The organism is Nitrosomonas communis (genome assembly GCF_024102715.1).
Taxonomy (GTDB): domain Bacteria; phylum Pseudomonadota; class Gammaproteobacteria; order Burkholderiales; family Nitrosomonadaceae; genus Nitrosomonas; species Nitrosomonas communis_B.
This window is the reverse complement of sequence record NZ_JAGFJM010000005.1, coordinates 1-57671: the sequence shown is the minus strand read 5'-3', so window position 1 is coordinate 57671 and position 57671 is coordinate 1. Positions and strand designations below refer to the sequence as shown.

The following is a 57671-nucleotide window of genomic DNA, read 5'->3' as shown; positions in this document are numbered from 1 at the left end:
CGCGTCACTATTTACAAACAACATCTCAACTAAAGTAGTGAGTCATATAAAGTGCCATTCCCCTAGCACAAAGGTAATCTTTGAGATATTGTGACCTCCATTAATGACGGCGACCTATCGCCAGTGTTTTTAGTCTTGCAACCTCTGTATAACCGTCTTTCGGGCAAAGCCACGAATTACCTTATGTGATTACCAAATCTTGATTGAGGTGTCATATATTAGGATCATCATCATTAGCTCTTTGCTCCAATACTAGATCGGTACCATTAATTCATGATCATAATCTCTGTATATTTCTGCCGGTGTATAGTCACCATTATCAACCCAGCCTGAATGTTCATGGCTAATTCCAATATCCATTCAGCCCAACTTTTTTGCTGCATCAATCTTATCAACGGGAATTGCAATTAACCCCGTCCCGAAGAAATCCTCTTTGTAACCTTCATAGTCCACTTTCCTTTCTTCTCGTTATGAAAGACAGCTCTCAACGGTATCCAAACAGACTTGCTGAATGTTTTCCGGCAGATATCATGCATTTCAAACCATTCTTGGTTCACTTATTTTATTTCTCCATTCTGGAGACTGATTGCTTCTAACAAGTAAATAGAAAGTTTTGGTATATCAACATACTTAGAGAATAAGAGACAAATTAGTTGTGATATTAGCCCAGTTTGCTAACTGTATATCATCTCAAAATTAGAATGTAGAACCATAATTGGTTAGCGCCAGAAATCATGGCATGTCGGTTGTAGCACTTGACTTAATCCGGAAATTTCCAACCAGTTTGCTACTCTGCCTCTTCGCCTCCCAATGCATCAATCAAATCAGGCAACAATTGCTTCAATTGTTCGGTCATGAGAAAGAAATTGCTATCAAACTGTTCTTCCGCCGATTCTGCCGGTTCTTTTTCGATATCCAGCAGGGTAAGCCGCTTGATTTGCAGATTTTCGTCCAGCATAAAGGCAAGGTTGTTTTCCCACACCATCGCCAGCCTGGTGACTTCCTTCCCTGCTCTGACATGCCGGTTGATTTCATCCGCGTCGAGCGGTTGTCGCTGATAGCTTATCGAGACTTTTTTATCTTCTCTGCTGCGGAAAACGCTGTCACTGTCGATAGTAAATGCATGAGGCAACTCATCTCCTGCTAGCCACCGGGTCATGGCAGATGCGGGAGTCAAATTTGTTTTGATACGCTTGAGTACCAGGGTGGGAATCGTTTTCAGGAAAGTTTCAACAAAGGTGTCTGCCTTGGCGATATTGGAGCTGTCAATGATAAACCAGCCATCTGCCAGATCGATCCAGGCATGGCTTTTCTGCCGCACGACAAAGGCGCGTGGCAGCAGCTCGTATAACGCGGCCTCCTTGACTTCTTTCATTTGTTTGCGGCCAACTGGATAGCCCTGCTGCGCTTCCATTTCTATAGCGCGTTCTTTGGCGCGCTGATTGACGACGGAAGCAGGCAGCAATTTTTTTTCTGACCCCAGCGCAATGAGCAGCTGCTGCCCGCGCGCATAAACCAGATGGGCTTCTTCCATGCCGGGCGGGACCCAGCCAAGGCTTTGCATTTCCATACTCAAACAAGCTTGCAGGGTGCGTCTGGCTAACAGCTCCTCCAGCTCTTCGGACGTGAGTTTCCAGTCGGTGATACGGTATATTTGTAAGTTCTTAAACCACATAATGTGTTTACTCGCGAATCGTTTTATATAGGGGCACGCTAAAAAAGCATGAAAATTGTACATGCGATTGCTGGTTTTTGATCAATTAATAACCGGTCAGCTTTCTCTTGAACAATAGTTTTTTTTTGTTGTCTCAACCAGCATTTAGCATAGGTAAGGAAAAAAAACTGATTTATGCTACAACCTTATGATTTCAAGTAACCATTTTAAGAATAAATTATTTTTTCTTTTATTAAAAAAATGCTTGATTCCGCAAAAATGCGGCCTATAATTCGTACCCTTTAATAATTTTATAGCTTCATTAGTGCCAAGAAATAAGGAGGTCATCATGATAAGCAAAGCGAATTCTTCTGCACAATCTGATTTGGTTCACATTCATATCCCAGAAACGTAGCGACCTGTAAGAGGAATTAATAATGAAAATACGTACCGCCACTGTACAAAAGAGAACTGAAAGTGAAGTTATCTTTGACACCCATCCCGAAATTAGTCTGGATCTCGCCCTTGTTGAAGAAGCTCTGAAAAAAGGTTATAGCAAGCCTTTCCTGCTGGTCGACAGCAATATCATCCGTAACAAAATCCGTCGTTTCAAAGCTGCCATGCCGCGTGTACACCCGCACTACGCAGCAAAAGCAAATCCGGATGCGCGCGTATTAAGAACATTGATAGAAGAAGGCTCAGGATTTGAAATCGCGTCTATCGCCGAGCTGGATCTGTTGCTGAGTTTAGGTGTTCCCGCAGCAGAAATCTACTATAGCAACCCCATGAAATCGCGCGCCTACCTGGAGTACGCCGCAGCCAAAGGCGTAGAATGGTATGTACTGGATAGTATTGAAGAGCTGCGTAAAATCGTCAGTATCAAACCAGATGCAAAACTATATTTGCGCATTGATACACCCAACATCGGCAGCGACTGGCCTTTAGCAGGTAAATTTGGCACGCACCTTGCTGACATCAAAGCAATTATTAACGAAGCAGCTTCACTGGATGCTGATCTGGCAGGAGTGACCTTTCATGTTGGTTCGCAATGCCGTAATCCGCAAAACTGGCGAGTGGGTATTGAACGTGCCAAAAATGTTTTCGATGACATGAGGCAGGCTGGTTTAAAGCCTCGCTTGCTCAATATCGGTGGTGGTTATCCAGTGCGGCATGTCAAGCCTATTCCTTCGATTGAAGTGATTGCAGACGTCATCAACGATGCCATTGCCGACCTCCCTGATGACATTCACATCATGGCAGAACCAGGTCGATACTTTGTTTCGGATTCAGCGTGTTTTGTTTGCAGGGTAGTAGGCACCGCCACCCGCAATGGCAAGCGCTGGATGTACTGGGATGCCGGCATATTCGGTGGCATTATTGAAGTAAGTGAAGGGCTGCGTTATGAAATTCTGACTGATCGCAAAGGCAGCAATATTCCATGGTCCATTGCTGGCCCGACCTGTGATTCCGTTGATGTGCTGATGCATGATGAGCTGCTACCTGAAGATATTCAGGAAGGCGATTTTATTTTTATTCCCAATGCAGGCGCTTATACTACTGCCTATGCCAGTAATTTTAATGGCTTCCCCTTGCCTGACGTCATCGTGCTCTAATTTGGATTAATTCATTGGCTAATGATTGAACCAACACAATAGATATGCATTTCTACTAGCTAAACTTGCTGAAGGGCGTTTTTTCGGCAAGTTTAGCATAACGTCCTTCCATCAACTGCCTGAATCAACAGAGCAAATGATCTACTGTAACAGATTACCTATTTCAGCAGCCTAGCCTGCTAAAATAGGGAGCTTGATTTCTAACCCTCGCATTTTATGACGTCAGTAAATCATACCCCCATGATGCAGCAGTACTTGCGCATCAAGGCGCAGCATACTGATAAGCTGCTGTTTTATCGCATGGGGGATTTCTATGAGCTATTCTTTGAGGATGCCGAGAAAGCAGCCAAATTACTCGATATCACATTGACCCAGCGCGGAACCTCGGCAGGCGAGCCGATCAAAATGGCTGGCGTGCCCTATCATGCTGCAGATCAATATTTGGCGAAACTAGTCAAACTGGGTGAATCGGTGGCTATTTGCGAGCAGGTGGGCGACCCAGCTACCGCCAAGGGACCGGTGGAACGCAAGGTAACACGCATTATCACACCAGGCACACTGACTGATGCCGCTTTGCTGGAGGACAAACGCGACTGCATCGTGCTGGCGCTGTCATCACACAAATCAACATTGGGGCTGGCATGGCTCAATCTGGCTGCTGGCCAGTTGCGCGTGCTGGAAACCTCGCCGGATAATCTGATAAGCGAGCTGGAGCGCCTGCAGCCAGCTGAAATCCTTTTGCCTGAGCCGCCGGATATATCATTAGTACTGGCTGAATCAAATACCCATAAACGGCTGCCTGCATGGCAATTCGATTACAGCAGTGCGGTCCGTAGCCTTACCAGGCTATTTGGCACCCATGATCTTTCCTGCTTTGGCTGCGATGATTTGCACGCAGCGCTGCAGGCTGCCGGTGCGCTACTCGAATATGTTCGCCTTACCCAAGGTGCTGATATCACGCATGTCAAGGCATTGCAGGTGGAACGTGATGGCGCCTATATCCGAATGGATGCGGCTACGCGCCGCAATCTGGAAATTTCTGAAACCTTGCGCGGAGAAACTTCACCCACCTTGTTATCGCTGCTGGATACTTGTTCCACCAGTATGGGCAGCCGTTTGTTACGGCACTGGTTGCACCATCCATTAAAGGATTACACGATTCTGCAGCATCGTCTTGACAGCGTCGCCAAACTAATTGAAACAGCTGAAATGGCTGCACCTTACGTTGGCATCAGAGAACATCTCAAGCGCATTGCCGATATTGAGCGCATTACTGCACGCATTGCACTCAAATCGGCCCGACCGCGTGACCTTTCCAGCCTGCGTGATAGCCTGACTTATCTGCCTGAAATTGCAATGATGGCAACCAGTGTTGCCAGCGAACATCTCACGCTGCTGGCGCAAGCCATAATGCCAGATAGCAGCCTGGTAGCGCTGTTGCATCAGGCATTACTGCCTGAGCCGGGCGTGATGCTGCGTGAGGGAGGAGTCATCGCTGATGGTTATGATGCTGAGCTAGATGGGTTACGCGCCTTACAAAATAACTGTGGCGAGTTTCTGCTGCAACTGGAAGCGCGCGAAAAAGAGCGCACGGGTATTCCTAATCTCAAGGTGGAATATAACCGGGTACACGGTTTTTATATTGAAATCACCCACGTGCATGGCGACAAGATTCCATCTGACTATCGCAGAAGGCAAACCTTGAAAAATGCCGAACGCTATGTCACACCCGAATTACAGGCCTTTGAAAACAAAGCATTGGCAGCCAGGGATGATGCATTGGCGAGAGAGAAATTTTTATATGAGGCTCTACTGGAAAAGCTTATTGGGTATATCAGCCGTTTACAGCATATGGCGCAAAGCGTGGCAGAAATCGATGTACTGAACACTTTTGCTGAACGTGCTCAGGCACTTAACTATACCGCGCCGGTCTTTACCGATGAAGCAATCATAGACATTCACACTGGCCGCCACCCTGTGGTGGAAAGTCAGGTAGATCATTATATTGCCAATGATGTGCAGCTTGGTTTAGGTGAAACTGGCAGACGGCAAATGCTCATCATTACAGGTCCCAATATGGGTGGAAAATCCACTTATATGCGGCAAACTGCCTTGATTGCTTTGCTTGCGCACTGCGGTAGCTTTGTCCCCGCAAACAGTGTCCGTATTGGCCCACTCGATCAGATCTTTACCCGCATCGGTGCATCAGATGATCTGGCCGGAGGGCGCTCCACCTTCATGGTCGAAATGACCGAAATGGCCAATATCCTGCGTAACGCCACCGACCAAAGCCTGGTACTGGTCGATGAAATCGGGCGAGGAACGTCTACTTTTGATGGACTGGCACTGGCTTTCGCCATTGCTCGCTATTTACTGACCAAGAACCTGAGCTACACGCTATTTGCGACTCATTATTTCGAGCTGACCAGCTTGGCGGAAGAATTCGGGCAAGTGACTAATGTTCATCTGGGAGCTGTCGAATACAAACAACACATTGTTTTTTTGCACACGGTTAACGAAGGGCCTGCCAGTCAAAGCTATGGCCTCCATGTGGCTGCGCTGGCAGGGGTGCCCAACGTCGTGATCAAAGCAGCCAGAAAAATCTTGACCAAGCTGGAACAGGAAAAGGTCAACAGGAATCCACAACTCGATTTATTCTCAGCATCACCTGATCCAGCCGATCAGCTTTCTGAAACATTACACCCCATTTTTACCCATTTAAGCAAACTTACACCGGATGAACTCAGTCCTAAGGAAGCACTGGAACATCTCTACACGTTAAAATCAATGCTGGATAAGGACTGACATATTTTATCCTGCAAAGTTGACGGGACTGATCAGTGCTCATGACCATGTGGTCCATGCACATGACCATGTGCAAGCTCCTCATGAGAAGCAACGCGTACTTCCATCACAATGCATTCAAATTGTAAAGCCATTCCCGCCAGCGGATGATTACCATCGACCACCACGATATCTTCGGTTACATCGGTAACCGTATAGATCATGACATCCTCGGAATTCTCTTCCGCACCTTCGAATTGCATACCCACCTCAACAGTGTCTGGAAAAGCACTGCGTGGTTCGATCCGAATCAACTCGCTATCATATTCTCCGAAAGTTTCTTCCGGCTCCATTGCTAAGGACAGATGGTATCCTGCTTCCTTTCCTTGCAATGCCGCCTCTACCACCGGAAACATCCCGCCATAACCACCATGCAGATAACTGACTGGAGAGGTGGATTCTTCGACAATTTCACCTTGTGAATTAGACAATTTATAATATTGCAGCGATACCACAGTATCCTTTTCTATACGCATCTTTTTCCCATCTATCTTGATTCTCATTAATTAATGGAGTATCCACGCCTGCCAAAGTTTCTGGATACCCCCACGATTGGCCAGACTAAACTGACCCACCTAGAACTGCAATCGTAATGATTACAACTCCCAGTATAAGATTAAACCCAATTAATAGACGAATTCGTCCTAATACAGCGCCTGCAGTTGGCCACTCTTCTCTCACAACATGATATTTGAGCTTTTTGTATGCCGCGAAAAACACATACAAAAAAATCAGCATCATCAGTAAGCCCAGCACAAACATAAGATGAATATGCAGACCTGCGGCCGCAAATCCGCCCATTTGCATTACCATATAGAGACCGCTCACCAGGATAAATCCTACTGATAACAATACCCATGGAAAAAAGTGGCTAAACACACTACTCCAGAGCTTCAATCGTATAGCGGGTTCAAGCAGCAGAACAACAGCCGGACGTAACACCATATAAGCAAAAAACATCCCACCCACCCAAATGATCACTCCCAGCAAGTGCAAAAATAATGGTATTTTCATGGGTATCCCTCTCTAGCAAAAAGTAATCAGGAATGGGTATGCTCTTTTATTAAAGCGCGCACAGGAGCAAAGCTGCGCCGATGAATTGCAGATATGCCATGCTGCTGCAATGCCGCCAGATGTGCCTTGGTAGGATAACCCTTATGCTGTTTTAATCCATAAACAGGAAAATGCTTATGTAATTGCAGCATCTCAGCATCGCGAGCTGTCTTGGCCAGTATCGAAGCTGCCGATATTTCAGGAATCAGGCTGTCACCCCTCACAATCGTCCGTACGAGGCAGTTCAGCCGCGGCGCTTGCTTGCCATCGATCAGAACGATAGCAGGAACCAGCGGTAATTTTTCCACAGCCCTTTTCATGGCGAGCAAGCTGGCTTGCAGAATATTCAAATGATCTATTTCGGCAACAGAAGCAGAAGCGATCCCCCATGCTTTCGCCTGCCGCTTGATGAGACTGGCAAGATAAGTGCGTTTTTGCTCACTCAGTTTTTTGGAATCTGCCAATCCTTCGATATTGTGGTCCGGGCCGAGGATGACGCATGCCGCATAGACTGGACCAGCAAGCGGCCCTCTGCCAGCTTCGTCTACACCGCCAATCCACTCAGTATTATGCATGCCGCTTATTTACAGGTTGTCTACAGAAAAACATGAATATGAAAAAACTACAGTATAGCCCGCGGTGCTATATATCTCTTGCTGTACACATTAATTGCGCTTCAGTCACCAGCTGGTCATCCACTTCCGCACGCGCTGTATATTTCCAGACCCCTTTTATTTGTCTGGTAATTTCAACCTTCAACACCAGTTGATCACCTGCCATCACAGGTTTCTTAAAACGCACACCATCAATTCCCACAAAATAATAAACTTGCGCATCATTTTTCGCAGCATTCTCTGTTTTCAGTGTGAGTAAGGCTGCTGCCTGTGCCAAGGCTTCGACGATCAAAACACCCGGCATGACGGGGTAATGTGGAAAATGGCCAACAAAATAGGGCTCGTTGATAGACACATTTTTAACTGCGATGATCCGTTCGCCCGGCTCATACGATACAACTCGATCAACCAAAATGAAAGGATAGCGATGAGGCAGGTACTTTAAAATTTCATAAATGTCCATGGCATTCATTCTTATCTCCCTGTTAGCCTGGATAGTGGATTAGTTATTTTTATAATAACCAGCTTAATACTGGCTTGCATGAGTATTGGATAACAGGAATATATGCTATAGGCTATTTATAGCCGCCTACTCCTGTTCTGCAAGCGCCCTGATAACCTGATTCGTGATATCTATACGCTGGCTGCGATAGACTGAATCCTGTAATTGCAGGATCAGATCATAGTTCTCGTTTTCCGCTATATTCTTGATAGTTTTATTGACGCGCTCCAGAATTAGACTATATTCTTCATTTTGACGCACGCTCAAATCTTCCCGCATCTGTTGCTGCGCACGTTGATATTGGCGGCTGATGTTCGCCAGCTCACGCTCCTTCGTTCGCCTCTCTTCTATTGTGATGCCCTTATCATTCTTCTCTAATTGTTCCTGTAATTCTTTAATTTGGGCGGCCATTTTTTTAATACGCTCATCATAAGCCTGAAATTCTTTTTCTATTTTTTTTTGTGCCATGATAGCCGGCGCAGATACTCGCAGGATTTTCTCAGTATTCACCACTCCGATCTTGATCTCTCTCGCCCAGATATTTGAGCTCCCGCCGATCAGTAAAAACAGCGCGAACAAACTGACCAACCACTGCCTCCATAACAGTTTGCGGTCCAATTGCTTCTCCTGCTGAACTAGTCTGGCTTTAGAATGTTTGTCCGAGCTGGAATTGGAATCTTTGAATATCATCACCTTTTTGGTCATTTAATGGCTGCGCCACACTAAATCTCAATGGCCCCATTGGCGAAATCCAGGTAACAGCCAGTCCCGTAGAAAAACGCAGGAAGTTCAGATCCAGATCCGACCAATCATTAAAAACGTTCCCGCCATCAATAAAAGCTGCTAGTCGTACGGTCTTTTCATCTTTCATAAAAGGAGCTGGAAACAAAATTTCTGCACTGCCGACAACGCGCTTACTAGCCCCTACCACCGTTCCACGCCTACCAGGTATCGGATTGCCATTCGCATCCAGCACCGGATCACGCGGACCTAGTGAGTTAATATTGTAACCACGCACCGAATTAAAGCCACCTGCAAAGAAGTTTTTAAAGAACGGCAACGATTCACCTGAATAACCATCGCCAACACCTACTTGTCCATTCAGCATCAAAGTGAATATGCTTGAAATCGGCACAAACCATTTATGCTCATAACTCGCCTTGTAGTATTCCAACTCAGCAAAGGGCATACTAAATTCTCCGAATATGCGATTTGTCGTCCCCGAGGTTGTCCAGATCGCACTATCACGGTTGTCACGCGCCCAGCTAAGGGTAATCGGAAGGTTATTGGTCGAGCTTCCAAATTCCTCCACGAAATCTTTAAACCGCTGAGGGCTATCGTTTCTCAGATCAATCTTTGTATGCTCCGCACCCAAACCCAGCGACACGATATCATTCTCTGCTATCGGGATTCCGAAACGTAACGTCGCACCAGCCGTATCCGTATTAAAAACACCTACACTGGGCAATGATCTAGTATTGATGTCCCGTCTAAAAACATCGAGTCCCAAGCTGATGCCATTGATCGTATAGTAAGGATTGGTAAAAGATGCTGAAAATATCTTGTTGACACTGCCTGTGTTGACCTGCAAGCTAAGAAAATTTCCTGTACCAAAAATATTATTCTGGGAAACAGAACCATTTAAAATAATCCCTTCCAAATCGGAGTACCCTGCTCCAAACATGATCGCGCCTGTTGGCTTCTCGGTCACATGAATATTAATATCCACTTGATCAGGTGCATCTGCTACCGGTGGTGTTTCCACATTAACGTTGGTGAAAAAATCTAACCGATCAACGCGTTGCTTGGAACGGTTGATTTGACTGGTTGAATGCCAGGCCCCCTCCATCTGACGAAACTCCCGACGAATGACTTCATCGCGGGTACGGTCATTGCCGCTAATGTTGATCCGCCTGACATAGACCCGGCGGCCTGGATCAATATAAAAAGTAAACGCGGTTTTCCTGCTCTCCTTATCCAGTTCGGGTGAAGCGTTGACATTAGCAAATGCGTAGCCCTCATCACCTAACCGGTCAGTAATGAGTTTGACAGATTCAGTCAATTTTTCCCGATTGAAGATACCACCTGGCTCGAGTTTGATCAGTTTGCGTAATTCTTCTTCCGGCACCAGGAAATTGCCGGCAAGTTTGATATCAGAAACCGTATATTGCGGCCCTTCCGTAACATTGATGGTAATGTAGATATCCTTCATATCCGGCGTGATGGATACCTGGGTAGAATCGATATTAAACTCCAGATAACCACGGTCGAGATAGTAGGAACGCAATGTTTCCAGATCGGCAGATAATTTTTGTTTCGAATATTGATCATCCTTGGTGAACCAAGTTAGAAGCCCTGGTGTTCTCAGCACAAACAAGCCAATCAGATCACCATCACTGAAAGCTTCATTACCAACGATATTTATCTGACGGATTCTAGTCGTTTTACCTTCTTCTATATCGAAGCTAATCCCTACCCGATTACGCTCCAATGGCGTTGTTGTTGTAGTAATTTTGACGGCGTATTTACCGCGGCTGATATATTGCCTTTTTAGCTCTTGTTCGGCCTTGTCCAGCAAGGAACGGCTAAAGATACGGGATTCAGCCAAACCTGCCTGTTTTAAACCTTCTTTTAACTTGTCTTTTTCAAATTCTTTGGCGCCGTTGATGGTAATCTGGGCAATAGCAGGACGTTCCTGTATTTGTACAATCAATAATCCATCCTGGGTTTTTAGTTTTACATCCTGGAAAAAGCCAGTTGCATAAAGTGTTTTGATCGCTGCAGCTGCCTTGGCCTCATCCAAAACATCGCCGACTTTTATCGGTAGATAACTAAAGACTGTTCCTGCTTCAGTACGTTGTATTCCCTCAACACGAATATCCCTTACAACGAATGGTTCAACTGCTTCACAAGTAAACGCATAAAGCAAACAATAGAGTACGACCAGACACTTGAGTTTCATGCTTAACCAAAAATAAGCCGATAAATATCATTGTAGATAGCAAAAACCATGAGGGTGAACAACATCGCCATACCAATCTGCTGACCAATAACTATGGCTTTTTCCGACAATGGGGCACCTCTGATAATTTCGATCACATAATACATTAAGTGCCCCCCATCCAATACAGGAATAGGTAATAGATTCAATACGCCGAGACTCACACTAATCAGCGCAAGAAAACCCAGATAAGCCATTATTCCTATTTGTGCTGATTGTCCGGCATAGTCCGCGATAGTGATCGGACCGCTCACATTTTTCCACGAAACTTCGCCTATCACCATCTTTCCCAGCATTCGTAGTGTAAAAAAGGTCATTTCCCAGGTTTTATCGAATGCTTTCAGCAGCGCCGTGCCAGCGGGATAACTCACTTTAACCAGCAGCTTATCCATCGTTTCGTGATCGATCTTAGGTGCAATTCCAATTTTTCCGATCTCGGTCTTACCCTCAATCGCCTTATCCGGCGTGATCGCAATAGTCATTGTCTTATTATCACGCAAGATTTCCAGTTCCAATAATTGTTCTGGCTGGGCACGAATCTCTTTAACAAGCACCTCCCAGCTCGGAATGTCTTTGTTGTTTACTGCCAGAATATCATCTCCGGCAAGTAACCCTGCACGATCACCCGCTCCTCCTGTGATTACCTTGCCTATGATAGGCGCCATGACAGGTTGATAGCTTACCAAGCCAATTTTTTCTAGAAAATTTACATCCAAATCATCAGCAGCTATATCACTTAAGTTCAATTTCCGCCAGGAAATTTCTCCATGAGCATTCACTGTTTCGACCATTACCTCAGGATTACGGTCGACTGCATGGCTTAACAACCTCCAGCGCGCATCCTGCCATGTCGGAATAGATTCATTTTCAATCTTTACAATGGTTTCTCCTTGCTCAAAAGCAGCAAGGGCAGCAGGTGTCAATGGTTTTACTGGACCCAGCACTGGTTTGATGCCGCTGATGCCCGACATAAAAAGTAGCCAATAAAGTAGAATTGCTAACAGGAAATTAGCAATCGGTCCTGCGGCAACAATTGCAAAACGCTTTGCAACAGACTGACGATTAAACGCACGCCCTAATTCCTGCGGCAAAACCTCTCCCTCGCGCTCATCCAGCATCTTGACATAGCCGCCGAGAGGAAGAGCTGCAATCACCCATTCGGTTTGATCTTTACCCAAGCACTTTTTAAACAGTGGTTGACCAAAGCCGATCGAGAAACGTAAAACCTTTACACCGCTCCAGCGCGCAACCAGATAATGGCCAAACTCATGAAAGGTAATTAATACACCTAACGCAACCACAAAAGCGAGAATTGAAAAAAGTAGTGACATCTCAATCAAATATATGGCAATAATAAATTTTTAAGCACTCAAACAAGAATGCGTGTACCTTGCCTATCATCCATAGTTTTCATTTTCTGCCAAGAAAACTCCGTTATTTTAGACTTGGCACGTCAACCATTCGCGGGCGACTTCACGCGCCATGGAATCAGCTGCAAGCACATCATCCAAGGTAGCGATCTCTTGTCGGCTGATCGTTTGCATAGTCTGTTCGATCATGAATGGAATCGTGGTAAATGCCATCTGGCCCGCAAGGAAAGATTCGACCGCGATTTCATTGGCAGCGTTAAGTACCGCAGGCATATTACCTCCAGCAGATAATGCATCATAAGCAAGCTTCAAACACGGAAAGCGCGCAAAATCCGGTGCTTCAAAATTCAACTGCGCAATTTCGAATATATTCAATGATTTCACTCCGCTTTCTATCCGCTCAGGATAACTCAGTGCATGTGCAATAGGGGTACGCATATCAGGATTGCCCAGTTGGGCCAGAACTGAACCGTCAATGTACTCAACCATGGAATGAATGACACTTTGCGGATGAATAACAACCTGTATTTTGTCTGGTGCAGCATCGAATAGCCAGTGTGCCTCAATGACCTCCAGACCTTTATTCATCATCGTGGCGGAGTCTACTGAAATCTTTCTCCCCATGACCCAGTTAGGATGCGCACATGCTTGCTCCGGTGTGACATATTCTAACTCGGATAACGTTGTCCGTCGAAACGGGCCTCCTGAGGCTGTTAACAAGATACGGCGAACACCTACCGAAGCGAGGTCGCCATTAAAATACCTTGGCAATGATTGATAGATAGCATTATGCTCACTATCAATGGGCAACAGAGTGGCGCAAGACTGTTTTACTATATCCATAAAAATACGGCCTGCCATCACCAGCGTTTCTTTATTTGCCAATAAAACCTTCTTGCCAGCACGCGCTGCAGCGATCGTCGGACGGATACCAGCTGCACCAACAATGGCCGCCATGACAGTATCTACTTCAGGTAAGGATGCCACCCTTTCCAATGATTCGACTCCTGCCAACACCTGCGTATCAATTCCCGCTGTTCTTATTTTTTTATCCAAACGTTCAGCGCTGGCTGCATGCAGCATGACTGCATACTGGGGGCAAAACCGTTGACATTGCGCAAAAATCTTATCTACATTTTCATTTGCAGTAAGCGCAACAACGTGGAATCGGTTGGAATGGCGCGCCACCACATCCAATGTATTTTCACCAATGCTGCCCGTTGATCCAAGTATGGTCAGGTGACGAGTTGCTGTCATAGTTCTAATGTATAAAAAATGAGAAATACCAGTGCCGCCACTGGCAATGTTGAGGTGAGCGCATCGATACGATCGAGTATACCGCCATGGCCTGGCAAAATATTGCCACTGTCTTTAACACCAGCCTGCCGTTTCATCAGCGATTCAAATAGGTCGCCTAAGATTCCTAATCCGGTTAAGACTAGCGATAATAGAATGAGTCCGATTGCTAATATGTTGCTCTCTATCATTTGCCCCCATATCAATGCATAGCAAAAAACAGCTCCTAACGCCCCAGCCACACCCTCCCAAGTTTTACCCGGACTGATCTCAGGTGCGAGTTTATGCTTACCAAACGAGCGTCCAACAAAATAAGCTGCGCTGTCTGATACCCAGATCACACCCATAAATCCAAGTAGCAACCAAGGATCAATCGCACGTAATTGATACAGCGCCAGGCAAGTTGGCAGTAAAACCAGCCAACCCATCAGCATTAATAAGCTTACGCTTTGAACCTGGTGCGATAACCTTAATAAAACCGGCACAGCTATCACCCAGAATAAACAAGAAGCCACATAGATCCAGATCATGCTGGTACTATTTGGATTGCTCGCAACTGCCTCACTTAGTATTAGCAGCAGCTCCCCCCCCAGCAATGTCGTTGAAATTAAATAGAGTATAGTCTGTTTAGTGGTAAACCTTGCAAGTCTGCACCACTCTCGAGACGCAACAACCGTCAGCGCTAGAAGCAATGCTGTCCAAAATATCGCTGGTAAATAAAACAAAGCTGATATAAAAAAAGCTATCAGAACAATAGCTGTAAGAATTCGCGTTTTAAGCATAAGCGGGTCACTTCCCGCTGAATAGAAAAATAAAGCAACTAGAGTTTTTTCTTGGCAGCAATTTTGGTTATTCCTTTTTTAATAGGCATATTTTGCAGCTGCTCACTGATTCGCCCAAACCGGCGTTCTCGTTGCTGATATGATTTTATCGCTAAATCAAGCGCATGTGCATCAAAGTCTGGCCAAAGTGTATCGGTAAAATATAATTCCGAGTAGGCTAATTGCCACAGTAGAAAATTACTGATACGGCATTCCCCACCAGTCCGAATAAATAAATCCGGGTCAGGCGCGTAATTCATGGCAAAATGCCTGACAAGATCCGTTTCTTTAAAATCCTCCAGCGAATTTGGTGAATCGCTGATCATTTTCTGAACAGCCTGCATGATATCCCAACGTCCACCATAATTTGCTGCAACAGTAAATATCAACCGGCTATTATTGGCGGTCAGCTCTTCCCCCTGATGAATGAAGGCTACAGTCCTGGAATCAAATTTGGACAAATCCCCTATCACCTTGAAGCGAATCCCATTTTCATTCAGTTTGGCTACCTCATGCTCAAGCGTTCTGATAAAAAGCTGCATTAGAAACGTCACTTCTTCTTCTGGCCTGTGCCAGTTTTCGCTACTGAAAGCAAAGAGCGTGAGATACTCTACGCCCCGCCCCATGCAAGCCTTAATGGTACTCCTTACCGCCTCGACGCCCTGCCGGTGCCCAGCTATTCGCGGCAAAAAGCGTTTCTTTGCCCAACGTCCATTGCCATCCATAATAATGGCGATATGTCTTGGAATGATGCTTTTTGCTGGATCTTCTCGAGTTGAGCCCGGAACCTGTGGCATATTCTTACACAGCCATCAATTCGGCTTCTTTGACCTGCAGCAATTTATCAACTTCAGCGATATATCGGTCAGTAAGCTTCTGAATCTCTTCCTGACCTCGCCGATCATCATCCTCAGAGATCTGTTTGTCTTTGAGCAATTCTTTCATTTGAGCATTTGCATCTCTGCGAACATTACGCATTGCTACTCGCGCGGACTCTGCTTCATTCTTGACGATCTTGGCGAGTTCCCGGCGCCGCTCTTCAGTCAGTGGCGGCATAGGCACTCGCACCATCTCACCCAGTGTCATCGGATTTAATCCTAAATCAGAATCACGAATGGCTTTTTCAATCGCATTCAACATTTTTTTATCCCAAGGCACTACACCGATAGTACGCGCATCGGGTAAGCTAATGTTAGCAACTTGATTAAGCGGTGTCATCGTCCCATAGTAATCGACCATAACATGGTCCAATAAGCCCGTGTGAGGGCGTCCGCTTCGAACCTTACCGAAATCAGCTTTAAGTGCTTCCAAGCACTTCTGCATTTTTTGCTCAGCAGATTTTTTTACATCAGCGATCATAAATTAATCGTCCTATCTGAATCACAACTACTCACCGAAGTTCCTTCATCCTCTCCCAATAGTATCCTCATAAGCGCACCAGATTTAAAGATACTAAAAACATTGATTGGCAATTCCTGATCGCGACAAAGTGTCAAGGCTGTAGCATCCATAACTTGCAGATTCTTACCAATCGCTTCATTAAAAGATAAATGCTGGTAGCGCGTCGCATCGGAGTTTATTTTAGGATCACTGGAATAAATACCATCCACCTTAGTCGCTTTGAGTACTATATCTGCATTGATCTCCATACCCCGCAAAGCAGCAGCAGTATCAGTAGTAAAAAAAGGATTACCCGTACCCGCAGCAAATATCACCACCTTCCCCTCTTCTAAATACCGAATTGCCTTATTGCGTATATAGGGTTCCACCACCTGATCAATTCGTAGTGCAGATTGCACTCGTGATATCAAACCCTTCCTTCGCATCGCATCCTGCAAGGCCAGAGCATTCATTATGGTAGCCAACATACCCATATAATCAGCAGTCACCCGATCCATCCCATCACCGGCTGATTTCATGCCGCGAAAAATATTCCCGCCTCCCACAACGATTGCAACCTCAACACCATGCTGGATTGCTGCGGAAATTTCAACCACGATATGCTCCACCACATCACGATTGATCCCGTATTTATCTTCGCCCATCAGGGCTTCACCTGAAAGTTTCAGCAGGATACGTTTATAAGCAGATGGCATAAGCAAAAAGAATCGGATTGCTACTGGGCTTTACTCTCTTTTACCTGACTGACTTGGGCCATGACTTCAGCGGCGAAATCGTCAGACCTCTTTTCTATTCCTTCTCCTACCACAAAAAGAGTGAAACCATTTACCGTAGCAGATTTGGTAGCAAGTAATTTCTCAACTGTTTGCTCCGGATCCTTAACAAAAGGTTGACCTAATAGTGTCACTTCAGCCAGATATTTGGCTATTCGCCCCTCTACCATTTTCTCGATGATATTGGCCGGCTTTCCGCTCTCAGCAGCTTGCGCGGTAAAAATCTGACGCTCATGTGCTAGCAGCTCAGGTGATATTTGATCACCGGAAACACACAGCGGTTTACTTGCTGCAATATGCATTGCCAAATCTTTACCAAGCGTTTCATCTCCACCGGTATAATCAATCATCACACCAATTTTTGATCCATGCAGATACATCGCAAGATAGCCTTTTGCCGTGTAGCAGACGCTTCGTCTGATACTAATATTTTCACCCAACTTCATCACCAAAGCTTGGCGAGACGCCTCAACAGTTTCTCCATGAGGCAACGTCAATGCGGCTAACTCATCTGGCTCGATAATATTTTTTGTCGCAACCAATTGTGCCAGACCTTTGGCAAAATTAACAAAATCGTCATTCTTAGCGACAAAATCAGTCTCGCAGTTGATTTCCACTAATGCACCATTTTTTCTGTCTGCCGAAATAAAAGCTCCGATCACCCCTTCTGCAGCGATACGACCAGCAGCCTTGCTCGCTTTTGCACCACTTCTGATCCGTAACAGATCTTCTGCTGCCTTCATGTCACCATTTGTTTCCACCAAGGCCTTTTTGCACTCCATCATTCCCAGGCCTGTCGATTCACGTAACTCTTTTACCATGCTCGCGGTAATTTCCGCCATATTTGCTCCAAGTACTGAAAACTATATTATTGATTTATTAAAGATACAATGAGAAAGCGGAATAATGATTACTATTTACTTTACATTTTTCTTGTTATAACAAAATTCGAAAATAAACCCTTTTTACGTGGCAAATTCCGCCTCTCATGCTCAAACTACCTGTCTTTATGCGTTTCTGCCTGCATTCGATCAATTCTCAGTACCAGAATTACTCATTTCGATGATTTCCTGGATGGATTGATTGCGCCCCTCTAAAATAGCGTCAGCTGCTGCACGCGCATAAAGACGTATGGCTTGACCTGAATCATCATTACCGGGAATAACATATTCCACGCCAGCAGGACTATGATTGGTATCAACTATGCCCACAACCGGAATACCCAGTTTATTTGCCTCGGTAATAGTGCCTTTCTGATAGCCCACGTCAATGACAAACATGGCATCAGGCAGCCCCTTCATCTCTTTGATCCCGCCTAAACTGTTATTGAGCTTATCAAGTTCGCGCTGAAAATCGAGCGCCTCTTTTTTGACTAGCTTATCCAGAAGGCCGTCCTGCACCATTGCTTCCATCTCTTGCAGACGCTTGATCGATTGCTTGATTGTTTTGAAATTGGTCAGCATTCCTCCTAGCCAGCGCTGATTGACATAGGGAGAACCACAACGAGTTGCCTCTTCGCGTATGATGTCACGTGATTGGCGTTTTGTTCCAACAAACAGGATAGTGCCACCATTGGCAGAAAGCCTGCGTAAGTATTTCATTGCTTCCTCAAACATTACCAATGTTTTTTCAAGATTGATAATGTGAATCTTATTTCGCTGCCCAAAAATGTATGGAGCCATTTTGGGATTCCAGAAACGGGTCTGATGACCAAAATGCACACCAGCCTCTAACATTTGACGCATACTTACAGACATAAATTTTCCTTTAGGGTTAAACCGCCACTCGCCTCCAGCCATTCTGCTTACTAAGCACCCTACAATGACGAGTGTGTGTATTTATTAATCTTAACTAGATTGGGTTACAACCAGATCGCACTGGGTATTTTTGCGCACCTAATTGTGTTGGCGATTATAACATGCTCCAGTCTACTCTCAAGAAAAGCTGTATAATCCGAACACATTGTTAGATTACAAATAAACCCCGGATGACAAGACTGCTATCTATCCGAGGAACTGTAGAGCTTGCGGCTTAACCGCTGAATATCATTTAATCTGACGTGCTTATTATTAATTGCTATCACCCCTTCTTCTTGCAATCTGGACAATGAACGACTAACCGTTTCAAGCTTGAGCCCCAGATAGCTGCCGATTTCTTCCCGCGTCATTCTAAGAATAAAGTTTGTTGATGAATAGCCACGCTTGGCAAAGCGCTCTGACAGATTAAGCAAAAAAGCGGCCAATCGCTCTTCGGCTTTCCGGCTGCCCAACAGCATCATAATGTTGTGATCCTGAACGATTTCACGGCTCATGATTTTATGAAAATGATGCATAAGCAAAGGAATATCTCGACTAATCTCCTCAAGCTTTGCAAAAGGAACTTCACAAACTTCACTATCCTCCAAAGCAACAGTATCACAGGTATGCTTCTCGGAACTGATGGCATCCAGCCCCAATAGTTCTCCTGTCATATAAAAACCAGTAACCTGCTGGCAGCCATCCGAGTCAAGCACATAAGATTTAAAAAACCCATTGCGGACGGTATAAAGTGACTTAAAGCCTAAGCCAGTATGAAGCAAATGTTCTCCACGCCGAATTCTGAACTTATGATCAATTAATTCACCGAGGATCTCGGTTTCCCGTTCGTCAAGACCCACAGGCAAACACAGCTCTCGCAAACTACACGTCGTACACTTCGATTGAACTCTAGAGACAGCGTAATTTCTGGCTATTGCGTTATTAGACAAAACAAATTCCTGGTCAATGCGAATTGGTTGATCTTACATTACTGCTTCAATCAAGCAAAAAAGCCGCATAAGCAATCCACTCAGAGATTCTTATGCGGCATGGGAGCTAGCTCATCTAGACTGACTGGAATCTCTGCCACAGAAAAAAATGACAGCTGACAACAATTTATTTAGTTGCGCTATTTTCCAGCACATATTGAGCCAGACCTTCCACTGAATCACCCATGAGATTAGGAAAGGCCGGCATGGCAAAACCCTTTCCATTTCTTACTCGCTCAATAATAGCATCCACATTCGCCATTTCCGGACTCAGCGCCATTACCTTGCCATTCACAGGAGAATGACATTTCGCACAAGCTTCCTTAAAAATAACCTCAGGTGTCGCACCTGCATTCGGCATATATTTATCCCTTGAGCAGCCACTCAATACAATCAGCATACAGCCTAACAACAAAGGTAGTTTTTTCTTCATTCTTCTCTCCTGTTAACCTCTAAAATAATTAAATACCTGTTTATATAGTCTACCATATTGAGCACCCAAAATCGCCTGAAAACCAAACAGCACATCTATTGCCATGACTCTACTTGACTTTCTTCTCATGATGCCGGGTATTGACGAGATACCCTGGTAACTTCGCAAGCGATTGCAAACCAAGATGAAGTGCTGCTTTAGTCAGCAGATGCGCGCTTACCGGGGCAGTGATAAAGAGAAATAGCGTTACCAGCACTTCATGCAAACTGACGATTTCTTCAAGGGAGCTAAAATAAAGCATGGAGGCGATCAACAAGCTGCCCACTCCCAGCGTAGTTGCTTTGGTTGGGCCATGAATCCGGGTATAAAAATCCTTAAGCCGCACCAGCCCTAACGAGCCGATAAATGTGAAGATTGCGCCGGTCAGAATCAATAAAGAAACGAAAATTTCCAACATAATTCACTCGATGATATCGCCACGCAACAGATATTTGCATGCAGCAACAGTACCAACAAAACCCATGACAGCAATAATCAAGGCTACCTCAAAATACAGCGCACTGGAAAGGTGGATGCCTAGCAGCACCAGTAACGCGATCGTATTGATATATAAGGTATCGAGTGCAAGTATACGATCAGGCATGCTTGGACCGCATAATAATCGCCAGAAACTCAATGCGACTGCGGCAGTAACCAGCATCAAGGCCACAAACACGGCATAGCTCAACATTGTTCAAAAATCTCCTTCAATGGCGTCTCATAACGTGACTTAATAGTATTGACAAGCTCTTCTGTATTACTCACGTGTAATGCATGCACGAGCAGATGACATCGATCGTGAGAGAGGTGCGCTGATACCGTACCTGGGGTCAGCGTGATAACATTGGCCAGAAAGCTGATGGCCAGATCTGATTTGAGAATCAACGGCACAGATACAAAAGCAGGTTGCAAACGATCTGGATTACCAAGAATAAGCCTGGCTACAGTGAAATTGGCCTGGACGATATCGATCAGTATGATCCCCACAAACCGTAACAAATAAAATGGCTTATAGATTCGCACTCTCTCTGGCCAGAACTGGGTCGTGAGCAGCGGAATCATCCAGCCTAGCAGCAATCCCAGCACGATCTGTCCGATATGGATGCTATTCACCAGCAGCAGCCAAATGCCAGCCAGAATCAAGGTAAGCATAGGATGAGGCAACAAGCGATACATCAAGGTAACCCTCTAGTCACAAGCACAGCCTGAATATAACGAGATGGTTGCAGCAGCTGTTCAGCGGCAAAGTACAAAAATTGGGTAATCGGCCCACCCCAGATCACTAATATCACGCATAAAGTGAGCAGGCTGATAATCGGTAACAATTCCTTGCAAACAGCAGTCAAGCCAATCGCACCAACTGCAGCTGCTGGCGATGGATGCGCTCGATAAAACAGCAGGCTACCGCTCCGGGTCAATGCAATCAAACCAAACAAGCTGGTTATCAATATGATAGCCATGATCCAGGGAAGCGCAGCATGCATTAGAGAAGCATGCAGAATCAGAAATTTTCCCATGAATCCCGATAGCGGTGGAAGTCCAGCCAGCAATACCGCCGTTACAAAAAAGAGTGCGCCGATAAGGCGCGAATGCGCAATGACAGGACCAGAATCTAATCGATCATCCAGCTCAGCACGCCGACTGGCAATGGTATTTGCCAGCAAAAAGAATGCAGCCGTTGCAAAAGTAGAATGGGATAGATAAAAAAGACCGGCAGCAATTCCCTCCTGCGTATTCAGACCAAATGCAGTCAGCAAAGTGCCTGCGGATGCAATTGCCAAATAAGCCACTTGTTGTCGCAAACGCGCACTCGCCACCACACCTGCCATACCGACCACCAGGGTGAGCAGAGCAAGCGGCAGCAGCCATCCCTCGATCAGATTAGCACCCAAGCCTGCTTCAGCACCAAAAATAAGAGTGTAAATACGCAAAATGCTGTAAGCGCCGACTTTAGTCATGATGGCGAACAACGCTGCAATAGGTGCAGCGGCATGAGCATAAGCTGAAGGTAGCCATAAATGTAGTGGCACCAGCGCCGCTTTGAGCGCGAACACGCCAAATAACAGCAAGCCGGCTGCCCGCACGTAGGCGCTATCCCCAGCCGTCAGCGTAGTCAATTTGACAGCCAGATCAGCCATATTAAGCGTGCCCAGCATGCCATAAAGGACTCCCACTGCGAACAAAAACAGGATGGAGCCAGCCAGATTAATCACCACAAAATGCAACCCCGCTTTGGTGCGCAAGCGTCCGCCGCCATGCAGAAGTAAACTGTAGGAAGCAATCAACAGGATCTCAAAAAACACAAACAGATTAAACAAGTCACCGGTCAAAAAGGCACCATTCAAACCAAACAACTGCAGCTGAAAGAGCACATGAAAATGCCTACCTGCCTGCTCTGTAACAGGAATGGCATAAAGTAGCGCAAATAAGGAAAGCAGGGCAGTAATCATCAGCATCCAGGCAGCCAGACAATCGGCCACCAGCATGATGCCAAAAGGCGCTGGCCAGTTACCCAAGGCATAGACCAGAATATCGCCACCACCGACTACCGATAGCAGCTTAAAAGCTAGAAAAATTTGCATGAGGATCGAAAAAATACTCAGCGCACGTTCCAGCACAGCGCTGCGTTGACGTAACAGTAACAGCAAAATACCTGTCAAGAAGGGCAGCAGCACAGGAATAACAGCAAGGTGTACTATCATGGCTTATGAATTCCGTCAACATGATCGTTACCCAGTTCCTTGTAAGTCTTAAGTGCAAGTACGATCACAAATGCAGTCATGGCAAAACTAATCACGATTGCAGTCAGCACCAGCGCTTGCGGTAGTGGATCAGTATAACCACTCATTTCATCAGCTATGATCGGTGGGGCACCAATGACCAGCCTGCCCATTGCCAGTAAAAACAGGTTGGCCGCATAAGACAACAAGGTCAGCCCCAGCACCACGGGGAAAGTACGGCTACGCAGCAACAGATACACACCACAAGTGGTGAGCACGCCGATAATCAGAGAAATCAGAGCTTCCATTAGCGTATTTTATGACGAGTTTTCACAGAAGCACTGTCACTGTGCACCATTCCAAGATTAACAATGATAAGCAAGGTCACCCCTACCACGACCAAATAAACTCCCAGATCGAATGCCATGGCAGAGGCCAACTCAAATTCCCCCACCAGCGGCCAGTCCAAATGACCAAACGCAGAAGTTAGAAACGGATAGCCAAATAGCCAACTCGCCACACCTGTCAGCGCCGCAAGCAGTAAGCCTGTTGCAATTACAGTATGCATGTTGATAGCAAGCCGTGCCTGTGTCCAGGCAACGCCATTAGCCAGATACTGCGTGATCAATGCGACTGCCGTGATAAGTCCTGCGATAAATCCCCCTCCCGGAAGATTGTGCCCACGTAACAGGATGAACACAGCAACCAGCAGCGCCAGCGGCAACAGCACGCGGGTCAATGATGCCATGATCAGGGGGTGTTTATCTTCATTCCATGGGCGCTTTAAGCTGTCATGACTTGGCCCTTTCAATTGAAGATGCTCGAGCATGGCATAAATACCTAATCCAGCCAAGGCCATGACAGTAATTTCACCCAGTGTATCGTAGCCGCGAAAATCAACCAGAATCACATTAACCACATTATGCCCCCCTCCATCGGGCACGCTATGCGCCATGAAATAATCCGCAATTGTTTCATAAGGGCGAGTCAATACTGCCCAGGCCAATGCCGTGACACCGCCACCCGCCAGCATTGCCAGCAGCAAATCACGTCCACGCTGAAGAGGCTTCGATTCAGCAGGTGTGTATTGGGGCAAAAAATACAGCGCCAGCAACATCAGTACAATGCTGACAACCTCAACTGAGAGCTGTGTCAGAGCAAGATCAGGCGCTGAAAATTTAGCAAAAATCAAAGCAACACCCAATCCAACGGCGCCGATCATAATTAAGGACACGAGACGTTGCCGATGGAGCAGAACGGTACCTATAGCTGCAGCCATCATGATCAGCGCCACAACCAGACTCACGCCATCAATGGGTAACAGATCGCGCTCCCCTGTCAGCACGGCATCCCCTGCCAGGAAGCTCGCCGCCCCGAGTGAAACAGCAAACAGCATCAGAAAGAACAGCATTCTTTGTAACGAATCAATATGCAGCCAGCGGACAAAGCGCTGACAGGCAAAAAATAACCATGTCAGCGCGTAATGATAAACCGCTTTCATTTCAGGCCACTCTCCTGCATGCGTGCGCAGTGACAAAAAAGCACTGAATCCAAAATAAACCAATACACCGCCCGTCAATGCAATGATGCTCATCCAGAATGCAGGATTAAATCCATGCCAAATCGCCAGATTATATTCGGGCAGCGGCCCCTGCAAAACACCACCGGCCGCAATAGACAGTATCGGTTCAACCGTCAGCATGGGCAGGATACCCACCAGCAGGCACAAGGCCACCAGCACCTCCACTGGAATTTTCATCCAGCGAGGAGGCTCCCGCGGCGTTTTAGGCAGATTCAGCGGCGCACCATCAAAAAACACGTTATGGATGAAACGTAGCGAATACGCTACAGCAAAAATGCCGGCCAAAGTCGCACAAGCCGGCATCAGCCACCCCCATGGCTGGTCAATATGATGCCAGGTCTCCGTAAAAAACATCTCCTTGGACAAGAAACCGTTCAACAGAGGCACACCTGCCATGGCAGCGGCGGCAACGATTGCCAATAATGCGGTATGCGGCATGAATTGCCACAACCCTCTGAGCCGCCGCATATCGCGGGTGCCCGCCTCATGATCAATGATGCCAGCCGCCATGAACAAGGATGCCTTGAAAATAGCGTGATTAATGATATGAAAAACAGCGGCGACTGCAGCCATCGGCGTGCCGATGCCAAACAGTAAGGTAATCAGCCCCAGATGACTAATCGTAGAATAAGCCAGCAATCCTTTGAGATCGTGTTGCCACAGCGCAATATAAGCGCCAGCAAGCAACGTGGCAAGCCCGGTGACGCTTACCAGCCAGAACCATTCCGGCGTGCCAGCCAGTGCTGGAAATAACCGTGCCAGCAAAAATACTCCGGCCTTGACCATGGTGGCGGAATGCAAATAAGCCGACACCGGAGTCGGTGCAGCCATCGCATTGGGCAACCAGAAATGAAAAGGAAATTGTGCAGACTTGGTGAAAGCACCCAACAGTATCAATATCAGCATAGGCTGGTAAAGCGAATGCGCGCGAATGATATCGCCCGACTCCAGAATCACGGACAACTCATAGCTGCCGGCTATTTTACCCAGCAATAAACATCCGCCCAGCAATGCCAGACCACCCGCACCTGTGATCGTCAGCGCCATGCGTGCGCCACTACGCGATTCGTGGCGATGCTGCCAGTAACTAATCAGCAGAAAAGAAGACAGACTGGTCAATTCCCAGAAAATCAGGAGCTGAATGATATTTTCCGACAGCACGATCCCCAGCATGGAACCCATAAACAGCAGCAAATAAGCATAAAAGCGTCCCATATCATCCTGGGCAGACAGATAGTAGCGCGCGTACAGGATGATGAGCATGCCGATTCCCAATATCAGCAATGCAAACAGAAGGCCCAGACCATCCAGCCGGAAAACCAGATCGAGTCCAACTGTGGGAATCCAGCTCAAGCGCTGAATGAGCACGTGCCCACCAAATACCTCGATCAAACCCGGGAGCAGCAAAATAGTGGCAAGCAGCGCAACAGCGCCTGCCATCCAGGCGGCATGCAATCGTCCCAGCCTGGAAATAGCTGCAGCCAAAGGAGCGCCGAAAAATGGCACGAGCACAATCAGTAGCAAATTCATGAAATGTTTACTTTTTCTATGTAATGAAGCAAAAGAAATCTCTTCAGTCCTTTTATCACGCAAATCAATTTGTTTTGACAGGAATGTCGATTTCCCTGACTGGCACGCGCCAAATCAATACCGCCAGCACGATTGCCAATAACACCAGCATGAGTTTAAGCCAATATGATGACACGACTAAAATGGAACTGCCAAATGACAAAGCCATCATCAGATACACCCAGCGCTTAATGCGGCGGGGTATGCTACGGTACACGCACCACTCGTAAATGATAGGACCGGTAATACGGTTAGTAAGTAAAAAAACATGAAACCGCTTTGAACTGCGGGCAAAACACGCAGTCGCCAACAAGATGAATGGGGTAGTGGGCAAAATAGGCAGAAAAATACCCAATATTCCCAGCAGCAAAGCAGCGACACCAATGCCAAAATAAAGCCAGCGCATTAAAAAAGAATCATGCAGGCGCAGAATATGCACTCCCTCTTCGTGCTGACTCGCCTGTTCGTTTAATTGTATCGGCATAAACAAATCGGACCACTAAAATTTCAAGAAATAAAATGCGGACAAATTATTGTACACCCTCACGCAGAGAAGGCATTGCGATATAAAGCCATGTGGATCGCCATGACGAAGCAGGCATAGCGAGTATAATAGTTGCAGGTGTTGATTGAAAAATAATCTGTTTTTTCTTTGGAGATCATTATGTCGAAAACAAAAATTTCATTAAGTTTAAGCTTACTTCTGCTGAGTTTAGCCCTGTCGCCGCTGAGCGCTTTTGCCTACAAGGAGCATGCCGCGCAGCCGCATGCTGCCACATCGGAAGTAATCGAATTGCAGAAAATCGATGTCAAAGCAGGTAATGGTGAAGAAGCCGTGGTCGGCAAAACAGTTAAAGTGCATTACACTGGATGGCTGTATGACGCGGCTGCCCCAGATAAAAAAGGGAAACAGTTCGATAGCTCCTATGATCGAAAGGAACCGTTTTCCTTTCTACTTGGCTCGGGGCGGGTCATCAAAGGTTGGGATCAAGGTGTCCTCGGGATGAAAATTGGCGGACAGCGCACCCTGATTATTCCCCCACAGATGGCTTATGGCGCGCATGGCGCTGGTAACGTGATTCCACCGAATGCGGCATTGATTTTCGATGTGGAACTGATTGGCTTGCAATAGCAGCAAATCTAGCCAAGTAACGCAGGTAACCGCCTGCACCAAATAATTGTCGTTGTTTACTTTGCGTTACTTTTTCCTCTGCAAACACGTTTTTTGGATCCGGTTGCATGGAAACTTCTTCAGCTATCTTAATGACTGCGCGCCGCTTCGTGACGCGCAAGCGCATCGCTCTCGGCTGCGGCATTGCCGTGCTGACTGTCGCCTTGTTTGGATTGCTTGGCTATTACTGGTTGCCAGGATATGTAAAAAACAGACTGGAAGTCATCTTATCTGAAACATTGAATCGGCCAGTCACCATTCAATCCATCGACATTCAACCGTACTCACTGGAACTCACCGTGCAAGGTTTTCGCATAGGCGAAAAAGCAGGTACCCAAGCAGACAGCCTCCTGTTTGCTTTTGATCGCTTGTATGTCGATGTGAGCGCCGAATCGATTACTCAGCTTGCGCCCGTTGTCAGTACAGTCACTTTGACAGCACCCAGATTGCACCTCGCGCGTGAGGACAAGCATCGCTTTAATATTTCCGATCTCATTGAACAATTTAAACAATCTAATGATCAGCCAGAGAATGCACAACGCAGATCGCTCTTTTCAGTCAGCAATATCATCATTCAGGGGGGATCTATCGAGTTTGACGATCAACTCAAAAAAAGCCGCCAGCAAATCGATGAAATCAACCTCAGCATTCCATTTATAGCCAATTTTGAAAGTGCGCAGATTAATTGGGTTGAGCCATATCTCAGCGCCAGAATCAATAATGCGCCTTTTGCACTCGAGGGCAAGCTGCGTCCGTTTGCCGATAAACGCGAAGCAACACTCTCCCTTAAGCTTAGCGATATCGATCTGACTGATATAGATGAATATTCACCCATTCCAATCGGTCTGCGTCTGCTTTCTGGCAACCTTGACAGCGATCTGTCATTGCTCTTTACCCAAGCAGAGAATGAAGTCCCCAGCATTAGCCTGTCCGGTCGCGCGACGCTCAAAGAACTGGCCATTGAAAACAAGATCGTTCAGGCACCGCATCAGTTAGCGCTAAAGCGACTTGACGTGACCATGCAGGAAGCGATACTGACTGAGCCTCATCCAGTCCAGCTCGCGATGGCGCTAACGGAAGCAGCACTGACACGCCTGGACGAGACCGAACCCGTGATACTGCTGCCAAAATTTGACATAGACACAATCAAGCTCGATCGTGCGCAACGGCACATCGAGCTTGGTGCGGTTGCACTGAATGGGATCAGTGCCTTGATACGGCGGCAAGCTGATGGCCAGCTTGATTTGACCCAGTTGTTTGCACCAGCATCACCCTCTGCGGATGCCCCTGTCACAGTAATATCGTCATCAGGCACCTCATCAGCCCAAGCTGTGATAGCCGTTAACACTATCATTCCTATTCCAGGCAAAAAACCCGCCAGTAGCATCAATGTCACCAGTAAACCAGCAAGAGTTGCAGCGCTGCCAGTGAAAGTAACTGCGCCCATTCCTAGTCACAAGCCTGTTTACATCGCAAAAACTGACGTCGATCAAAGCAAGCCAGCGACATCCGTTGCAAAACCTGAAAACACCGCTGCCAGCAAAGCCTGGACCACACAAATCAATCAAGTGCAGCTAACCAATGCCTCTGTACGCTTTGAAGATCACACCCTGGCAAAAGTAGTGCCTATGAACATTGACGCATTGCATTTGGTTATTAATAACGTGGATCTAAGCGGCGTGAAACCAGTGGACTTGTCATTGCAGGCAACAATTAATCAGCGTGGCCATATTGAAACCACAGGCACGCTCGCGTGGACGCCTTTAACCACCGATCTCGCCTTTGATCTGCAGCATGTTGATCTGGTGCCATTACAAGGGTGGGCAAGTGACCGGTTGAATGCGCTTCTCAGCCAGGGTGATCTCTCTTTCCAAGGGCAGGTCAAGGCGGGTGGAGAGCCGCTTAAAATAGCGTTAAACGGCAAAGGACAGCTAGCCAGTTTCAATATCCTGGATAAGGCCAAAGGTGTCAGGCTGCTACGCTGGAAGAATATTGATCTCACAGGCGTTCAGTTTATCAGCGAACCGCTGCGGCTTGACATGACCTCCGTTGATCTCACCGATTTCTATGCGCGCGTCACCTTATTGCCCAGCAAAAAGCTCAATCTTCACCAACTGGTGCGGCAAGATGAAACTAGCTCAAATGCTACTGCCACTGCGGCTGAATCAGCTAATCAACCTGCATCTGCTGGCGCTACTGCCAACGCACCTTTACCCGTTTATCTCGATAAAGTCATCTTACGGAACGGTTATATTAATTTTGCAGATCAATTCATCAAACCGAACTATCGCGCTAATCTGACCGGACTCAAAGGACAAATCGGCCCGCTGCATCCCGGCAAATCGGGAAAAATAGATATCCGTGGCTCATTTGATCGGTCTGCACCACTGCACATTTCTGGCATGATCGACCCATTCAGCGGACAGCTCTTTCTGGATATCGTGTCCACAGTGAATGGCATTGATTTGCCAACTTTCAGCCCCTATTCAGGCAAATACATTGGTTATGTCATTGATAAGGGAAAACTGTCGTTTGATGTCAATTACCGCGTTGAACGAGGGGAGTTGACAGCAAAAAACAATATCTTTCTTGATCAGCTCGAGCTTGGCGACAAAACTGACAGCCCCGAGGCTGTATCATTGCCTCTCCATCTAGCCATATCACTTCTTAAAAACCGGCATGGCGAAATCGACATTCGCCTGCCACTCAGCGGTTCAATTAATGATCCCCAATTCAGCTTAACGGGAATTATCTGGGAGGCATTTGTCAATCTGATCACCAAAGTCATTACGGCGCCTTTTACCCTGCTGGCATCGCTGCTGGGTGAAGGAGAAGAGTTATCACAAATCAGTTTCCCCTCGGGCTATGCCACTCTCGAAGCTGAAGCAGAAAAACGCTTGCAGACGCTGTCTGCCGCCTTGCTCGATCGTCCTGCGCTCAAACTGGAAATAACCGGTTTTGCTGATCCGGTTAACGATCATGAAGCGCTCAAACGGGCATTACTTGAGCGCAAAATCAAGACGCAGAAACTCTCTGAAAGTGTAAAAAAAGGCCTGGCCATTGACTCGCTGGATGAGATTCAGCTCGATGAAAAAGAATATGTCCACTATCTCACGCAAGTCTATAAGGAAGCCGATTTTGAGAAACCCAGAAATATTATTGGATTGACCAAAAGCTTGCCAGCAGCAGAGATGGAGCAGCTTATCCTCGCTCACACCATGATCAGCGATGATGAACTGCACGAACTCGCAGAACACAGAGCAAGTACTGTTCTCCATTGGCTGATTGAGCAAGGCGGTGTGCCGAGCGACCGCGTCTTTGTGCTTGGAACAAAAGTAGTATCGGCAGATGCTGGTCAGCAGCCCAATAGCCGTGTCGAGTTTTCCGTGCAGTAATGTATGCTATCAATACCTTCAACTACTTAATCAGAAAACAGATTCCCTGGTAACCATGTTAACTTTTGCGCATGCCCTGATTCATTGGCAGACTCAGTATGGCCGACATGGACTGCCCTGGCAGGGGACGAATGATCCCTACGCCATCTGGGTGGCAGAAATCATGTTGCAGCAAACACAGGTAATGACAGTAATTCCCTATTACCAGCGCTTCCTGGAAAGTTTCCCCGATGTCGAATGCCTGGCCAAAGCTCCCATTGACGCAGTACTTGCCTTATGGAGCGGTCTTGGCTATTACTCACGCGGGCGTAATTTACATAAAGCAGCTTGCTTGATAGTGGAGCGTTATCAGGGCAGGTTTCCGCAGCACGCAGCAACCATTCAGCAGCTGCCTGGAATAGGCCGTTCCACAGCTGCCGCTATTGCTGCCTTTGCCTATGGTGAGCGCTGCGCGATACTAGATGGCAATGTCAAACGGGTGCTTACCCGCTGCTTTGGCATCAGCGGCTACCCTGGCGAGAAAACAACGGAAACGCTATTGTGGCAGAAAGCGGACGCACTGCTCCCTGAAGCAGGCGACAAACAACAGATGGCTGCTTATACCCAAGCGCTGATGGATCTGGGTGCAACTGTGTGTACACATCATCAGCCTAAATGTCTGAGTTGTCCGCTGCAACCAGACTGTGTGGCATTCAAAGAAAATCGGGTAGCCAGCCTGCCCACGCCCAGACCGAGAAAGTCATTGCCTTCCAAGGAAACCACTTTTTTGCTACTGATCAATCAGGACAAGATTTTGCTTGAAAAACGGTCAAGCCCGGGCATTTGGGGAGGACTATGGTGTCTGCCAGAAAGAGAAATCGATCATAACAGCCAAGTCTCCTCTCCACCCTATCTTGAGATGGATGCAGTGCCCGTCGCTAATTTACCCCCTTTGGATCATGCCTTCACCCATTTTAAACTGCGAATTCATACGCAATTGCTGCAAGTCACCAGTCGACCTTGCAAGAAAATGGATCGTGCAATATGGGTAACCATTGATGACGCATTACAATGTGCTATTCCAGCACCTGTCAGAAAAATTTTACTAAAAACTGACTTCCAGCAACAGCTCCAGACAGATTAGAATGCCACCCTATGAATGATTGGCAAGAATGGCGGAAACAACAACGCGCTCATTTGATAGCGCGTCGAAAACAAATTACTATTGCAGAGCGCGCTAGTTGGAGCGAAGCAATTACTGATTCGCTCACACAAGGCTTCCCGCTACTGCAGCAACGCTGCGTAGGGTTTTATTCGCCCTACCAAGGCGAGTACGACCCTGCGCCGGTAATGGCGTATTTATCCGCACGTGGCGCAACATTGGCGTTACCTGAAGTGGTTGGTCCGCATCAACCATTGAAATTCCGCAAATGGTGGCCGCAGGCTCCGATGCGAAAAGATGCATACGGCATTGCTTTTCCTCACGATACTGAGCAAGTAACCATTGATGCGGTCGTTATTCCAATGATAGGTTTTGATAATCAGGGTTACCGGTTGGGCTATGGCAGTGGTTTTTTTGATCGCACCCTTGCTACCATCAATCCTCGGCCGTTAACTATCGGCATTGCATTTGAGGTGCTCCATCTACCGACTATTTCCCCGCATGAACACGATATTGCCATGGATTATGTCGTTACGGAAAAAACGATCTATTGCCTGGCTGATCATGAGTTACAGCCGATCGCACGGGAAGTATGCGCCATGAAAAATGGCTTGAAATAACGACAAGTCTGGTGAAAAAATTTTTCCCTAACTTTCCTCACCCCAGCGCGGCATCAACGTATGCGCAACTCCCAGATGATCCAGGATGCGTGCGACTACAAAATCGACGATATCCTGGATGCTCTGCGGATGATGATAAAAACCAGGGTTGGCCGGCAAGATAATTGCACCGCTGCGTGCCAGTCTCAGCATGTTTTCAAGATGAATTGCGGAAAATGGCATTTCCCGCGGTACCAAAATGAGTTTACGGTTCTCCTTGAGCATGACATCCGCCGCGCGCTCGATTAACTTATGATTCAAACCTGCAGCAACAGCTGAGAGGGTCCCCATGGTGCAGGGGCAAATGACCATGGCGTCAGCTGGATTAGAACCAGAAGCAACAGGCGCAAACCACTCTTCGCGCCCAAATACCTTCAGCAGTCCTTTTTCCGCATTGAAATAGTCATTGAAAAACGCCTCTGCTTCCTGCGCACGAGAAGGAAGTTGCAAACTCATCTCCTGCTGCGCCACGATCTGCGCCACTTGTGAATACAGCAAATAAACGCGAATACCCTGAGCTAACAACATTTGCAGCAGACGAATGCCATAAGGCATGCCGGATGCACCCGTAAAGGCAAGCGTGATCGTTCGCGCAGCACTCATCTTAGGAGAATAGAATCTTGCCTGTCATTCTGAGGAATTACCATTCATTTCCTGTTCGTGGCGCTTGACGAATTCCTGAGTGCTGTCAATCCCGCGCAACTGCAAAACATAATTCCTGACCGCAGCTTCTACCAATACTGCCAGATTTCGTCCGGCAGCAACGGGAATAATCACTTTACGTATAGTCACATTCAGAATATTTTCATTGAGGTTACTCAGCGGCAGCCGATCAAATAAACTGATTTCTGCACCACTGGATTTCTCCAAATGAACGATCAATTTCATATTCTTACGCCGACGAACCGCAGTTTCCCCAAAAATGGTACGGATATTCAACATGCCAAGCCCACGCACCTCAAGATAATCGCGTAATATTGGCGGACAAGACCCTTCCAGCGTTTCTGGTCCAATACGACGCAACTCGACGACATCATCGGCCACCAGCCCATGACCGCGACTGATCAGCTCTAATGCTAATTCACTTTTACCGACACCACTCTCACCTGTTATAAGCACCCCCATCCCCAGCACATCCAATAAGACGCCATGTTTGCTAATATTTGGCGCCAGCACTTTTGCCAGAAAAGAACGTAACACCCAGGTTACATCCAGACTTGAACAGGTTGAACATAGTATTGGGATTTGTGTGCGCGCAGCAAAAGATCTCAATGCTTCAGAAACTGAAGCGCCATCCGTCACGATCATGCACGTGAGATCACTTTGCGCCAGTTGCTGGAATTTTTTCTGCAGAGAGGCCGAATCAAGTTGATCGAGATAGTCGATGGCAATCCTGCTCAGCACTTGGATCCAGTTAGGATGAATAAAATTGAGATGACCAATCAATCCTTGCACAGACTTTGCGATGACATCATTATCGAGCAGCTTGTTGCCATAGTCCTGTCCAAAACCCCAAGTCAGGCACAATTTTGTTTGATTCTCTTCAAATAGCTGAGAAACACTAATTTGTGACATTATCAGGCACCCAGTCAGTGATGAGCTGATGAATCTCCCTTGCATCCTTACTCAGGAGTAACTTTTCACGAAAACTTTTATCACTGAACATTTGGGCGAGCTCGCTTAAAATTTGCAGGTGCTTGTCTGTCGCCTTTTCAGGCACCAACAAGATACATGCGATATTGACCGGCAAACCATCAGGCGCATCAAAAGGAATGGCTTCTTTCATTCTGACCAGAGCAGCAGCAGCTTCACGAAGTCCCTTAATTCTCCCATGGGGAATCGCTACCCCCTGCCCAAGTCCGGTCGAACCCAATCTTTCCCGCGCAAACAAACTATCAAAAACCTGGCTACGTGCGACATGTAACGTGTTCTCAAACAATAATCCGGCCTGCTCAAACACACGCTTTTTACTGGCAACATCCAAATCAACAATCACATTGGATTCAGGCAATAATTGTGAAATAAGATTCATAAAAGAAGAAATGAAATTACGCTCGATAAACACAACATGGCATTTTCCGCCAGAAATTATTTTTTGGCCATCACAGTAGCCGTATTTAAGCGGCGTTCTGCATTGGTTTAAAAAATTAGCTTGTATCGGCAACACACTATCTATCATCCCGATATGTCGCAGTTTTTAATCCTCTCTTGCCTTTATCTCCATCCCATATAGCCGGCTCTTGTGATAGAGCCGGATAATTTCTGGCGCCGCGGTGTGCTATTCAGTTGATCTGATGTTACTCAGGCTGGTTGAGTTCCTGATTTTTTAATGCGTCATGATTGCGGCGCTCTATATTCTTTTCCTTATACTTAAGTATCTGCCGGTCAAGTTTATCCACTAGACTATCGATCGAAGCATACATATCGGTGCCATCTGCCTCGACAAAAATATCTTTGCCGCGAACATGCACATTAGCCTCAGCTTTTTGTTTATGTTTTTCTACTGACAAAATCACATTCACATCAATCACATGATCAAAATGCCGGGTAATCTTGCCTATTTTAGAGTTCACATAATCGCGCATAGCAGGCGTAATTTCTACGTGATTTCCGGTAAGATTTAAATTCATTATCTCTCCTTAATTTAAGTAACAAGATAGTTAACCCGAATATTTCATACCCAGGTTAACGTAAACAATGCATGTCGTTTTTGTGCAAGACATTAAGCTTGAATGTTGCTCATCCTTTATTCATCGTCAATACAAGATGTGTCCACATCGCCCGGATTAATTTGAAACCATACTATTGACAGGCTGTATCTGCCATCCAATTATTTTACAAGTAAAGGAAAAAATATAATGCTAGAAGCAGTTTCTAAGATAATTTCAAAAAACTCTTGGCAAAATCCTGTGAGCAGCGATAATACCAGATCCTGCCCTAAAGTAGACGATAAGCGGCAGAATAGTAATCAGAATACCACTTCGCTGAATTGTGCATTGGCTGTCAATACCTGCATTTTTTCGAGTTGAATCAGCTCAATTTGCTGTGATCCTTGTTCATTCTCGATCACCAAAAACTCACGTTTATCTGCTGTCGTAACAATATCTTTTGCCTTACCTGCAAACACTTGCCGATCTTTTAATATGAGCCTGAGCTGGTAACCATACATACAAGCGACTTCAATATAATCATGCAGTTCACATTCAATAAGCTGTTGCGTCATGATATTTTCTATCCTTTTATAAAATAATAAAAAAGTAATTTTATCCTAGCAGCACAGCAAATGAGGCATATCAGATCAATGAGTTTCCGTGCATCGCACAAGCGCAGCCACTGGCTTGTTCAGGCACTGATTCAGGATTCCCTAATAGATTGAATTTTTTGTTTTATCTGCTACAGTACAATTTACTTTTCTTGAGGAGACATTTATGACAAACCGGATGACCATCACAACACTTGCTGCTTTATTGACACTCGGTGGCTGTACTACCATGACCGATACCCAACGCGGCACCACGCAAGGGGCTGCTATTGGCGCAGGCACGGGAGCTGTGATTGGTGCAATTATAGGTGGTGGTAAGGGTGCTGCCATTGGCGCAGGCTCAGGCGCTGTACTGGGCGCTGGCGCTGGCTACATATGGTCGCAAAGAATGGAAGAGCAAAAAAGGCAAATGGAAACAGCGACAGCTGGCACGGGCGTACAAGTTTCACAAACCGCAGATAACCGCCTGATGCTCAATATTCCGAGTGATATCTCGTTTGATACAGGGCGCGCAGACATTAAATCCAATTTCAGGCCCATCCTCGATAGCTTTGCCACCAGTCTGCTTAACAATCCTAATACGACGGTAATGATTGTGGGACACACTGATAATACCGGTACTGACGCCATTAACAACCCCTTATCCGTCGGTCGGGCCGCCAGCACACGCGATTATCTGGTCAGCCGCGGTGTGCCTATTCAGCGTGTTCAAATTGATGGCCGTGGCTCTTATCAGCCCATCGCTTCTAACGATACCCCTTATAATCGAGCAAAAAACCGCCGTGTTGAAATTTTTGTCATGGAACAGCAAACATCATCCTCTGCATTACCGCAGCAGTGAGACATAAAACGTCCAGAAACTTAAACAGGTATGGCTGCTATTAACAGACAACCATACCATTCCATGCATATAATGTATATAAAATTTCAAGAGTATTCTAAATACCCATTTCCATTTTCAGAAACACCATTCTAAAGAGTTTAAGAAGCTATGACGGATTCAACTAATCGTAAGGAAGGCTGGGAAAAAGAAACGTTGGAGAAGCTAGTATTTTCATCTTTGCAGGAACAGCGCCGCGCGCGTCATTGGAGCATTTTCTTTAAGGCGCTCACTTTTATTTACCTTTACGTGCTGCTTTTCTGGGGATTAGGCTGGCTTGGGGATGAAACTGTTGGAATTGCGGACAAGCATACCGCGCTGGTGGATTTACGCGGTGAAATCAAGCCTGACAGCATGGGAAGTGCTGACAACGTTAACGCAGCCCTACAGAAAGCTTTTAAAGACAAAAATACTGCGGGCGTTATTCTGCGAATCAATAGTCCGGGAGGCAGTCCGGTACAAGCGGGTTATATCAATGACGAGATTCGAAGATTACGCGCGGAATATCCGCAAACTCCGCTTTATGCCGTGGTAGAAGACATATGCGCCTCAGGAGGTTATTACGTTGCAGTGGCAGCCGACAAAATCTTCGTGGACAAAGCCAGTATTGTTGGCTCAATCGGCGTCGTACTGGACAGCTTCGGTTTTGCCGGTGCCCTCGAAAAACTGGGTGTGGAACGACGCCTGCTCACAGCAGGAGAAAACAAAAATTTTCTGGATCCCTTTCTACCCTTTGATCAGAAACAACGCGAGCATGCCAAGCAAATGCTGGCCGAAATTCATCAGCAATTTATTCAGGTAGTACAGAGTGGCAGGGGCGAACGCTTGAAAAATACACCGGAAATTTTCAGCGGCCTGCTCTGGACCGGCGAAAAAAGCATTGATCTCGGCCTGGTAGATGCCTTAGGCAGCCCTGAATATGTTGCGCGGGAAGTCATCCAAGCGGAGCGTATCGTTGATTTTACTACCAAGGAAGGGTTGGCTGAGCATTTTGCCAAACGCTTTGGCAGAATGGCCGCCAACTTGCTTGCTGGAACGATGGACAAATGGGAGCTGCGATAACTTTTCCTTATTTCTCAAGCACCTCAGTCAGCATGCGGGCAACGCCCGTTTGCCACTGAGGGATAGTTAATCCAAAAGTACGCCGGAATTTTTCAGTACTCAGGCGAGAGTTAAGCGGACGCTTTACCGCTGTGGCAAAGGCATTACTGGACACTGGCAGGACAGCGTCAGACTGCACCCTGAGCGTACAGGCGCGTGCTCTTGCAAAGCTGAGTATAAAACGGGCATAACCATGCCACGAGATTTGTCCGTCTGCAGCCAAATGATAAAGCCCGGCTGTCTCAGGTCGCTTCAACGCCATTACAATCGTGTGCGCGGTCGCATCAGCCAGCAAGTCAGCTCCCGTCGGCGCGCCAATTTGATCATCGATGACATTGAGCTGATCACGTTCCCGCGCAAGACGCAGCATGGTTTTAGCAAAATTGCTGCCGCGCGCAGCATAAACCCAGCTTGTCCGGAAAATCAGATGCTGACAATCAGTGCTGCGAATAGCCTCTTCCCCTTGGAGTTTGGTTTGACCGTAAGCATTCAAGGGCGCCGGCAAATCAGATTCACGCCATGGCTGATCGCCGCTGCCATCAAACACATAGTCAGTCGAGTAGTGAATCAGCCAAGCACCCAGGCGCTGCGCTTCCTGCGCTAAAACGGCCGGCGCTTCAGCATTGATCCGGAAAGCCAGATCGAATTCGTTTTCAGCCCGGTCTACCGCCGTATAAGCAGCCGCATTCACAATGATATCTGGCGCCACTGCTCGCACAGTTTGCGCGATCCCGGCCAGATCAGCCAGATCGCCGCAATATTGCTGGCTGGATCTATCCAGCGCCACCACGTCACCAAGCGGAATCAGGCTACGCTGCAACTCCCAGCCGACTTGCCCATTCTTTCCAAATAGCAGTATTTTCATTCGGCGTGCCCCTGATAGTGCGTCTCAATCCATTTCCGATACTCGCCAGACTGCACGTTAGCAAGCCAGTTCTGATTATCCAGATACCACTGGACAGTTTTACGTATCCCTGTTTCAAACGTCTCGCCTGGTTTCCAACCAAGCTCACGTTCAATTTTGCGTGCATCGATAGCATAACGACGGTCATGACCTGGACGATCCGCCACATAGGTGATCAATCTGTGGTAATCAGCAGGACGAAACTCATTGAGCAAACTGCAGATAGCATGAACAATCTCGATATTGGGCTTCTCGTTCCAGCCACCAATATTGTAAGTTTCTCCGGGGACACCAGCCGCCAGTACCCGCCGGATAGCGCTGCAATGATCCTGCACATAAAGCCAGTCACGGATCTGCTGGCCATCGCCATAGATGGGCAGGGGCTTGCCTGCCAACGCATTTACGATCATCAATGGAATAAGCTTTTCCGGAAACTGAAATGCGCCATAGTTGTTGGAGCAATTGGTGATCAGGGTGGGGAGGCCGTAGGTGTGATGGTAAGCGCGCACTAACTGATCGCTGGATGCCTTGCTGGCTGAATAGGGGCTATTCGGTTGATAAGCATGCGTTTCCGTAAAAGCGGGCGCGCCTTTGGCAAGAGAACCATACACTTCGTCCGTTGAGACATGAAGAAAACGAAAATCTTGCTGGGTCTTGCCTTTTTGCTCTTTCCAGTAACGATAGGCCGCCTCCAGCAATCTGAAAGTGCCCACGATATTCGTCTGAATGAACTCCTCTGGACCGTGAATAGAACGATCAACATGACTTTCTGCTGCCAGATGGACGATCGCACGCGGTTGAAATCGCATCAGCAAGGTTGCAATTTTCTGCTGATCATTAATATCGCCATGCACGAAAACATGCCGCGGATCGCCCGCCAATGAAGCTAAATTCTGCAGATTGCCCGCATAAGTCAATTTATCAAAATTGATAACAGCTTCATCTGATTGCGCCAGCCAGTCCAGCACAAAATTTGTTCCAATAAATCCTGCTCCACCTGTCACCAGTATCATATTTCTTTCCGGAAAGTTATTTGAAGAGTCATTCAGGCAGCTCAATTGAGCTCAGAATCTGACAAACCTCATTTTCATAAATTTTTATTAGGCCGCCATGTCAGCATCAGGCCATATTCCCCCGGCGGTGCCTGGAAAGTGCAATCCACACCAATGCCAGGTACCCAGACCAGTTGTTCCCCGCTAAAGAGTAACGGCAGCGTATCACGCTCCCATGGTGGCAGCGCAGCTTCTTGCAGGATCTTTTTCAAACTGCGGCGAGGGCGCTTGCAGTCAGGTTGGAATCGCTCTCCACCCGTACGCAAGCGGATAGTGACAGGTGCCTCACTCAGTTTAGCCGGGTTGATACCAGCACTTTCCTGCTGCGTGCATTCAATTGCTCCTCCCAGGGACTCAAGCACCCAGTGATGCTCTCCATGCCAGACAAACGGCGCTTTTATTTCTGGCTGCTCCTGTTTCGATTGAATTCTAACCAAACCTTTGAAGCATCGTATCTCTGTTTCGCCAAAAACAAGATGAAGTTTGGTATCGCTCCCCGCAGACAATAATTGCCGCAATATCTCTTCCAGTTTTACGGTGCTGGGTTGAATGACATTGCGCTGTGAGAACACATAACGCAATAAATTTTTAGCACGAGAAAAACTAAGCTTGTGCAAATTCTCTAAGTGAATATTGCCCGCAGTCATGACGCACTTGCCATCAATTTCAGCCAGCTCATCTAATAAATGCGCAGCTTCGCCAAGATGACGACTGGCACGTGAGCATGTTTCCCGGTAAGCCGGAAATCGCTGCGCCAGCAATGGAAGAACGGCATGACGCAGAAAATTGCGGTTGAACGCTGTATCGTCATTGCTCTCATCAGTTACCCAGTCAAGATGGTATTGTCGTGCATACTGAACGATGGTTTCGCGTGAAACATCCAGCAGAGGCCGCAATAGTCGAACGTTACTTGTAGCAGCAAGCTTCCTGACATGCGGCATGCCACCCAGTCCCTTGACGCCCGCACCGCGCAGGAGTTGCAACAGCACCGTTTCAACCTGATCATCCTGATGATGCGCGAGCACTATATAGTCAGCCTCAATACGTTCGAATACCTGATACCGCGCCTGCCTTGCAGCAGCCTCAAGACTGACTTGAGGAGCTTTCTTGACTTGCAGGCGGAAAATCTGAAGGGGAACACCCAAGGCATTGCATTGCTCCTGACAAAAATCACTCCATTGGGCTGCATAAGGACTAATACCATGCTCGACATGCACGGCAGAGAGTCTGAATGCCATCGCGCCTGCGAGCGTCTTGAGCAAATGCAGCAATACCACCGAGTCAACGCCGCCACTTAGCCCGACAACCAAATGATCTGTGCGAGTGACCTGCCAGTGCAGAACACTTTCAACTTGTTCAAGAATGGTGTTCGATCTTAACTTCCTTGAATTTGCCATACCCCATTAACCGGCTAAAACGTTTCTGCAGCAATACTTCCTGTGGTAGATTTTGAAGTTTTCTTAAGGAGTCCTGCAGGGCATTCTTGACCGCGAGCATGGTAGCAGGGTAGTCGCGATGCGCACCGCCAGGCGGCTCAGCGATCACGGCGTCAATCAATTCCATTTCCTTCAGGCGATCCGCAGTAATACCCATAATTTCTGCTGCTTCGGAAGCTTTGTCCGCACTCTTCCACAGTATGGAAGCACATCCTTCTGGAGAAATAACCGAGTAAGTCGCATACTGCAGCATCATGACCACATCCCCGACAGCAACAGCCAGCGCACCACCCGATCCGCCCTCACCGATTACGACGCAAATGATCGGCACGTTCAGTTCAGTCATCACGTAGAGATTTTTTCCGATTGCCTCGGATTGCCCGCGTTCTTCTGCGTCGATCCCAGGATAGGCACCAGGGGTATCGATAAAAGTAATCAATGGCACCGAAAACTTCTCCGCCAGGCGCATTAATCTGAGCGCCTTGCGATAACCTTCTGGTTTCGGCATACCGAAGTTACGATAAATTTTCTCTTTAGTATCACGGCCTTTCTGATGACCAATTACCATCACCGCCTGACCGTTAAGACGCGCCAATCCACCGACAATCGCATGATCGTCCGCAAAATTACGATCCCCGTGCAACTCTTCAAAATCAGTGAATAAGTGCTGAATGTAATCGAGCGTATAGGGACGCTGCGGGTGACGGGCCACCTGGGAAATCTGCCAAGGGGTGAGCTTGGCATAGACACTTTTGGTCAACGTCTGGCTTTTTGCCTGTAATTTGGCGATTTCAGCTGAAATATCTAGCGCTGAATTATCCTGGGCAAAGCGTAGTTGCTCAATCTTTTCTTCAAATTCCTCGATACCTTTCTCAAAATCCAGAAAAAATGTTTTCATGAAAGCCTGCTTATAACTTTAAAAGCAGGATGATACAGGATCTGGGAGTATTTCTGCATGGAGGGATGCGCGCAAGCACGCACTTCCATGTACTGACAATTACTTTTGTATATGCACAAATAACACTGATAAATGCTTTGCACCACTAGCCAATCGAACATGGCGTAGCAGAATCAGGTTTATTTGCTTTCATACCCCGCCTTGCAAGGCAGCCAGCGCCCAGATCAGCCAGATGTAGAAACAGAGGCGATGCCAATGAAAAGCTATCGCCCCACGATACATCATTACTGAATTGGATTTCGCTGCGTTTCTGTCAGTTGATTACTCCAGAAGGCAGGTAAGTTTTGAACCCAGCCATTGTAAACCAATGGAATTGGCAGGATACCTTGCCCGCCCATGCCCGGATTGCCTGTTACTGTGTCATCTTTGAGGGTTGTACTGGCAGCAGAAAGTCCCACACTCCCCACAATGCCGGCATCGGACGGATCGCCATCAGCATTTGGATCGGGATCAACCACTAACAATCTATTTGAGAATTTGCTAGATACATAGGCATAGTACCCGCCACCTTGCTTGGCGCCATACTGCACGCCATGACAGCCTGGATCACACGGCAGCATTTTGACTACCGTATCTGTCGTCGCTAAGCCCGGCCTGGTATCGATGACGGTGATCGTTCCACTCAGGGTATTGGCCGTCACCATGTTTTTCCCATCGGGAGAAACCGGTGTTTGAATCGGCCATGCGCCCACAGGACCTGAAACAGCGCCTGACAAAGGATCGTAGTCCTCCAGCAGATTAATATGCTTGATTACGGTATGCGTGCTCATATCGACCGCCGTAATCGTGTTATCAAACATATTGGCGACATAATATTTACTGGCGTCCGGCATCATTCCAATGGCCAGTGGATGGCTGAATTCACCGCTTACCGGCAGGATCGCGTCAATGGTATTGCTTCTGAAATTATACTGCGTGGTATCGCCGCTGGTCACATTAGGCGTAACCATACTTTTGCCGTCATGACTCATCCAGTGACCATGCGGCGTACCGCGGCCAATATCAATACGGCGCAGCACTTGGATTGCGAGAGGAGCCAGCTCCATCACAGAATCTGTGCGGCTGTCGCCGTTATTGGTGACATGAATTCGATCGTTATCGGTCAAAGTCATCACATGAGCAGGCGATTCCCCGACAGACACATTCCGAATCAATGCCCCTGTTTGGCGATCATAGACAGCCAGCTTACTGTCAAACCATTGCGCTGCGTAAATAACGCTCTGATCCTTATCAGTCCACATATTGTGCGGATTATTCATATCGATCGAAGGCAAGGCCACTTTGCGCGTAACTTGCCAGTTGACACCATCAAGCGCCGACACCGTGCCAGGCTTGGATTTCCCTGCGGTGGTTTCAAACTGGGTGGCTACCCATACTTCACCTACTGCGGGTGTTGCTGGCTTGCTGAACGCTTCCAGCATCGTATCGTTCCCATAACGGGCATTCAGCATACCCGCCAGATTGACAACACCGACATCGGCGCGCACATCAACGTCTGGATAGGTAATATGCCAAGGCGCATTACTCGCATAGTTCTGCCAGTTTGCGGGATTGGTCGCAATGAAAAAGGTGCGCAGCAATCGCGTTGCCAGGTCGCTGCTGCTTGGAAAATTAACGCCTGTAATCAGACTGAGCGAAGAACCCAGATCTAAACCGGCGGTAGTTGGGTCATCCACAATCACCGCGCCAAACATGTAAGGATGAATACTACAGACAAAAACATACAAACCGGGAGTAGTCAGCGTCACATCGTCGCCTCCCTTTCTCGGCTCGGTATTAAAGGGCATGCCAGCCGCGCCGGTAGGATAAAGCAGACTGGTTCTGGTATGAACGGTATTTGAATCACCTGAGAATTTAACTCTCACACCCGGTGTAGCGACTGCAATCGAGCGGCTACCCGCTATCTCCACTCCTGTATCGAACCAGCGGCCGGCATGATCGGTAAGCTCAAATCTAATCTCATTATCACGAGCAAAAGCGTTGCTTGCAAACAGAAGAGCCAGGATTGCCGTGATGAAAACTATCACGTTCATTGTCTTTTGGTATGACGATAGGCCCAGCATAAACTGCCAATCTCCTTATAAATTAAAAATTGTCTTTCTTTCTCATCCAGCAGATAAATCATCTTCCTTGAAAAGACTTGCATCTGGAACAACAAAGTGAAAGCAATATTTGTGCCATAGCATGATTATATTATCCAATCAATAGGTTAGGCGCTCCCTGATGTAAAGAAGACAAAAATTTTGTCGCCCGCGTCTAGTCATTTTCACGTCTAATATGTAACAACATGTTTTTACAAGTTTTGTTTTGTCTCCAATGAGAGACATGCTATAAGAAATAAAATAGCAAGGCGCTGGAGATGCAACTTTGCCCAGCATCATCTGTTGATACCAATGTTTTTCTCAAGCAGCATATCACGGCGACACACGCCAGCGGGCAGACATGCCAGCCATCATATGATCATTGACATGACAGTGAAATAGCCAGTCGCCCACGGCGCGCGGCACCATATCGACTGCAGTCATGCTGGCAGGCATGAGTTCGATTACATCCGTCCGCCGTCCGTGAGCCAGCACAGTTTGGCCGTGCCAGTGCACGGTATGATTATCCACTTCGTTACCAAGCGCGACGAGATGCCAGCGCAGCCGTTTACCCAGGCTGGTTTCATATCCTGGCAGATTGCCGAAGATGCGGCCGTTGATGGTGTGTTTCAAGCCGCTTTCCTCATCGTTTTCCTCGTTGAAAATAGTGAATAGCGAGACAAACTCCTGATCGACATCCCTGGGAGTCGGATCCTCCTGTGAACGCGCTTCACCCTTGCGGGTGATGGCAATCGTGCCGATCAGTCCAAGATTCATTTCTTCTTCCGCCATGACATGGGAGTGATACAGCCAGATAATGGAGGAAGGATCATTGGGACCAGGTCCAGCCGCATCGTCTGCAATCCAGGTATAGGTATAGCGCCCTCCCGGAGGGATATTCGCGCCTTTACCCCCATCAGCGCCCTCATCGTCCTTTTGGTAGAACACGCCATGCGGATGCATGGAAAGCGGACGATCGGTTTTATTCAGAAAATGCACTTTGATGGTATCCCCTACCACCGCACGTAATTGAGGACCCAGAATGCCTGCCCACTCGGGTTGCGGTACAGGAGTGGTATATCTGCCGTCGGTATAACCGACATAGCGATATTTGGTATAAGCCAGTGTTTGCCCCCAGACGCCGAGATTGCCCTCCGGCTCAATCAGGTTTTTTTCAGTGGGTGCATAATTCCAAGTTACCTTCTCGGCAGCAATCCAATATTCCCTGATTTTGCCAGCCTGGCTGTGAGAAGGTAAAACAAACATCATGCCGAGGGTTAGCAGCATGGTGAAAATGATCCAGGTTATATTTTTAGCACGCATGTCTTACTCCGAATGATGAGCTCCATGTGATTGTAAAATGAGCATTGTCAGGCCTTGAGCAAAAACAGGCAAGCTGGAGCGCGCCAGGAAGGCACAAAACTTGCCCGACTGCCGACAGTAACGTTTAACTGCAAAATAATCATCGTGACTGACGCAGTCGACCGGGCAAATCACCATATTGACGCGCCCCAGCAAGATATTCAAGCAATCGCCATTATTTTCCAGGCTGCCACGATAGGACATGAAGCACCCCCCTGCCGCCTCTACCAGCCGAAGGTAATCTGGATAAAGTGCGGCACGCCCACCCACGCACAACACAGTTTGTCCGCCAAGACTATGGTGATTATGGAGCATTCTCGCCTTCTCCTGATCGGAACTGGACTTGCCTGCCCGCGTTGCCTTGATCAGGGGCACCCATGCTGTATCAGGCCTGGCAGCTGTTTGTGTATCGATTCTGGTGATAGCGAAATTGCTATCAGTCACCGAGGAAACTGTTTGCTCAGGCGCTGCTCGGATTGCAACACGAGATGCTGTACTAAATGTAGATAACCATCCAAGCAACGTGTTTCCTATCCCAGACAACCTACTGATAAGATTATATTTCTTCTCAGGAATAGCTCTATAGCGCTGCGCAATGAATGATGAGCGATGATAATGAGCAGGCAACCAGCTCTCAGCAAGATGATTTGTCCCATGAAAAGCGGGCATAAAGATGGGTTTTTTCAGAAATTTCATGGCCCATACTCCTTAAATCGGTAAAAAAAGTTGGCTGGCTTGCCCGCAACTAGATTGGGCTGGCTGGCTAGAATGGTCACTGGCAGAGGAGAGAGTACTTCCAGCGACTGATGAGAAACTGTTTACCCGGTTACCAATTGATCGTTTTGCGCCGTAACATTTACTTTCTATCCATTATTTCGTCAGGATCAGTTTGCCATTACGTGTGCGCCGCAACCGATACTGTTCACCCTGGTGCTGTATAACCACTTCGTTACTCGCCACAAACAAACTGTCACTACTGATGGGTTTGTTTTGTTCACGCATGCTCAATGCGAGCGACTCATTGGTAGTTTGCAAATTCATGTCAGAACGGTCCATAGCATCTAATCTTCAATAATGTTAATGAGAATGATTCTCATTATATACAAAAAAATGAGCAATGCAAGTGTTTACTAAAATAAAATGTCTCCTCACCATCAAGATAAGATTTTCTCTGATTAACCTGTTTGAGAGATCCCCATGACTAAACCTCTCTGCTTTGTCCTCATGCCATTTGGGCAAAAACCAGCGACTGGCGGCAAGATGATCGATTTTGACGCGGTTTATCACAACCTGATCGAGCCGGCCATCCAGGCAGCCGATCTCGAACCGATCCGGGCAGATGAAGAAGTCGCAGGCGGCATTATTCATAAACCGATGTTCGAACGGCTGATTTTGTGCGAATATGCTGTTGCCGACCTCACTACAGCCAACGCCAATGTTTTCTATGAGCTTGGATTGCGTCACGCTGTGCGGCCTTCTTCGACCATCCTGCTCTTTGCCAAGAACACTGGACAATTGCCCTTCGATGTTGCACCACTTCGCAGCATCCCTTATGAAATCAGCGCAGATGGCAAACCCGGCAATATCGCCGCTATCGCGCCGATCTTGACAGAACGCTTTCAGGAAGCACGTCAGCATATGACAGATAGCCCCGTTTATCAGTTGGTAGAAGGTTTTCCAGACATTCAGCGCCTCAAGACCGATGTATTCCGCGACCGCGTGGCCTATTCTGAGCAAGTCAAGAAACGCCTGGCTGAGGCGCGCAAGCAGGGACTGGATGCAGTACGTGCGATCGAGCATAGTCTTGGCACGATTGCCGATACTGAATCAGGTGTGGTGATTGATCTATTTCTATCCTATCGGGCCGTGAAAGGGTGGCAGGCAATGATTGAGCTCGTGCCAAAAATGTCGCCTCCGCTCGCTAACACGGTCATGGTACAAGAACAATTGGGGCTCGCGCTTAATCGCGCAGGCCATGGGGAGGATGCCGAAAAAGTGCTGCGCGATGTCATAGAAAAACGTGGCTCCAGCAGCGAGACCTACGGCATCCTCGGCCGCGTCTACAAAGACCGCTGGGAAGCGGCTGCACAAAAAGGGGAGGCTTTCCGCGCAGAAGGATTGCTCGAGAGCGCTATCGACGCATACCTGAAAGGCTTTGAGGCCGACTGGCGCGATGCCTATCCCGGTATTAATGCGGTCACCCTCATGGAATTGGCTGAGCCGCCTGATCCACGCTGCAAAGATCTGCTGCCCGTGGTCGCTTATGCAGTCGAACGACGGATCGCTGCCGGCAAACCCGATTACTGGGATTACGCCACGCAACTGGAACTCGCGGTACTCGCAAAGGATGCATCTGCCGCAAGGAAAGCATTAGCAAAAGCGCTGGCAGCCCTGCGGGAAGGATGGGAAGCCGAAACCACTGCGCGCAATTTGCGCTTGATTATTGAAGCGCGCAAAAGGAGAGGAGAATTGGCTGGATGGGAACCGGAAATCGAAGTTTCACTAATACATCACGTAAATAGCTAGCCGAAATTGTGCCCTTACAACTTTTCAGAATCCTGCTAATGCTATTTTACCGATCATCCTGCCGCTTGCGACCTCATCAAATGCGGCTTGCAGCGTTGCAACACTGAGTTGTCCGCCCTGCCGAGTCAGAATGGAGCGAACAATACCCGCATCGACCGCTTGCGCCAGGCGTTGTAGATAGGCACCTTGTCGAGACTGATCCGGTGTTTTGAACATTGCCCGGGTAAACATGAACTCCCAATGAAAACTCACGCTTTTGTTCTTGAAGCGGTTCATATCCATCAACTGACGATGACTCACCAAGGCACATATTTTACCAAAGGGACGGATGCAGGCCGCCATATTGTCAAGATGGCTATCGGTATCGGCAGCACACACAATCCAATCGACCTCTTGCTCAAGCTGGGGACGTAACGGCAGGCGATGGTCGATCACTTGATCTGCGCCCAATTGCTTGCACCAGGCCTGACTATCAGCACGTGAAGCAGTTGCGATCACCGCTGCGCCCACCTGCTTAGCCAGTTGAATCACCATCGAACCCACCCCGCCAGCCCCGCCAATAATCAGCAAACGCCTGCCTTGATTGACAGCAGCCTCCAAGCTCAGCCCCAGATGGTCAAACAAAGCTTCTGAAGCGGTCAAACCGACCAGCGGCATCGCTGCTGCTTCCAGATCAGACAGGCCAAGTGGCGCCTTGGCGACCAAGCGGCTATCCACCGCTTGCTGCTCAGCAAAACTGCCCACGCGCGTGACATCACCCGCATAAAACACACGATCGCCCACCGCAAAATCTTCCACCTGCGCACCCACTGCCAATACTTCGCCACAGGCATCAAATCCCAGCACTTTCACTCCAACCTGATTCGGCTTCACACCCGCTTTGAGTTTGGTATCGACTGGATTTACCGCCACTGCTTTCACCCGCACCAGTAAATCCCAGTCGTCCATGACCGGTTCTGGCAATTCAGCTAATTCAAAAGTCTGTTGAGCATTTACGCTAAGTACACGCATATGGAAATATCAATCTGAATTTTTAGTTAATTGCTAATTTTTAAATAAATATTTTACTCACACAGCCAAAATAAAACCAATTATTAAGTTACTATTTGCTGACTCAGCAAAGAAACTCATACTCGTTATTGCCTATGCAGCCAGACAGCGTATCGCTGCTACTCGCGGATCATAGAAGCCCTAAATCACCACTCAGGATCTGCGATTGATTCATAGCATATGTGAAAGAAATGGATAATCGGCTGAATAAAAGAGACCACAAGTGTATTTTTCATCAAGCCAAGAAATAGCAACTCTATAAAATAGCGCACAATCATCGAGCAGCGAACAACTACAAAAAACAAATGCAGAAATACTCAGTAAATCAGCACTTAATCGAGACAATTCTAGCCTGGGTAAAATCAGGAGAAATTGCAATCCCAGAAATTCAAAGACCTTTTGTTTGGGATAGCTCAAAAGTTCGTGACTTAATGGATAGTTTGTATCAAGGTTATCCTGTTGGTTATGTTATTGCTTGGCGCAATCCTAACATAAAACTAAAAGACGGAAGTTTAAGTGAAGGTAAAAAAGTACTTATTGATGGGCAGCAAAGAATAACGGCATTAACAGCAGCCATACTTGGACAATATGTAATCAACAAGACCTATCAAAGAGTAAAGATCAAGATCGCTTTCAATCCTATCGAAGAGCGTTTTGAAGTTCAAAACCCAGCAATATTAAAAGATAAGGTTTGGTTGCATGATATTTCAGAGACAATTAATGGAGATCTTTTTGAAATTGCAGACAACTATTTTGAGATAAACCCAGACGTTGATAAAAAACACGTTAGAAGCGCATTTTCAAACTTGATAAACATTCCCAAAAAGCAAATAGGACTTATTGAGCTTTCGCCTGATTTAGATATTGAAACAGTAACTGAAATCTTTATCCGTATCAATTCAAAAGGAGTTGTGTTAAGCCAGGCTGACTTTGCTATGAGTAAAATTGCAGCTGACACAGAAAATGGTGGTAACAAATTAAGAAAAACTATTGATTATTTCTGTCATCTAGCTATAGCTCCAGACTTTTACAAACACATCGTTGATAATGACAAAGAGTTTACAAAGTCTGATTTATTTCAAAAAATACAATGGCTTAAAACAGATAATGAGGATCTTTATGATCCAGACTATAATGATTTAATTCGTGTTGCATTTACTTCACAATTCAACAGAGGAAAACTTTCCGATTTAGTAAGTTTACTATCAGGCAGAAATTTCGAAACAAGAACGTTTGAAGAAGAAATCGTTCAACGATCATTTATAACGCTAAAAAAAGGTGTTAACAATTTTATAAATGAGACTAACTTCAAACGGTTCTTAATGATAGTAAAATCAGCAGGTTTCATTTCACCGAAACTAATCCGTTCAAAAAACGCAATTAATTTCGCGTACATCGTTTATCTGAAGCTTAAAGAGCTTGGAGTAAATTCAGTTGCTATTGAGAGTTATATTAGGCGTTGGCTGGTATACTCAATATTGACAGGCCGCTATTCGGGTTCACCTGAGAGTTCATTTGACTTCGACATCAAACAGATTTCTCAAAAGCCTTTTGATGAGTATTTAAGAGAAAAAGAAGAAGGGGAGTTATCAAACGCATTTTGGAACGCCTCCTTACCACAGAGTCTAGATACTTCCGTTGCAAGCAGTCCATATTTCCACGTTTTCCTTGCGGCTCAAGTAAAAGCCAACGACAAAGGTTTTCTTTCAAAAGATATCTTGATAAGTGATTTAATTTCACTACGTGGTGACATTCATCATCTGTTCCCCAAAGATTATTTAAAAAAACACGGCCTTGACAGAAGCAAATACAATCAAATTGCAAACTACGTTTATATGCAGTCCGAAATAAATATTAAGGTTGGTAGCAAATCACCAAATGACTACTTTGAATTAATAAAAACACAAATTCAAGATGATAAGCGCCAAGTAAGTGGTCTCTTGACAGAGCAGGAGCTAATCGACAATTTAAAAATGAATTGTGTTCCAACAGAGTTAATGGAAATGGGTATTAATGACTATCAAAATTTTTTAACTTTGAGACGAAAACTAATGGCTACTAAAATGAAAGAGTATTATTTCTCCCTATGAACAGAGGCCCAGGAATATCTAGTGCCAGGTCTTGGAATATCTGGTGCCAGGTCTTGCATTTTAATATTCCCGCATCCTCCTTTCATCCCTTACCGACTAAACAAAATCGCGATAGCTGCTCCAGCGCCACTTTCCGGCACTTTCATCACTTGTGCCTCCACCAGATTAACCTCCGACTCCATGGCTTAGTCGTGCCCTCCATTTCTTCCATCTTGACCACCCGGTTTTCACAACGCGACTTCTCTGCTGCGAAGACCATCATGTGTGTTTCCAGAGATTCTTCCGCTCCTGACAACACAAGACCGCTGTCGTTGTGCCGTACAGCATTGATAAAGGCTTCCATGATGGCGTCGTCTCCACCGCCATGGGTCAAATGCGCGCCGGACGTTGTAGCGATTTCCTGCCGGGTGTCAGACAGAAAATCGAAGTATCGAATACTGCTACCATCGCTGACCAGTTCGCCCCGTGTTCCAAATATGCGGGTCTGGCGATGCCCTCCTTCTGTGAACGCCGTCATGGTGAGACTGGCTGTTGCTCCGCCTTCAAAAAGCATGTTGACCACCTGATTGTCGACAACGTCGTTGTCGCAGTCATAGACACACCTTCCGTAAGGACCGGAGCGCAACGCTTCGAGGACGGTTGCTTCATTTGGCTCCGGCGTGAGTACGTCGACAGGCCATCCGCAATAACCTTGCGCCACTCGCGACAGGTAGATCTTTTTTGCCGAATAGGGGCAGGAACCCTCCAGTGGACAGTTCAGACATCTGGCGACAGCGCCTTCCGGCTTCTGATCCGGCCGAAAGTGCTTTAGCGTACCAAACGACTGGATGGATAGACATTTACGGCCCATGATGTATCGAATCCAGTCCAAATCATGGCAGCACTTCGCAAGCAACATGGGAGAGGATTCCGCTTCGCGGCGCCAGTTACCGCGCACAAAGGAGTGTGCCTGATGCCAATAGCCAACCGGTTCAAGGGATTGCACATTCACCACCTCACCTATTGTGCCGGCAGCAATCAACTGCTTGATCATCTGAGTGTGATAGGTGTACCGGAGCACATGGCAAACCGCGAGTAGCGTCCCGGCCTCACGCGCGGCGACAGCAATCTGGCGGCAACCATCGGCATGCGGAGCCATGGGTTTCTCCAGAAGAATGGCGTACCCCTTGCGGGCAGCGGCTACCGCCGGTTCGACGTGCATGGCGTCCCGGGTTGCAACCACGACAGCATCAGCAAATTTCGGACGATCCAGCAGCTCCCGCCAGTCAGCTACGGCAGCGGATTCAGGAATGCCGTGCGCTTGCAACAATCGTGTCCGCCATGCCTCGCGCGGTTCTGCCACAGCAACGATCTTGACTGATTCAGGGTGCGCAAGCGCATAGGCAGCATAGATACTGCCTCTGGAACCTGCGCCGATGATAACTATTCTTGCGGTCTTCATTTCTCCTAGCGTAACTGCAACGTTAATGGGGCGAAGCAGCGGGAGCAGCCCCTCTCCAGCCCGCAGTCAGGGGTTTGTGCTAGAGAACGCATTGGACAATTGTGAGTACTGAGCTTCCAAGCCTTGTTTCTTAGGACCTGCAACTGTGATCAAAACCAGCCCCTCGCGCCATCCACACCAGACCGCCCCCACGAATAGATCCGTGTACCCGTAGGTAACGCCTCCCGCTACAATGTGTTGAAAACCACTGTTAGCAAGCGCTCTTTGTGCCTGGCTCATGCACTCTTTAGGTCGAAGCGACGTTTCCTGGATATCGAACCAAACGTCCGGCGCTCCCGCTGGCACGCCCTCCCGATTCACCTGGCCGGTTGCGAATTCGGCCGATACAACAGGAGAACCGATCTTTGAAACCCGCTTCATCAAATCACGCACTTCCGAGGAAAAGCTAACCAAGATGCTAATGACCACGGCGGGCCATATCAGCACGCGAAGGTATGCGAGTAGCACTTTCGCAACTTCCATGGGATGCACCTAACCGGCCTGGCTCATGCTCTTAACGAACAAAATCGCTGATGGGCGCCGGCTGCCAGGCTTCAGAACTCGACAAATGTTCAAACATTCGATCAAGCTTCGATTGGTCATGTGAGGCACTCATTCGCCGCATCGGTTGAGTGTCCTTTTCTCTTCCAGGCAATCGCCCTGGCCTCATGTTCTTTCACAAACGAATCCTTTCCGTCCATGTATGCATCCATATCATCCGGATGAGACGCAGCGAGTCGCTGTTTCAGAACGCTGTAGGATTGCGCCATGGCTGGGTGGGCGATCATGTAATCCCGGAACGCAAGATGACGCTCGCTGCCTATACTGCCTGACTCGAAAGCGTGGATCTGATGCGTCCTTACACCCGTCGTAGAATCTTTCCTGAAGTAGCGTCGGCCCGGAGTTCCAAACTCTCCTTTCGCCTCGTATCCCAGCTCAATCAACGCCGATGATCGAGCATCCAGCACTTCAACATCGCAAACCTCCAGGAGGATATCGATGATCGGTTTCGCAAAAATCCCGGGAATCGAAGTGCTTCCGATATGGTGAACGGCCACGAGTAGATCTCCAACTGCCAGACGAATAAGCGCTGCTTCGACTTCAAACTCAGTCGACCAACTCGGATTATGTGGCACGACGCTAACCTTCACCCTTAATGCCTCAGATCACCACCATCCTGCCGCAGCGGAGCGGAAGCAGGACGGTCAACTGGAGTGCCTGGTTGGACATGATGCGGCCCCAATATAATGATAGCCATGCCGAGGAAGCACACACCAACTCCGATAAAATCGGTGATAGTAGGCCGGACGGAATCAACAATCCAGAGCCATATCAGCGCGACCCCGATATAGACGCCACCGTATGCAGCATAAACACGGCCTGCAGCATGAGGGTGAAGTGTGAGCAGCCAAGCAAATGCGGCCAGGCTTAAAGCAGCGGGAAGCAGCAACCAGATGCTATACCCTTGCTTGAGCCAGAGATACGACAAATAACAGCCGACAATCTCTGCGACTGCAGTAATGACGAACAAGCCGAACACCTTAAGGAACTCCATGCTGTCTCCGTTGCGCCCAGCCAGAATCAGGTCTTCGAAATGACGCGATCTCTTACGTCAAAAATGAAATCTATCACTGCAATACTCACGCTCTCCTCTTATGTTTTAACGAATCGATTTAATTTTGATCATAACAAACTTTGTTAGATCAACAAATCAATATGATGAATCGACCCATGGAAAACAAACCGCCACTTTTGGATCAGTTGCGGGATAAACTCAGCCTCTACAATTATCGGATCGTCCGATATTATCTGGATTAAGTGTTTCATTATTTTTACAATAGGCAGCATTCCGGATGCAATGGAAGAAAAAGAGATTGAATCGTTGCTGTCTTATCTTGCTATTAAACGCAACGCAGCAGCCTCTACCGAGAATCAGGCATTGCGTGCGTTTCTGTTTGCATCCAAATAAAAATGTTAGGATGTAAAACGGCGTAGTTGGCGCTATGCAGCAAGTCAAACGCCCGGTACGATCCATTTGCTTCAGATCAGATACGATATCTGACCATACTATTTGACATCTCCTATAATTCAAAAATAGGAATATATGAAACGAATCTTGGTAACCGGAGCCACCGGGCAAATTGGTTCTGAGCTGGTTCCCGCGCTGCGGACACGATATGGCAGCGATAACGTTATCGCAGCCGGACATAAAAGAACACCGCAGCACGCGTTGGTGGAGCAAGGGCCTTATACCACGCTTGATGTGACTGATATCGAGGCGCTCGCAACCATTGTGCGAGATTTCCGCATTGATACGATTTTTCACTTAGCCGCGCTGTTATCAGCCGCTGCCGAACAAAACCCGCAGGTCGCCTGGAAAATCAACATGGAAGGACTGCATCACGTGCTGGAGGTAAGCCGCGTAAATGGCTGCGCTGTGTTCTTTCCCAGCTCGATCGGTGCTTTCGGCCCTGGCACACCGCGTGACAATACCCCGCAGGATACCCTCCAGCGCCCCACCACCCTCTATGGGGTGTGCAAAGTATCTGGCGAATTGTTGTGCGATTATTACTTTACCCGCTTTGGAGTCGATACCCGCGGCGTGCGCTATCCCGGCTTGATCTCGTATGAAACGCTGCCCAGCGGCGGCACTACTGATTACGCCGTGGAGATTTTTTATCATGCCATCCAGCAAAAGAAATACACATGTTTTTTACATAAGAGCACAACGCTCGATATGATGTACATGCCCGATGCCGTGCGAGCTGCCATTGAGCTAATGGAAGCCGATCCGCATCAATTAAAACACCGTAATGCCTTTAATATCACTGCGATGAGTTTTGCGCCTGCAGAGTTGGCTGCGCAAATCCGGCAGCACATTCCTGATTTTACGCTGCACTATCAGATCGACCCGTTGCGGCAAGCGATCGCCGATTCGTGGCCGCGTTATATGGATGATCAAGCCGCACGTGACGAGTGGGGCTGGCAACCGCAATACGATCTTGCCGCCATGACACGGGACATGATCGATCATTTGATGAAAAAGCTAAGTTAAACCTCGCTAAGGAGCGAAGATGTCTCTGGAAAAATTGAATGCATACTGCGCTGCCAGGCTGGAGGAGCTGCAAGCAAAAGGTGCCCGCAAAGGGGCGGAAAAAGTAATTGCCTCCATTGCCGCACCTGACTGGGTAAAGCACGGCCGATTGCCCACGGCCGCAGAGGATAAACATATTGGAGCGCGTTATTTTTTAGCGGGGGATGACAAGGCCTATCTGCTCATGAATTCCAATTCCTACCTGGGGCTCAGCTTACATCCCCAAGTGATGGCTGCCGAAGAAGAAGGTGCCAAGCATTTTGGTACCGGCCCCGGCGCGGTGCGTTTTATCGCCGGCACCTACCAGCCGCATGTCGAACTGGAGAAACGTCTGGCCGCATTTCACGGACGGCCATCCGCCATGCTTTACAGTGCGGCCTATGCAGCGATAATGGGAGTGCTTCCCGCCTTAATCCACGAACATACGCTGGTGATGAGCGATCAGTTGAATCACAACAGCATCATCAACGCCATTCGACTGTCTCACCCGGCCGAAAAAGAGATTTATCAGCATCTCGACATGGCAGCGCTCGAGCGTATTCTCGGCACCTATGCCGCAGGCAAACCAGAAATCAAGCGGGTGCTGGTTATCACCGACGGCATCTTCAGCATGCGCGGTGATGCTGCGCCACTGGATCAGATAGTGGCGATTTGCCGTAAACATGAGCAAAACTTTGCAGAAGGCATTATTACCATTGCTGACGATTCGCATGGGGTCGGTGCATTTGGCGCAACCGGGCGCGGAACTGAAGAATACGCGCAAAGCAAAGTCGATATACTGATCGCCACGCTGGGTAAGGCGCTGGGGGTCAATGGCGGTTATGTCGTTGCCAGCGCTCCAGTTATCGATTATCTGCGGGAAACCTCCCCGCTTTATATCTATTCCAATCCGATCACACCATCGGAAGCACTAGCCGCTGCAGCCTCTCTGGCAATACTGCAAAGCGAGGAAGGACGCGAACGCCTGGCGCGACTGCGCGATTTGACGGCGCGTTTCGAAAATGGCTTAACCGGGCTGGGCTTCGAAACCATCCCCGGCGCACACCCGGTCACTCCACTGGTGGTGCGCGATACGAGGAAAACAGCACTGCTCACCGCCTACCTTTTCCAGCATGGCATTTTAGCAACCGGCTTGAATTATCCGGTCGTGCCCAAGGGAGATGAGGAAATTCGCTTCCAAATCAATGCCAACCACACGATTCGGGATATCGATTACGTCCTAGGCGTTTTGAAAAATTTCCTGATAGAGGCGCCTGCTTGTTCATAACCATGCGAGCGCTCTTCAACCGCCATGTCGCCGTAGCTGAAGAGCAAAATTGGCGTCATTTTCCGCAGACAATCTTAGCGATATGGCCAAGCGGGGAATTGGCTGAATAGCCAAACCAGTCTTCTGACGGATCATGCTGAGCGCCGATTACACTGCTTGCTGCCTTGGCATCAGGATAAAGCAGCAAGGTATAGGAGCGGGCTTTTCCTTCCTGGCAATCCAGTTCATACAAACTTTTGACCGATTGATATCCACCTGCTTGCTTCTGATCGTAGCTTGACAACACCCATGTTTTTATGAAATAGCCGTTCTTTTGCGTGCTATCTGGATCAAAATAATGGACTACCCTTTGCTTTGCCACCGTATCTACTCTTACCCATTCTGCCCGCGCCGGTATTAGTGCAAACAGCAGCATAGTCGAGAATAATATTTTTTTCATCATGATTGATTTGATTTTGATGCTGCGCTGAATCACATGGCAGCAGATAAGCATTAAATAATACACTCTATTTTTCTTCACATTAAGCCAATCTTTTCACCTTGGACAGCAATTGCCAGGACCATTTTTATAGCCTACGTCACATAAAATGATTCAATTTTAAAGAGTTGCTCAACGGTTTGGTTTTGTTGTTTTCTGATTGCTTTGGCTTGTGCCCATTTGTGCTCAATGGGGTTAAGGTCTGGTGAATATG

55 protein-coding genes and 1 pseudogene are annotated in these 57671 nt (G+C 47.4%); 13 read left to right on the top strand and 43 right to left on the bottom strand.

Going from position 1 to position 57671, the window contains the following annotated elements; genetic code table 11:
- Positions 1-787 precede the first annotated feature (787 nt).
- Positions 788-1675, bottom strand: a complete 888-nt coding sequence (locus J5I83_RS01085; protein WP_304052588.1) for a recombination-associated protein RdgC — start codon at positions 1673-1675, stop codon at positions 788-790.
- A 416-nt stretch (positions 1676-2091) separates the two neighbouring features.
- Between J5I83_RS01085 and J5I83_RS01080 the strand changes: the two genes are divergently transcribed.
- Together J5I83_RS01080 and mutS are read left to right on the top strand one after the other, a co-directional pair.
- Positions 2092-3267: a type III PLP-dependent enzyme gene (locus J5I83_RS01080; protein ID WP_304052587.1), complete on the top strand. Its 1176-nt coding sequence runs from the start codon at positions 2092-2094 to the stop codon at positions 3265-3267.
- 216 nt (positions 3268-3483) lie between these two features.
- Positions 3484-6072 (top strand): DNA mismatch repair protein MutS, encoded by a 2589-nt coding sequence (mutS, locus tag J5I83_RS01075; protein WP_304052585.1) that lies wholly within the window; start codon positions 3484-3486, stop codon positions 6070-6072.
- A 32-nt stretch (positions 6073-6104) separates the two neighbouring features.
- Here mutS and J5I83_RS01070 read toward each other — a convergent pair whose 3' ends face one another.
- From J5I83_RS01070 to J5I83_RS00960, 23 genes are all read right to left on the bottom strand, one after another.
- Positions 6105-6587 (bottom strand): peptidylprolyl isomerase, encoded by a 483-nt coding sequence (locus J5I83_RS01070; protein WP_304052583.1) that lies wholly within the window; start codon positions 6585-6587, stop codon positions 6105-6107.
- Positions 6588-6672: 85 nt separating this feature from the next.
- Positions 6673-7125, bottom strand: coding sequence for a CopD family protein (locus J5I83_RS01065; RefSeq protein WP_304052582.1), 453 nt, complete (start codon positions 7123-7125; stop codon positions 6673-6675).
- Positions 7126-7151: 26 nt separating this feature from the next.
- Complete coding sequence (gene rnhB / locus J5I83_RS01060) at positions 7152-7739, bottom strand: ribonuclease HII (RefSeq protein WP_304052580.1); 588 nt, start codon at positions 7737-7739, stop codon at positions 7152-7154.
- Positions 7740-7806: 67 nt separating this feature from the next.
- Entirely contained in the window at positions 7807-8250 is a 444-nt protein-coding gene (gene fabZ, locus J5I83_RS01055) for a 3-hydroxyacyl-ACP dehydratase FabZ (protein ID WP_304052578.1), read from the bottom strand.
- Positions 8251-8367: 117 nt separating this feature from the next.
- Positions 8368-8898, bottom strand: a complete 531-nt coding sequence (locus J5I83_RS01050) for an OmpH family outer membrane protein (RefSeq protein WP_304052577.1) — start codon at positions 8896-8898, stop codon at positions 8368-8370.
- Between the two features lie 28 nt (positions 8899-8926).
- A complete protein-coding gene (bamA, locus tag J5I83_RS01045; RefSeq protein ID WP_304052575.1) occupies positions 8927-11242 on the bottom strand; it encodes an outer membrane protein assembly factor BamA in 2316 nt (771 codons plus the stop codon).
- Between the two features lie 2 nt (positions 11243-11244).
- Positions 11245-12612, bottom strand: a complete 1368-nt coding sequence (gene rseP / locus J5I83_RS01040; protein WP_304052573.1) for an RIP metalloprotease RseP — start codon at positions 12610-12612, stop codon at positions 11245-11247.
- A 108-nt stretch (positions 12613-12720) separates the two neighbouring features.
- Complete coding sequence (gene ispC / locus J5I83_RS01035) at positions 12721-13908, bottom strand: 1-deoxy-D-xylulose-5-phosphate reductoisomerase (RefSeq protein WP_304052572.1); 1188 nt, start codon at positions 13906-13908, stop codon at positions 12721-12723.
- Positions 13905-14729, bottom strand: a complete 825-nt coding sequence (locus J5I83_RS01030; RefSeq protein WP_304052571.1) for a phosphatidate cytidylyltransferase — start codon at positions 14727-14729, stop codon at positions 13905-13907. The genes ispC and J5I83_RS01030 overlap by 4 nt, the downstream gene beginning before the upstream one ends.
- Before the next feature lie 38 nt (positions 14730-14767).
- Positions 14768-15565, bottom strand: coding sequence for an isoprenyl transferase (locus tag J5I83_RS01025; protein ID WP_304052570.1), 798 nt, complete (start codon positions 15563-15565; stop codon positions 14768-14770).
- Between the two features lie 4 nt (positions 15566-15569).
- Positions 15570-16127, bottom strand: coding sequence for a ribosome recycling factor (gene frr, locus J5I83_RS01020; RefSeq protein WP_304052568.1), 558 nt, complete (start codon positions 16125-16127; stop codon positions 15570-15572).
- Positions 16124-16864: a UMP kinase gene (gene pyrH / locus J5I83_RS01015; RefSeq protein ID WP_304052567.1), complete on the bottom strand. Its 741-nt coding sequence runs from the start codon at positions 16862-16864 to the stop codon at positions 16124-16126. Before pyrH ends, frr begins: the two co-directional genes overlap by 4 nt.
- 20 nt (positions 16865-16884) lie before the next feature.
- On the bottom strand, positions 16885-17784 hold the full coding sequence (tsf, locus tag J5I83_RS01010; protein WP_304052565.1) for a translation elongation factor Ts: 900 nt from the start codon (positions 17782-17784) through the stop codon (positions 16885-16887).
- A gap of 189 nt (positions 17785-17973) precedes the next feature.
- The gene (gene rpsB, locus J5I83_RS01005; RefSeq protein WP_304052564.1) at positions 17974-18699 is read right to left on the bottom strand and encodes a 30S ribosomal protein S2; all 726 of its coding nucleotides are present in this window, start codon (positions 18697-18699) and stop codon (positions 17974-17976) included.
- Positions 18700-18941: 242 nt separating this feature from the next.
- Entirely contained in the window at positions 18942-19673 is a 732-nt protein-coding gene (gene fnr, locus J5I83_RS01000) for a fumarate/nitrate reduction transcriptional regulator Fnr (protein WP_304052643.1), read from the bottom strand.
- Positions 19674-19854: 181 nt separating this feature from the next.
- A complete protein-coding gene (locus J5I83_RS00995) occupies positions 19855-20160 on the bottom strand; it encodes a c-type cytochrome (protein WP_304052563.1) in 306 nt (101 codons plus the stop codon).
- 109 nt (positions 20161-20269) lie between these two features.
- The gene (locus J5I83_RS00990) at positions 20270-20617 is read right to left on the bottom strand and encodes a Na+/H+ antiporter subunit G (protein WP_304052561.1); all 348 of its coding nucleotides are present in this window, start codon (positions 20615-20617) and stop codon (positions 20270-20272) included.
- Between the two features lie 3 nt (positions 20618-20620).
- Entirely contained in the window at positions 20621-20890 is a 270-nt protein-coding gene (locus J5I83_RS00985) for a K+/H+ antiporter subunit F (protein WP_304052559.1), read from the bottom strand.
- Positions 20884-21375, bottom strand: a complete 492-nt coding sequence (locus J5I83_RS00980) for a Na+/H+ antiporter subunit E (RefSeq protein WP_304052557.1) — start codon at positions 21373-21375, stop codon at positions 20884-20886. The genes J5I83_RS00985 and J5I83_RS00980 overlap by 7 nt, the downstream gene beginning before the upstream one ends.
- Positions 21375-22901 carry a monovalent cation/H+ antiporter subunit D gene (locus J5I83_RS00975; protein WP_304052555.1) on the bottom strand — a complete coding sequence of 509 codons (1527 nt, stop codon included), beginning with the start codon at positions 22899-22901 and terminating at the stop codon, positions 21375-21377. The genes J5I83_RS00980 and J5I83_RS00975 overlap by 1 nt, the downstream gene beginning before the upstream one ends.
- Positions 22898-23227: a Na+/H+ antiporter subunit C gene (locus J5I83_RS00970; protein WP_304052553.1), complete on the bottom strand. Its 330-nt coding sequence runs from the start codon at positions 23225-23227 to the stop codon at positions 22898-22900. Before J5I83_RS00970 ends, J5I83_RS00975 begins: the two co-directional genes overlap by 4 nt.
- Positions 23227-26031 carry a monovalent cation/H+ antiporter subunit A gene (locus tag J5I83_RS00965; protein ID WP_304052551.1) on the bottom strand — a complete coding sequence of 935 codons (2805 nt, stop codon included), beginning with the start codon at positions 26029-26031 and terminating at the stop codon, positions 23227-23229. Before J5I83_RS00965 ends, J5I83_RS00970 begins: the two co-directional genes overlap by 1 nt.
- 64 nt (positions 26032-26095) lie before the next feature.
- Positions 26096-26554: a YbaN family protein gene (locus J5I83_RS00960; protein ID WP_304052550.1), complete on the bottom strand. Its 459-nt coding sequence runs from the start codon at positions 26552-26554 to the stop codon at positions 26096-26098.
- A gap of 180 nt (positions 26555-26734) precedes the next feature.
- On the opposite strand from J5I83_RS00960, the gene J5I83_RS00955 reads away from it, so the two are divergent.
- The 4 genes from J5I83_RS00955 to J5I83_RS00940 all read left to right on the top strand — a co-directional run bounded on the left by J5I83_RS00955 (position 26735) and on the right by J5I83_RS00940 (position 32397).
- Positions 26735-27202: an FKBP-type peptidyl-prolyl cis-trans isomerase gene (locus J5I83_RS00955; protein WP_304052549.1), complete on the top strand. Its 468-nt coding sequence runs from the start codon at positions 26735-26737 to the stop codon at positions 27200-27202.
- A gap of 107 nt (positions 27203-27309) precedes the next feature.
- A complete protein-coding gene (locus tag J5I83_RS00950) occupies positions 27310-30636 on the top strand; it encodes a DUF748 domain-containing protein (RefSeq protein WP_304052548.1) in 3327 nt (1108 codons plus the stop codon).
- A 55-nt stretch (positions 30637-30691) separates the two neighbouring features.
- The gene (gene mutY, locus J5I83_RS00945; RefSeq protein ID WP_304052547.1) at positions 30692-31759 is read left to right on the top strand and encodes an A/G-specific adenine glycosylase; all 1068 of its coding nucleotides are present in this window, start codon (positions 30692-30694) and stop codon (positions 31757-31759) included.
- Between the two features lie 11 nt (positions 31760-31770).
- The gene (locus J5I83_RS00940) at positions 31771-32397 is read left to right on the top strand and encodes a 5-formyltetrahydrofolate cyclo-ligase (RefSeq protein WP_304052545.1); all 627 of its coding nucleotides are present in this window, start codon (positions 31771-31773) and stop codon (positions 32395-32397) included.
- Between the two features lie 27 nt (positions 32398-32424).
- Here the strand turns inward: J5I83_RS00940 and J5I83_RS00935 are convergent, their stop codons facing one another.
- The 5 genes from J5I83_RS00935 to J5I83_RS00915 form a co-directional block, all read right to left on the bottom strand.
- Entirely contained in the window at positions 32425-33039 is a 615-nt protein-coding gene (locus J5I83_RS00935) for a flavin prenyltransferase UbiX (protein ID WP_304052543.1), read from the bottom strand.
- Positions 33040-33063: 24 nt separating this feature from the next.
- Complete coding sequence (gene hprK / locus J5I83_RS00930) at positions 33064-34011, bottom strand: HPr(Ser) kinase/phosphatase (RefSeq protein WP_304052541.1); 948 nt, start codon at positions 34009-34011, stop codon at positions 33064-33066.
- Positions 33998-34468: a PTS sugar transporter subunit IIA gene (locus J5I83_RS00925; protein WP_304052539.1), complete on the bottom strand. Its 471-nt coding sequence runs from the start codon at positions 34466-34468 to the stop codon at positions 33998-34000. Before J5I83_RS00925 ends, hprK begins: the two co-directional genes overlap by 14 nt.
- 265 nt (positions 34469-34733) lie before the next feature.
- The gene (gene raiA, locus J5I83_RS00920) at positions 34734-35066 is read right to left on the bottom strand and encodes a ribosome-associated translation inhibitor RaiA (RefSeq protein ID WP_304052538.1); all 333 of its coding nucleotides are present in this window, start codon (positions 35064-35066) and stop codon (positions 34734-34736) included.
- Positions 35067-35404: 338 nt separating this feature from the next.
- Positions 35405-35659, bottom strand: a complete 255-nt coding sequence (locus J5I83_RS00915; RefSeq protein ID WP_304052537.1) for a Rho-binding antiterminator — start codon at positions 35657-35659, stop codon at positions 35405-35407.
- Positions 35660-35864: 205 nt separating this feature from the next.
- Here J5I83_RS00915 and J5I83_RS00910 point away from each other — a divergent pair, with 205 nt between their 5' ends.
- Both J5I83_RS00910 and J5I83_RS00905 read left to right on the top strand, forming a co-directional pair.
- Positions 35865-36539: an OmpA family protein gene (locus J5I83_RS00910; RefSeq protein ID WP_304052536.1), complete on the top strand. Its 675-nt coding sequence runs from the start codon at positions 35865-35867 to the stop codon at positions 36537-36539.
- Between the two features lie 150 nt (positions 36540-36689).
- The gene (locus tag J5I83_RS00905) at positions 36690-37640 is read left to right on the top strand and encodes a S49 family peptidase (RefSeq protein WP_304052535.1); all 951 of its coding nucleotides are present in this window, start codon (positions 36690-36692) and stop codon (positions 37638-37640) included.
- A gap of 7 nt (positions 37641-37647) precedes the next feature.
- Here J5I83_RS00905 and rfbD read toward each other — a convergent pair whose 3' ends face one another.
- The 8 genes from rfbD to hemP all read right to left on the bottom strand — a co-directional run bounded on the left by rfbD (position 37648) and on the right by hemP (position 46474).
- Positions 37648-38544: a dTDP-4-dehydrorhamnose reductase gene (gene rfbD, locus J5I83_RS00900; protein WP_304052534.1), complete on the bottom strand. Its 897-nt coding sequence runs from the start codon at positions 38542-38544 to the stop codon at positions 37648-37650.
- A complete protein-coding gene (rfbB, locus tag J5I83_RS00895; RefSeq protein WP_304052533.1) occupies positions 38541-39596 on the bottom strand; it encodes a dTDP-glucose 4,6-dehydratase in 1056 nt (351 codons plus the stop codon). Before rfbB ends, rfbD begins: the two co-directional genes overlap by 4 nt.
- A gap of 74 nt (positions 39597-39670) precedes the next feature.
- Positions 39671-41032, bottom strand: a complete 1362-nt coding sequence (tilS, locus tag J5I83_RS00890) for a tRNA lysidine(34) synthetase TilS (protein WP_304052531.1) — start codon at positions 41030-41032, stop codon at positions 39671-39673.
- Complete coding sequence (locus tag J5I83_RS00885) at positions 40992-41969, bottom strand: acetyl-CoA carboxylase carboxyltransferase subunit alpha (RefSeq protein WP_304052529.1); 978 nt, start codon at positions 41967-41969, stop codon at positions 40992-40994. Before J5I83_RS00885 ends, tilS begins: the two co-directional genes overlap by 41 nt.
- Positions 41970-42253: 284 nt before the next feature.
- Positions 42254-44062 carry a copper oxidase gene (locus tag J5I83_RS00880; protein ID WP_304052528.1) on the bottom strand — a complete coding sequence of 603 codons (1809 nt, stop codon included), beginning with the start codon at positions 44060-44062 and terminating at the stop codon, positions 42254-42256.
- A 381-nt stretch (positions 44063-44443) separates the two neighbouring features.
- A complete protein-coding gene (locus J5I83_RS00875) occupies positions 44444-45433 on the bottom strand; it encodes a multicopper oxidase domain-containing protein (RefSeq protein WP_304052526.1) in 990 nt (329 codons plus the stop codon).
- 3 nt (positions 45434-45436) lie between these two features.
- A complete protein-coding gene (locus J5I83_RS00870) occupies positions 45437-46168 on the bottom strand; it encodes a DUF2325 domain-containing protein (RefSeq protein ID WP_304052525.1) in 732 nt (243 codons plus the stop codon).
- A gap of 174 nt (positions 46169-46342) precedes the next feature.
- A complete protein-coding gene (gene hemP / locus J5I83_RS00865; RefSeq protein WP_304052642.1) occupies positions 46343-46474 on the bottom strand; it encodes a hemin uptake protein HemP in 132 nt (43 codons plus the stop codon).
- Positions 46475-46669: 195 nt separating this feature from the next.
- Here hemP and J5I83_RS00860 point away from each other — a divergent pair, with 195 nt between their 5' ends.
- Positions 46670-47998 carry a TRAFs-binding domain-containing protein gene (locus J5I83_RS00860; RefSeq protein WP_304052523.1) on the top strand — a complete coding sequence of 443 codons (1329 nt, stop codon included), beginning with the start codon at positions 46670-46672 and terminating at the stop codon, positions 47996-47998.
- Positions 47999-48022: 24 nt separating this feature from the next.
- Here J5I83_RS00860 and J5I83_RS00855 read toward each other — a convergent pair whose 3' ends face one another.
- A complete protein-coding gene (locus J5I83_RS00855) occupies positions 48023-49009 on the bottom strand; it encodes a zinc-binding alcohol dehydrogenase family protein (protein ID WP_304052522.1) in 987 nt (328 codons plus the stop codon).
- A gap of 344 nt (positions 49010-49353) precedes the next feature.
- On the opposite strand from J5I83_RS00855, the gene J5I83_RS00850 reads away from it, so the two are divergent.
- A complete protein-coding gene (locus J5I83_RS00850; RefSeq protein ID WP_304052521.1) occupies positions 49354-51138 on the top strand; it encodes a DUF262 domain-containing protein in 1785 nt (594 codons plus the stop codon).
- A gap of 145 nt (positions 51139-51283) precedes the next feature.
- Here J5I83_RS00850 and J5I83_RS00845 read toward each other — a convergent pair whose 3' ends face one another.
- The 4 genes and pseudogenes from J5I83_RS00845 to J5I83_RS00830 all read right to left on the bottom strand — a co-directional run.
- Positions 51284-52579 (bottom strand): Gfo/Idh/MocA family oxidoreductase, encoded by a 1296-nt coding sequence (locus tag J5I83_RS00845; RefSeq protein WP_304052519.1) that lies wholly within the window; start codon positions 52577-52579, stop codon positions 51284-51286.
- 66 nt (positions 52580-52645) lie between these two features.
- Positions 52646-53101: a hypothetical protein gene (locus J5I83_RS00840; protein WP_304052517.1), complete on the bottom strand. Its 456-nt coding sequence runs from the start codon at positions 53099-53101 to the stop codon at positions 52646-52648.
- A 116-nt stretch (positions 53102-53217) separates the two neighbouring features.
- Positions 53218-53769 carry a GrpB family protein gene (locus J5I83_RS00835; RefSeq protein WP_304052516.1) on the bottom strand — a complete coding sequence of 184 codons (552 nt, stop codon included), beginning with the start codon at positions 53767-53769 and terminating at the stop codon, positions 53218-53220.
- 92 nt (positions 53770-53861) lie between these two features.
- Positions 53862-54173, bottom strand: a pseudogene (locus J5I83_RS00830) (YnfA family protein); the annotation flags it as partial.
- Between the two features lie 168 nt (positions 54174-54341).
- Between J5I83_RS00830 and J5I83_RS00825 the strand changes: the two are divergent.
- From J5I83_RS00825 to J5I83_RS00815, 3 genes are all read left to right on the top strand, one after another.
- Positions 54342-54587 (top strand): phage integrase N-terminal SAM-like domain-containing protein, encoded by a 246-nt coding sequence (locus J5I83_RS00825; protein ID WP_369683376.1) that lies wholly within the window; start codon positions 54342-54344, stop codon positions 54585-54587.
- A gap of 135 nt (positions 54588-54722) precedes the next feature.
- On the top strand, positions 54723-55673 hold the full coding sequence (locus J5I83_RS00820; protein WP_304052514.1) for an NAD-dependent epimerase/dehydratase family protein: 951 nt from the start codon (positions 54723-54725) through the stop codon (positions 55671-55673).
- A gap of 19 nt (positions 55674-55692) precedes the next feature.
- The gene (locus J5I83_RS00815) at positions 55693-56979 is read left to right on the top strand and encodes an aminotransferase class I/II-fold pyridoxal phosphate-dependent enzyme (RefSeq protein WP_304052513.1); all 1287 of its coding nucleotides are present in this window, start codon (positions 55693-55695) and stop codon (positions 56977-56979) included.
- A 55-nt stretch (positions 56980-57034) separates the two neighbouring features.
- Here J5I83_RS00815 and J5I83_RS00810 read toward each other — a convergent pair whose 3' ends face one another.
- Positions 57035-57421: a surface-adhesin E family protein gene (locus J5I83_RS00810; RefSeq protein WP_304052512.1), complete on the bottom strand. Its 387-nt coding sequence runs from the start codon at positions 57419-57421 to the stop codon at positions 57035-57037.
- Between the last annotated feature and the right edge of the window lie 250 nt (positions 57422-57671).

Bases quoted from the DNA above. Each gene is read 5' to 3' on its own strand.
- J5I83_RS00950 (WP_304052548.1), top strand. From the start codon at position 27,310: ATGGAAACTTCTTCAGCTATCTTAATGACTGCGCGCCGCTTCGTGACG.
- J5I83_RS01065 (WP_304052582.1), bottom strand. From the start codon at position 7,125: ATGAAAATACCATTATTTTTGCACTTGCTGGGAGTGATCATTTGGGTG.
- J5I83_RS01070 (WP_304052583.1), bottom strand. From the start codon at position 6,587: ATGCGTATAGAAAAGGATACTGTGGTATCGCTGCAATATTATAAATTG.
- J5I83_RS00880 (WP_304052528.1), bottom strand. From the start codon at position 44,062: ATGAACGTGATAGTTTTCATCACGGCAATCCTGGCTCTTCTGTTTGCA.
- J5I83_RS00980 (WP_304052557.1), bottom strand. From the start codon at position 21,375: ATGTATCGCTTGTTGCCTCATCCTATGCTTACCTTGATTCTGGCTGGC.
- pyrH (WP_304052567.1), bottom strand. From the start codon at position 16,864: ATGCCATCTGCTTATAAACGTATCCTGCTGAAACTTTCAGGTGAAGCC.
- J5I83_RS00915 (WP_304052537.1), bottom strand. From the start codon at position 35,659: ATGACGCAACAGCTTATTGAATGTGAACTGCATGATTATATTGAAGTC.
- J5I83_RS01030 (WP_304052571.1), bottom strand. From the start codon at position 14,729: ATGCTTAAAACGCGAATTCTTACAGCTATTGTTCTGATAGCTTTTTTT.
- J5I83_RS00820 (WP_304052514.1), top strand. From the start codon at position 54,723: ATGAAACGAATCTTGGTAACCGGAGCCACCGGGCAAATTGGTTCTGAG.
- mutS (WP_304052585.1), top strand. From the start codon at position 3,484: ATGACGTCAGTAAATCATACCCCCATGATGCAGCAGTACTTGCGCATC.
- rfbB (WP_304052533.1), bottom strand. From the start codon at position 39,596: ATGATACTGGTGACAGGTGGAGCAGGATTTATTGGAACAAATTTTGTG.
- rfbD (WP_304052534.1), bottom strand. From the start codon at position 38,544: ATGAAAATACTGCTATTTGGAAAGAATGGGCAAGTCGGCTGGGAGTTG.
- J5I83_RS00855 (WP_304052522.1), bottom strand. From the start codon at position 49,009: ATGCGTGTACTTAGCGTAAATGCTCAACAGACTTTTGAATTAGCTGAA.
- J5I83_RS01025 (WP_304052570.1), bottom strand. From the start codon at position 15,565: ATGCCACAGGTTCCGGGCTCAACTCGAGAAGATCCAGCAAAAAGCATC.
- bamA (WP_304052575.1), bottom strand. From the start codon at position 11,242: ATGAAACTCAAGTGTCTGGTCGTACTCTATTGTTTGCTTTATGCGTTT.
- J5I83_RS00935 (WP_304052543.1), bottom strand. From the start codon at position 33,039: ATGAGTGCTGCGCGAACGATCACGCTTGCCTTTACGGGTGCATCCGGC.
- raiA (WP_304052538.1), bottom strand. From the start codon at position 35,066: ATGAATTTAAATCTTACCGGAAATCACGTAGAAATTACGCCTGCTATG.
- J5I83_RS00925 (WP_304052539.1), bottom strand. From the start codon at position 34,468: ATGAATCTTATTTCACAATTATTGCCTGAATCCAATGTGATTGTTGAT.
- J5I83_RS01080 (WP_304052587.1), top strand. From the start codon at position 2,092: ATGAAAATACGTACCGCCACTGTACAAAAGAGAACTGAAAGTGAAGTT.
- J5I83_RS00870 (WP_304052525.1), bottom strand. From the start codon at position 46,168: ATGAAATTTCTGAAAAAACCCATCTTTATGCCCGCTTTTCATGGGACA.
- J5I83_RS00860 (WP_304052523.1), top strand. From the start codon at position 46,670: ATGACTAAACCTCTCTGCTTTGTCCTCATGCCATTTGGGCAAAAACCA.
- J5I83_RS00845 (WP_304052519.1), bottom strand. From the start codon at position 52,579: ATGAAGACCGCAAGAATAGTTATCATCGGCGCAGGTTCCAGAGGCAGT.
- J5I83_RS00875 (WP_304052526.1), bottom strand. From the start codon at position 45,433: ATGCGTGCTAAAAATATAACCTGGATCATTTTCACCATGCTGCTAACC.
- mutY (WP_304052547.1), top strand. From the start codon at position 30,692: ATGTTAACTTTTGCGCATGCCCTGATTCATTGGCAGACTCAGTATGGC.
- rnhB (WP_304052580.1), bottom strand. From the start codon at position 7,739: ATGCATAATACTGAGTGGATTGGCGGTGTAGACGAAGCTGGCAGAGGG.
- J5I83_RS00850 (WP_304052521.1), top strand. From the start codon at position 49,354: ATGCAGAAATACTCAGTAAATCAGCACTTAATCGAGACAATTCTAGCC.
- J5I83_RS00910 (WP_304052536.1), top strand. From the start codon at position 35,865: ATGACAAACCGGATGACCATCACAACACTTGCTGCTTTATTGACACTC.
- rpsB (WP_304052564.1), bottom strand. From the start codon at position 18,699: ATGTCTGTAAGTATGCGTCAAATGTTAGAGGCTGGTGTGCATTTTGGT.
- J5I83_RS00960 (WP_304052550.1), bottom strand. From the start codon at position 26,554: ATGCCGATACAATTAAACGAACAGGCGAGTCAGCACGAAGAGGGAGTG.
- tsf (WP_304052565.1), bottom strand. From the start codon at position 17,784: ATGGCGGAAATTACCGCGAGCATGGTAAAAGAGTTACGTGAATCGACA.
- rseP (WP_304052573.1), bottom strand. From the start codon at position 12,612: ATGTCACTACTTTTTTCAATTCTCGCTTTTGTGGTTGCGTTAGGTGTA.
- ispC (WP_304052572.1), bottom strand. From the start codon at position 13,908: ATGACAGCAACTCGTCACCTGACCATACTTGGATCAACGGGCAGCATT.
- J5I83_RS00955 (WP_304052549.1), top strand. From the start codon at position 26,735: ATGTCGAAAACAAAAATTTCATTAAGTTTAAGCTTACTTCTGCTGAGT.
- J5I83_RS00965 (WP_304052551.1), bottom strand. From the start codon at position 26,031: ATGAATTTGCTACTGATTGTGCTCGTGCCATTTTTCGGCGCTCCTTTG.
- J5I83_RS00970 (WP_304052553.1), bottom strand. From the start codon at position 23,227: ATGGAAGCTCTGATTTCTCTGATTATCGGCGTGCTCACCACTTGTGGT.
- J5I83_RS00815 (WP_304052513.1), top strand. From the start codon at position 55,693: ATGTCTCTGGAAAAATTGAATGCATACTGCGCTGCCAGGCTGGAGGAG.
- J5I83_RS00990 (WP_304052561.1), bottom strand. From the start codon at position 20,617: ATGTTGGAAATTTTCGTTTCTTTATTGATTCTGACCGGCGCAATCTTC.
- J5I83_RS00995 (WP_304052563.1), bottom strand. From the start codon at position 20,160: ATGAAGAAAAAACTACCTTTGTTGTTAGGCTGTATGCTGATTGTATTG.
- J5I83_RS00985 (WP_304052559.1), bottom strand. From the start codon at position 20,890: ATGTTGAGCTATGCCGTGTTTGTGGCCTTGATGCTGGTTACTGCCGCA.
- frr (WP_304052568.1), bottom strand. From the start codon at position 16,127: ATGATCGCTGATGTAAAAAAATCTGCTGAGCAAAAAATGCAGAAGTGC.
- hprK (WP_304052541.1), bottom strand. From the start codon at position 34,011: ATGTCACAAATTAGTGTTTCTCAGCTATTTGAAGAGAATCAAACAAAA.
- tilS (WP_304052531.1), bottom strand. From the start codon at position 41,032: ATGGCAAATTCAAGGAAGTTAAGATCGAACACCATTCTTGAACAAGTT.
- J5I83_RS00975 (WP_304052555.1), bottom strand. From the start codon at position 22,901: ATGATAGTACACCTTGCTGTTATTCCTGTGCTGCTGCCCTTCTTGACA.
- J5I83_RS00905 (WP_304052535.1), top strand. From the start codon at position 36,690: ATGACGGATTCAACTAATCGTAAGGAAGGCTGGGAAAAAGAAACGTTG.
- fabZ (WP_304052578.1), bottom strand. From the start codon at position 8,250: ATGAATGCCATGGACATTTATGAAATTTTAAAGTACCTGCCTCATCGC.
- J5I83_RS00940 (WP_304052545.1), top strand. From the start codon at position 31,771: ATGAATGATTGGCAAGAATGGCGGAAACAACAACGCGCTCATTTGATA.
- J5I83_RS00885 (WP_304052529.1), bottom strand. From the start codon at position 41,969: ATGAAAACATTTTTTCTGGATTTTGAGAAAGGTATCGAGGAATTTGAA.
- J5I83_RS00840 (WP_304052517.1), bottom strand. From the start codon at position 53,101: ATGGAAGTTGCGAAAGTGCTACTCGCATACCTTCGCGTGCTGATATGG.
- J5I83_RS00810 (WP_304052512.1), bottom strand. From the start codon at position 57,421: ATGATGAAAAAAATATTATTCTCGACTATGCTGCTGTTTGCACTAATA.
- hemP (WP_304052642.1), bottom strand. From the start codon at position 46,474: ATGCGTGAACAAAACAAACCCATCAGTAGTGACAGTTTGTTTGTGGCG.
- J5I83_RS01085 (WP_304052588.1), bottom strand. From the start codon at position 1,675: ATGTGGTTTAAGAACTTACAAATATACCGTATCACCGACTGGAAACTC.